46 protein-coding genes, 2 tRNA genes and 1 pseudogene (1 of these 49 cut by a window edge) are annotated in these 56,623 nt (G+C 73.5%); 27 read left to right on the top strand and 22 right to left on the bottom strand.

The features are described from left to right. On the bottom strand, positions 1-1,496 hold a 1,496-nt coding region (locus IF29_RS47405; RefSeq protein ID WP_232242030.1), incomplete at its 3' end, for a serine/threonine-protein kinase. A gap of 203 nt (positions 1,497-1,699) precedes the next feature. Between IF29_RS47405 and IF29_RS0105010 the strand changes: the two genes are divergently transcribed. Both IF29_RS0105010 and IF29_RS41585 read left to right on the top strand, forming a co-directional pair. Then, a complete protein-coding gene (locus tag IF29_RS0105010; RefSeq protein WP_063757432.1) occupies positions 1,700-2,698 on the top strand; it encodes a haloalkane dehalogenase in 999 nt (332 codons plus the stop codon). Further along, positions 2,695-3,555 carry an RNA polymerase sigma factor gene (locus tag IF29_RS41585; protein ID WP_030250105.1) on the top strand — a complete coding sequence of 287 codons (861 nt, stop codon included), beginning with the start codon at positions 2,695-2,697 and terminating at the stop codon, positions 3,553-3,555. The genes IF29_RS0105010 and IF29_RS41585 overlap by 4 nt, the downstream gene beginning before the upstream one ends. Before the next feature lie 9 nt (positions 3,556-3,564). Here the strand turns inward: IF29_RS41585 and IF29_RS0105020 are convergent, their stop codons facing one another. Continuing rightward, positions 3,565-4,779 (bottom strand): alanine--tRNA ligase-related protein, encoded by a 1,215-nt coding sequence (locus IF29_RS0105020; RefSeq protein ID WP_030250107.1) that lies wholly within the window; start codon positions 4,777-4,779, stop codon positions 3,565-3,567. 697 nt (positions 4,780-5,476) lie between these two features. On the opposite strand from IF29_RS0105020, the gene IF29_RS0105025 reads away from it, so the two are divergent. From IF29_RS0105025 to IF29_RS0105035, 3 genes and pseudogenes are all read left to right on the top strand, one after another. Further along, a complete protein-coding gene (locus IF29_RS0105025; RefSeq protein ID WP_030250109.1) occupies positions 5,477-8,443 on the top strand; it encodes an AfsR/SARP family transcriptional regulator in 2,967 nt (988 codons plus the stop codon). A 637-nt stretch (positions 8,444-9,080) separates the two neighbouring features. Beyond that, positions 9,081-9,281 (top strand): annotated as a pseudogene (locus IF29_RS47410) (transglycosylase family protein); the annotation flags it as partial. 162 nt (positions 9,282-9,443) lie between these two features. After that, positions 9,444-11,630 carry a DEAD/DEAH box helicase gene (locus tag IF29_RS0105035; RefSeq protein WP_030250120.1) on the top strand — a complete coding sequence of 729 codons (2,187 nt, stop codon included), beginning with the start codon at positions 9,444-9,446 and terminating at the stop codon, positions 11,628-11,630. Between the two features lie 40 nt (positions 11,631-11,670). Here the strand turns inward: IF29_RS0105035 and IF29_RS0105040 are convergent, their stop codons facing one another. After that, entirely contained in the window at positions 11,671-12,408 is a 738-nt protein-coding gene (locus IF29_RS0105040) for a hypothetical protein (protein ID WP_030250123.1), read from the bottom strand. A gap of 181 nt (positions 12,409-12,589) precedes the next feature. On the opposite strand from IF29_RS0105040, the gene IF29_RS0105045 reads away from it, so the two are divergent. Beyond that, the gene (locus IF29_RS0105045; protein ID WP_051724904.1) at positions 12,590-14,323 is read left to right on the top strand and encodes a proline--tRNA ligase; all 1,734 of its coding nucleotides are present in this window, start codon (positions 12,590-12,592) and stop codon (positions 14,321-14,323) included. A 4-nt stretch (positions 14,324-14,327) separates the two neighbouring features. On the opposite strand, the gene IF29_RS0105050 is transcribed toward IF29_RS0105045, so the two are convergent. Continuing rightward, the gene (locus tag IF29_RS0105050; RefSeq protein ID WP_030250128.1) at positions 14,328-15,014 is read right to left on the bottom strand and encodes a class I SAM-dependent methyltransferase family protein; all 687 of its coding nucleotides are present in this window, start codon (positions 15,012-15,014) and stop codon (positions 14,328-14,330) included. A gap of 163 nt (positions 15,015-15,177) precedes the next feature. On the opposite strand from IF29_RS0105050, the gene IF29_RS0105055 reads away from it, so the two are divergent. The 4 genes from IF29_RS0105055 to IF29_RS0105070 all read left to right on the top strand — a co-directional run bounded on the left by IF29_RS0105055 (position 15,178) and on the right by IF29_RS0105070 (position 20,540). Continuing rightward, positions 15,178-16,473: a sensor histidine kinase gene (locus IF29_RS0105055; protein WP_051724995.1), complete on the top strand. Its 1,296-nt coding sequence runs from the start codon at positions 15,178-15,180 to the stop codon at positions 16,471-16,473. Then, positions 16,458-17,102 (top strand): response regulator, encoded by a 645-nt coding sequence (locus IF29_RS0105060; protein WP_030250134.1) that lies wholly within the window; start codon positions 16,458-16,460, stop codon positions 17,100-17,102. Before IF29_RS0105055 ends, IF29_RS0105060 begins: the two co-directional genes overlap by 16 nt. 181 nt (positions 17,103-17,283) lie before the next feature. Further along, entirely contained in the window at positions 17,284-18,051 is a 768-nt protein-coding gene (locus IF29_RS0105065) for an ABC transporter ATP-binding protein (protein ID WP_030250137.1), read from the top strand. Between the two features lie 5 nt (positions 18,052-18,056). Beyond that, positions 18,057-20,540: an ABC transporter permease gene (locus IF29_RS0105070; protein ID WP_232242031.1), complete on the top strand. Its 2,484-nt coding sequence runs from the start codon at positions 18,057-18,059 to the stop codon at positions 20,538-20,540. A gap of 119 nt (positions 20,541-20,659) precedes the next feature. On the opposite strand, the gene IF29_RS0105075 is transcribed toward IF29_RS0105070, so the two are convergent. Both IF29_RS0105075 and IF29_RS0105080 read right to left on the bottom strand, forming a co-directional pair. Beyond that, positions 20,660-21,697, bottom strand: coding sequence for a ParB/RepB/Spo0J family partition protein (locus tag IF29_RS0105075; protein ID WP_051724905.1), 1,038 nt, complete (start codon positions 21,695-21,697; stop codon positions 20,660-20,662). Continuing rightward, entirely contained in the window at positions 21,694-22,839 is a 1,146-nt protein-coding gene (locus tag IF29_RS0105080; protein WP_084713570.1) for a ParA family protein, read from the bottom strand. The genes IF29_RS0105075 and IF29_RS0105080 overlap by 4 nt, the downstream gene beginning before the upstream one ends. Before the next feature lie 121 nt (positions 22,840-22,960). Here IF29_RS0105080 and IF29_RS0105085 point away from each other — a divergent pair, with 121 nt between their 5' ends. The 4 genes from IF29_RS0105085 to IF29_RS0105100 all read left to right on the top strand — a co-directional run bounded on the left by IF29_RS0105085 (position 22,961) and on the right by IF29_RS0105100 (position 27,117). Further along, positions 22,961-23,458, top strand: coding sequence for a peptidylprolyl isomerase (locus IF29_RS0105085; protein ID WP_030250148.1), 498 nt, complete (start codon positions 22,961-22,963; stop codon positions 23,456-23,458). A 242-nt stretch (positions 23,459-23,700) separates the two neighbouring features. Then, positions 23,701-25,056: a GAF domain-containing protein gene (locus IF29_RS0105090; RefSeq protein WP_198037299.1), complete on the top strand. Its 1,356-nt coding sequence runs from the start codon at positions 23,701-23,703 to the stop codon at positions 25,054-25,056. A 142-nt stretch (positions 25,057-25,198) separates the two neighbouring features. Beyond that, entirely contained in the window at positions 25,199-26,722 is a 1,524-nt protein-coding gene (gene adh, locus IF29_RS0105095; RefSeq protein ID WP_030250154.1) for an aldehyde dehydrogenase, read from the top strand. Positions 26,723-26,724: 2 nt separating this feature from the next. Then, the gene (locus IF29_RS0105100; RefSeq protein WP_030250156.1) at positions 26,725-27,117 is read left to right on the top strand and encodes a DUF779 domain-containing protein; all 393 of its coding nucleotides are present in this window, start codon (positions 26,725-26,727) and stop codon (positions 27,115-27,117) included. Positions 27,118-27,196: 79 nt separating this feature from the next. On the opposite strand, the gene IF29_RS0105105 is transcribed toward IF29_RS0105100, so the two are convergent. Continuing rightward, positions 27,197-28,120, bottom strand: a complete 924-nt coding sequence (locus IF29_RS0105105) for an LLM class F420-dependent oxidoreductase (RefSeq protein WP_030250159.1) — start codon at positions 28,118-28,120, stop codon at positions 27,197-27,199. 332 nt (positions 28,121-28,452) lie between these two features. On the opposite strand from IF29_RS0105105, the gene IF29_RS41590 reads away from it, so the two are divergent. The 3 genes from IF29_RS41590 (at position 28,453) to IF29_RS0105120 (ending at position 32,130) form a co-directional block, all read left to right on the top strand. Continuing rightward, a complete protein-coding gene (locus IF29_RS41590; RefSeq protein ID WP_051724906.1) occupies positions 28,453-29,469 on the top strand; it encodes a GNAT family N-acetyltransferase in 1,017 nt (338 codons plus the stop codon). Positions 29,470-29,567: 98 nt separating this feature from the next. Then, on the top strand, positions 29,568-29,993 hold the full coding sequence (locus IF29_RS0105115) for an OsmC family protein (RefSeq protein ID WP_030250162.1): 426 nt from the start codon (positions 29,568-29,570) through the stop codon (positions 29,991-29,993). A gap of 334 nt (positions 29,994-30,327) precedes the next feature. After that, positions 30,328-32,130, top strand: coding sequence for a putative bifunctional diguanylate cyclase/phosphodiesterase (locus tag IF29_RS0105120; protein ID WP_030250164.1), 1,803 nt, complete (start codon positions 30,328-30,330; stop codon positions 32,128-32,130). A gap of 31 nt (positions 32,131-32,161) precedes the next feature. Here the strand turns inward: IF29_RS0105120 and IF29_RS0105125 are convergent, their stop codons facing one another. The 4 genes from IF29_RS0105125 to IF29_RS0105140 are packed head-to-tail and all read right to left on the bottom strand — an operon-like array spanning position 32,162 to position 35,779. Then, positions 32,162-32,830 carry a response regulator transcription factor gene (locus tag IF29_RS0105125; protein WP_380520478.1) on the bottom strand — a complete coding sequence of 223 codons (669 nt, stop codon included), beginning with the start codon at positions 32,828-32,830 and terminating at the stop codon, positions 32,162-32,164. Beyond that, positions 32,827-34,017 (bottom strand): sensor histidine kinase, encoded by a 1,191-nt coding sequence (locus IF29_RS0105130; protein ID WP_051724907.1) that lies wholly within the window; start codon positions 34,015-34,017, stop codon positions 32,827-32,829. Before IF29_RS0105130 ends, IF29_RS0105125 begins: the two co-directional genes overlap by 4 nt. After that, a complete protein-coding gene (locus IF29_RS0105135) occupies positions 34,014-34,871 on the bottom strand; it encodes an ABC transporter permease (RefSeq protein WP_030250173.1) in 858 nt (285 codons plus the stop codon). The genes IF29_RS0105130 and IF29_RS0105135 overlap by 4 nt, the downstream gene beginning before the upstream one ends. After that, positions 34,871-35,779, bottom strand: a complete 909-nt coding sequence (locus IF29_RS0105140) for an ABC transporter ATP-binding protein (protein WP_030250176.1) — start codon at positions 35,777-35,779, stop codon at positions 34,871-34,873. Before IF29_RS0105140 ends, IF29_RS0105135 begins: the two co-directional genes overlap by 1 nt. A 175-nt stretch (positions 35,780-35,954) precedes the next feature. Between IF29_RS0105140 and IF29_RS0105145 the strand changes: the two genes are divergently transcribed. After that, positions 35,955-37,451, top strand: coding sequence for a phytoene desaturase family protein (locus tag IF29_RS0105145; protein ID WP_232242032.1), 1,497 nt, complete (start codon positions 35,955-35,957; stop codon positions 37,449-37,451). A gap of 27 nt (positions 37,452-37,478) precedes the next feature. Here IF29_RS0105145 and IF29_RS0105150 read toward each other — a convergent pair whose 3' ends face one another. Continuing rightward, complete coding sequence (locus tag IF29_RS0105150; RefSeq protein ID WP_030250181.1) at positions 37,479-38,450, bottom strand: serine protein kinase RIO; 972 nt, start codon at positions 38,448-38,450, stop codon at positions 37,479-37,481. Between the two features lie 230 nt (positions 38,451-38,680). Continuing rightward, on the bottom strand, positions 38,681-39,571 hold the full coding sequence (locus tag IF29_RS0105155; RefSeq protein ID WP_030250184.1) for a sigma-70 family RNA polymerase sigma factor: 891 nt from the start codon (positions 39,569-39,571) through the stop codon (positions 38,681-38,683). A gap of 81 nt (positions 39,572-39,652) precedes the next feature. On the opposite strand from IF29_RS0105155, the gene IF29_RS0105160 reads away from it, so the two are divergent. After that, positions 39,653-40,840: an alkene reductase gene (locus tag IF29_RS0105160; RefSeq protein ID WP_232242033.1), complete on the top strand. Its 1,188-nt coding sequence runs from the start codon at positions 39,653-39,655 to the stop codon at positions 40,838-40,840. A 3-nt stretch (positions 40,841-40,843) separates the two neighbouring features. Here the strand turns inward: IF29_RS0105160 and IF29_RS0105165 are convergent. Further along, a tRNA-Lys gene (locus tag IF29_RS0105165) sits at positions 40,844-40,917 on the bottom strand. Positions 40,918-41,029: 112 nt separating this feature from the next. Here IF29_RS0105165 and IF29_RS0105170 point away from each other — a divergent pair. From IF29_RS0105170 to IF29_RS0105180, 3 genes are all read left to right on the top strand, one after another. After that, on the top strand, positions 41,030-41,356 hold the full coding sequence (locus IF29_RS0105170; RefSeq protein ID WP_030250188.1) for a chorismate mutase: 327 nt from the start codon (positions 41,030-41,032) through the stop codon (positions 41,354-41,356). A 123-nt stretch (positions 41,357-41,479) separates the two neighbouring features. Next, positions 41,480-41,968, top strand: a complete 489-nt coding sequence (locus tag IF29_RS0105175) for a hypothetical protein (RefSeq protein WP_030250191.1) — start codon at positions 41,480-41,482, stop codon at positions 41,966-41,968. A 75-nt stretch (positions 41,969-42,043) separates the two neighbouring features. Beyond that, positions 42,044-42,421, top strand: coding sequence for a YkvA family protein (locus IF29_RS0105180; RefSeq protein WP_198037301.1), 378 nt, complete (start codon positions 42,044-42,046; stop codon positions 42,419-42,421). Here the strand turns inward: IF29_RS0105180 and IF29_RS0105185 are convergent. Together IF29_RS0105185 and IF29_RS43210 are read right to left on the bottom strand one after the other, a co-directional pair. Continuing rightward, entirely contained in the window at positions 42,418-43,458 is a 1,041-nt protein-coding gene (locus tag IF29_RS0105185) for a hypothetical protein (protein WP_030250196.1), read from the bottom strand. The genes IF29_RS0105180 and IF29_RS0105185 overlap by 4 nt on opposite strands. 136 nt (positions 43,459-43,594) lie before the next feature. Further along, positions 43,595-46,738 carry an Ig-like domain-containing protein gene (locus tag IF29_RS43210; RefSeq protein ID WP_051724908.1) on the bottom strand — a complete coding sequence of 1,048 codons (3,144 nt, stop codon included), beginning with the start codon at positions 46,736-46,738 and terminating at the stop codon, positions 43,595-43,597. Positions 46,739-46,972: 234 nt separating this feature from the next. Here IF29_RS43210 and IF29_RS0105200 point away from each other — a divergent pair, with 234 nt between their 5' ends. Next, a complete protein-coding gene (locus IF29_RS0105200; RefSeq protein WP_084713574.1) occupies positions 46,973-47,977 on the top strand; it encodes a decaprenyl-phosphate phosphoribosyltransferase in 1,005 nt (334 codons plus the stop codon). Between the two features lie 62 nt (positions 47,978-48,039). On the opposite strand, the gene IF29_RS0105205 is transcribed toward IF29_RS0105200, so the two are convergent. After that, positions 48,040-49,014 (bottom strand): acetylxylan esterase, encoded by a 975-nt coding sequence (locus IF29_RS0105205; RefSeq protein WP_030250204.1) that lies wholly within the window; start codon positions 49,012-49,014, stop codon positions 48,040-48,042. Positions 49,015-49,314: 300 nt separating this feature from the next. On the opposite strand from IF29_RS0105205, the gene IF29_RS0105210 reads away from it, so the two are divergent. Further along, positions 49,315-49,605: a hypothetical protein gene (locus tag IF29_RS0105210; RefSeq protein ID WP_030250207.1), complete on the top strand. Its 291-nt coding sequence runs from the start codon at positions 49,315-49,317 to the stop codon at positions 49,603-49,605. After that, positions 49,598-50,299, top strand: coding sequence for a class F sortase (locus IF29_RS0105215; protein WP_157623617.1), 702 nt, complete (start codon positions 49,598-49,600; stop codon positions 50,297-50,299). Before IF29_RS0105210 ends, IF29_RS0105215 begins: the two co-directional genes overlap by 8 nt. 73 nt (positions 50,300-50,372) lie before the next feature. Here IF29_RS0105215 and IF29_RS0105220 read toward each other — a convergent pair. Beyond that, positions 50,373-50,446, bottom strand: a tRNA-Lys gene (locus IF29_RS0105220). 185 nt (positions 50,447-50,631) lie between these two features. Here IF29_RS0105220 and IF29_RS0105225 point away from each other — a divergent pair. After that, positions 50,632-51,282, top strand: a complete 651-nt coding sequence (locus IF29_RS0105225; protein WP_051724909.1) for an AMP-binding protein — start codon at positions 50,632-50,634, stop codon at positions 51,280-51,282. On the opposite strand, the gene IF29_RS0105230 is transcribed toward IF29_RS0105225, so the two are convergent. Then, on the bottom strand, positions 51,201-54,218 hold the full coding sequence (locus IF29_RS0105230) for an AfsR/SARP family transcriptional regulator (RefSeq protein WP_030250215.1): 3,018 nt from the start codon (positions 54,216-54,218) through the stop codon (positions 51,201-51,203). The genes IF29_RS0105225 and IF29_RS0105230 overlap by 82 nt on opposite strands. 192 nt (positions 54,219-54,410) lie before the next feature. On the opposite strand from IF29_RS0105230, the gene IF29_RS45835 reads away from it, so the two are divergent. Next, positions 54,411-54,578 carry a hypothetical protein gene (locus IF29_RS45835; RefSeq protein ID WP_157623618.1) on the top strand — a complete coding sequence of 56 codons (168 nt, stop codon included), beginning with the start codon at positions 54,411-54,413 and terminating at the stop codon, positions 54,576-54,578. A 135-nt stretch (positions 54,579-54,713) separates the two neighbouring features. On the opposite strand, the gene IF29_RS0105240 is transcribed toward IF29_RS45835, so the two are convergent. The 3 genes from IF29_RS0105240 to IF29_RS0105250 all read right to left on the bottom strand — a co-directional run. Then, positions 54,714-55,358 (bottom strand): bifunctional DNA primase/polymerase, encoded by a 645-nt coding sequence (locus tag IF29_RS0105240; protein WP_198037303.1) that lies wholly within the window; start codon positions 55,356-55,358, stop codon positions 54,714-54,716. A gap of 134 nt (positions 55,359-55,492) precedes the next feature. Then, complete coding sequence (locus IF29_RS0105245) at positions 55,493-55,843, bottom strand: hypothetical protein (protein WP_030250222.1); 351 nt, start codon at positions 55,841-55,843, stop codon at positions 55,493-55,495. Positions 55,844-56,014: 171 nt separating this feature from the next. Then, positions 56,015-56,623, bottom strand: partial view of an AAA family ATPase gene (locus IF29_RS0105250; RefSeq protein ID WP_051724911.1) — the 3' end only. Its footprint extends 777 nt past the window's final position; only the last 609 of its 1,386 coding nucleotides appear in the window; the start codon falls outside the window, past its right edge; the stop codon is at positions 56,015-56,017.

A 56,623-nucleotide genomic window follows, 5' to 3' on the forward strand; every position in this document is an offset into this window, starting at 1 on the left:
CGGCATACGAGATGCTCAGGAGTCTCGTGGGCTCGGAGATGTGTATAAGGGCTGGGGCTGGGGCTGGGGCTGAGCGTGGCTGATGCCGATGGGCTCGGTTGGGCCGATGTGCTGGTCCCGCCCGATGGTCCGGCGGAAGGCGGCGCGCTCTGCGCGGTGTTGTGGTGCGCGCCGCCGAGCCTGGTGGCGGCGAACGCCAGGCCGCCGCCGATCAGTGCGGCCAGCAGCGCCATGGAGCAGACCAGGATCCAGGTGCGGCGCCTGCGCGAGTCCGGTCCGCCGGGTCCGCCGGGGCCGCCGGGTCCGTGCGGGCCGCCGGGGAAGCCGCCCGGGGGAGGGTTCGACCAGGTCGGGCTCGGCGGGGTCGGGTACCCGTACGCCGGTGGGTAGGCCGGACCGTACCCCTGGGCGGGCGGCGGACCGGGGACCTGGGTCGGCGGGTAGCTCGGCAGCGGCGGGGGCTGCATCGGGGTCGGTGGGGTCGACTGCGTGGGGTAGGTGGAGCGGTCGTCCCCGGGTAGGAGGGGGCTCGCGGCTGCCGCCCCGGCGGCTGCACCCGCTGCCGCACCGCCGACGACGCCGGGGCCGCCCACGCCGGGGCCGTACCCCGGTGGAGGCGGGGGCGGGACCGCTGTCGCGGTGGCCGGTGTGTGGCCCTGCGCCACCTCCTCCAGCATGCGCAGCGCCTGCTCGCCGGTGGCGCGCTCGGCCGGGTCCTTGCGCAGCAGGGCTTCGAGCACCGGGGTGAGCGGCCCGGCGTTGCGGGGCTCGGGCAGGGGATCGGTGATCACCGCCTGCAGTGTGCCGATGGTGGAGCTGCGCAGGAACGGGGACTGCCCCTCGACCGCCGCGTAGAGCGTGGCGCCCAGTGACCAGAGGTCCGACTCCGGGCCCGGCCGGCGGCCGGCGACCCGTTCCGGCGCCAGGTAGTCCGGCGATCCGACGATCTGTCCGGTCCGGGTGAGCCCGCTGCCGCCCTCGAACAGGGCGATGCCGAAGTCGGTGAGCACCACCCGCCCGACCCGGTCGACCAGTACGTTGGCGGGTTTGACGTCGCGGTGCAGCACCCCGAGCCGGTGCCCCTGGCCCAACGCCGCAAGGACCTGCGCGCCGACCCTGGCAGCGTCCCGCGGCAGCAGCGTGCCCTCGTCGGTGATGATCTCGGCGAGGGAGCGGCCGTCGATCAGCTCCATCACGATCCACGGTCGGCCGTCCTGCTCGACCACATCGTGAATGGTGATCACATTGGGGTGGCCGATCCGGGCCGCCGCCCGTGCCTCCTGCTTCATCCGCGAGTGGAGGGTCTCCAGTTCCTCGGCCGGAAGCCCGCCGACATTGAGCTCCTTGACCGCGACCTCACGGTCGAGCAACTGGTCGTGGGCCCGCCACACGATGCCCATGCCGCCCCGCCCGAGCCGGTCTCCCAGCAGGTAGCGGCCGACCAGCAGCCGCACAGGGCCTTCCGCTGGTGTCTGATCCGACGAGTGAGTGGTCATCAGTCGCGCCCCCCGGCACCGGTCCTCAACGGACGGACTCCCAGTCTGGCAGCTCACCCCGGCGCCCCGCTCCCCCTCGGCGAACAACGCCGCAAATCCGACGCGACGGGGTAACCGAGAAATTTCGGCAGCGGCGGTCACAGCCGGCCGAGGAGCTGTGTCCAACCCTGTGAAGGCAGTTTTCGCGAGGGAGGAACGGCACCATGGCCAGCATCGAGGTACTGGACTCGTTCATGAACTACCGGGACACCGACACCGACACCGGGGCCGGAACCGGGGCCGGAACCGCGCAGGGACCTGCGCAGGGAACCGTGCCGGTGGTGTTCCTGCACGGCAACCCCACCTCGTCGTACCTGTGGCGGAATGTGATTCCGCAGGTGGCGGGGGAGGCCAGGTGCCTGGCGCCGGATCTGATCGGGATGGGGGAGTCGGGCAAGCCCGAGCTGGGCTACCGGCTCGCCGACCACGTCCGCTACCTGGACGCCTGGTTCGAGGCGCTGGGGCTGGACGAGGTGGTGATCGTCGGGCACGACTGGGGCGGGACGCTGGGGATGGACTGGGCGGCCCGGCATCCGGGGCGGGTGCGCGGAGTGGCGGTCGTGGAGACGTTCCTGCGGCCGATGCAGTGGGAGGAGATGCCGCCGCAGGGGGCGGAGCTGTTCCGGGGCTTCCGCTCGCCGAAGGGCGAGGAGACCATCCTGGAGAACAACCTGTTCATCGAGTTCAACCTGCCGCGCGGGGTGGCCGGCGGGCTGGCGCCGAGCGACCACGACGTCTACCGGGCGCCGTTCCTGGAGCCGGCCTCGCGCAGGCCGATCCTGGCCTGGACCCGCGAACTGCCGCTGGGTGGTGAACCCGCCGACGTGGTGGCGGTGGTGGAGCGGTACCGCCGCTGGATGGCGGACTCGCCCGAGGTGCCGAAGCTGCTCATGGCCGTGGACAACGGTGTGGGGCTGGGCTCTCCCGAGATGATCGCCCAGGCTGCGGCGGACTTCGCCAGTGCCGAGGTGGTGTCGGTCGGACCGGGCGGCCACCACATCCCGGAGGACCAGCCGGAGGCGATCGGGACCGCGGTCGCCGACTGGATCCGGCGGCACGCGCTGACCGCGGCGACGGCAGGGACGGCCGGCGCGGCAAGCGCAGCCGGCACGACAAGCACAGCCGGCACGGCCAGCACGAAAGAGACGACAATGGCGCCATGACCGTTGAGGGCACAGGCAGTTCGGAGGCCGCCGACGAGGTGGAGCTGGTGGCGCGGGCGGTCGACGGTGACCGGGCGGCGCTGGAGGAGGTCATCCGCCGGCTCCAGGACCCCCTCTACCGGCTGGCGCTGCGGATGGCCTGGCGGCCGTCCGACGCGGAGGACGCGGTCCAGGAGATCCTGATCCGGGTGGTGACCCGGTTGGCGACCTGGCGTGCCGAGGCGAGACTGCTCACCTGGGCGTACCGGGTCGGCGTCAACTACCTGCTCAATCTGCGTCGGCAGACCCCGCAGGAGGCCCGACAGCTCAGCCTGGACGAGTTCCGGGACGGCCTGGCCGACGGGCTGGCGGAGGAGGACTACCGGGGCCCGGAGGCCGCGCTGCTGGCCGAGGAGGTGCGGCTCTCCTGCACCCAGGCGGTGCTGCAGTGCCTGGAGCGCGACGAGCGGATCGCGTTCGTGCTGACGGACGTCTTCGAGCTGTCGTCCGCCGAGGCCGCCTGGATCCTCGAGGTCAGTCCGGCCGCGTACCGCAAGCGGCTGGAGCGGGCGCGGCGTCGGATCCGGATCTTCATGGACTCCACCTGCGGCCTGGTCAATGCGGAGGCGTTCTGCCGCTGCGCCCGGCGGGTGCCGAAGGCGCTCGCCCTCGGCCGGATCGATCCGGCCCGACCGGTGTTCGCCGTGCATCCGGTCAGCCCGTCGGGCCGCGGCGTCGCCGAGGCCGCGGCCCAACTCGGCCGACTGCACGACGCCGCAGCCGTGTTGCGGGCCCATCCCGACTATGCGGCGCCCCAGCAGAAGGTCGACGCGATCGGGGCGCTGCTCAGGTCGGGACGGTTTCCGCTGCTGGAGTGAGTGAACGGGTCAACTCCCCTCCCTCAGCAGGGTGTCGACCAGCTCGCGGGGCAGGCCGTGGGTGCCGTGCAGGTAGTCGTACTCGTCGCCGGTCAGCGGTCCGGTGCCGACGCGGCCGGAGAAGCCCTGGCGGGAGAGGACCGTGCGGCCGCGCTCCAGCAGCCCGGTGAAGCGCTGCTCCTCGTCGAGCAGCACCGAGCGCACCGAGCGCACCGAGCCGACCCCGCCCTGCTGCCCCTGCTGCCGGAAGTGCTGCCGGGTGTGTTCCAGCAGCTCGTCCGGCAGGTCGGAGAGGGTGCGCGAGGGGTCGTCGCGCCACAGCACGGTGAGTACCCGCCGCAGCAGCCGGCGCAGCACGTAGCCGCGGCCGCTGTTGGACGGGAGGACGCCGTCGCCGACGACCACGATCCCGGAGCGGAGGTGGTCGCAGACCAGCCGCAGCGACGGTTCGTCCAGGTCGTCCCACAGGTCCGGGACGGTGCGCATCCACGGTTCGAAGACGTCGCACTCGTAGACCGAGCGCTTCCCCTGCAGCAGGGTGACCAGCCGCTCCAGTCCCATGCCGGTGTCCACGCTCGGCCGGTCCAGGGGCACCAGACTGCCGTCGGGGTGGCGGTGGTAACGCATCGTCACGTGGTTCCACACCTCCACCCAGCGCGGATCGGTGGTCGGGGTGGACTGCTGCGGGGGCGGGCCCTCGCCGGTCCACACGAAGATCTCCGAGTCGGGGCCGCAGGGCCCGGTGGGGCCGTTGGACCACCAGTTGTCCTCCGTGGTCAGCTCCACCGGGACGCCGAGGTCGCCCCAGGTGCGCAGTGATTCGGTGTCCGGGCCGACCTGCCCGTCGCCGCCGAAGACGGTGGTGTGCAGCCGGTCGGGGTGGATGCCGAAGCCGTCGCGCAGCAGCTCGTAGCCCCAGCGGAGGCTCTGCGGGCCGTCGTAGTCGCCGAGCGACCAGGAGCCCAGCATCTCGAACACGGTCAGATGGGTGCCGTCGCCGACCTCGTCCAGATCGGTGGTGCGCAGGCAGCGTTGCAGGTTGACGAGACGGGTTCCCCCGGGGTGCGGGCGTCCCTCCAGGTAGGGGGTCAGCGGGTGCATGCCGGAGGTGGTGAAGAGCACCGGGTCCCCGGGCGGCGGGATCAGGGTGTCGCCGGTGAGCTGTCGGTGGCCGCGGTCGCGGTAGAAGTCGATGAAGGTGTTGACGGTCCGGTCGGTGTCCATGGCGGTGGGCCCTTCGGGTCATGGGACCGGAGCGGGCCGTGCGGGCAGACCGTGGAGCACGGGCTGCGGCGATGGATGGTCGGCGGACGACGCACCGGCGGCCGTTTCCGGTCGCCGGTGGAGGAGGGGATGAGGTCAGGCTGCGGCGGCCGGCGAGCGGGTAGCTCGTGCGGCTGCGGCGGTGTTGCGCTGGGTGACCTCCATGACGTCAACGGTAACAGGGGCCATTGCGGTGCCGCCGGGGATATCCGGGCGGGGCGGCGGTGCCGTGCCGGTCGTCGGTGCCGGTCGTCGGTGCTGGCCGTCGGTCGGTACCGGCAGTCGGTGCGGGCGGTTTGAACTGGTGATCGCTCTTGGCCGTCGGTGCGGGCAGTCGGTGCTGGTCGCTCGTGCCTGTTGTCCCACCGGGTCACGTCGCTGGAGCGGTCCGAAGGGACGGCGGTCGTGGCCACCCCCGGTGGCCACGACCGAGCCGCGGCTGTGGTCACCCCCGTGGGCCACTGCCGGGCGTCGAACCGCCGGCGCGGTTCGACCGGGTGCAGGGGGCACGTCCGGTATGGACCCGAAGGTCCCCGATTTCGGCCTGTGCGCCCCCACACGCCCTTTCCGTGGGCATTACACTTCCATCCGGCCGTGGCGTCTGCGTGGCGTCAGCAGGGGCGGAACCGACGACAGAGAATCTCCGGTGGACGAAAAGATGCCAGACGCAGCGTCGCAGATCCGTTTCGGGCTGCTCGGTCCGGTGTCCGTCGACCTGGACGGGGTCGTGGTGGGCATCCCCGCGAGCCGTCAGCGCATCCTGCTGGCAGCCCTGCTGCTGCGGGCCAACCACACCGTGGACACGGCGGAACTCGCCGACCAGGTCTGGAACGGCAAGCCGCCGACCGCCGCGACGACCACGCTGCGCAGCTACATGATGCGGCTGCGGCGGACCCTCGGTCCGGTGGCCGGGGCGCGGCTGCTGACCCGGGCCCCGGGCTACCGGGTGGAGCTGCTCGACGACGCCGAGCTGGACCTGTTGCGCTTCGACGCACTGCGCCGGCGCGGCCAGGGCGCGGCCGCCCGGCTGGACTGGACCGGTGCGGCGGCGGACCTCAGGGCCGCGCTCGGCCTGTGGCGCGGCGCCGCCCTGGAGGATGTTCCGGCCGGAGTGCTGAAGGACCGTGAGATACCCAGCCTGCAGGAGGGCCTGATCCAGGCCCATGAGCTGCTGGCCCGGTCCGACCTCGAACTCGGGCACCCCGGCGAGGCGTTGGCGCGGGTGCTGCGGCTGCAGTCCGAGCACCCGTACCGTGAGCAGCTCTCCTGCCTGCTGATGCGGGCCCAGTTCGCCGCGGGCCGACCGACCGAGGCGCTGGACGAGTTCGCCAGGCTGCGCCGCAGCCTGGTCGACGAGCTGGGTGTCGAACCGGGCCCGCACAGCCGGGCGTTGCAGGCGGCGATCCTGGCCGGGGCACCGCTGCCGCCCTGGCCGCTGGACGCGGGCGCGGCCACGGAGAACGCACTGGGGACCGGACCGGGTGCGAGCGCAGGGACCGGCCCGGGAACCGCCGCGGGAGCCCCCTCCGGGCCCGCGGTGCTGGACCGGCCCGCCGTCCCCGCCCAACTTCCGGGCGGACTGCGCGACTTCACCGGCAGGGCGAGTCAGGTCGACGCCCTGTGCGAGGCGCTGACCGGCGCGCTGCCGCCGGACGCCCCGGGCGGCGTCGGCACGGCCGCGCTGTGCCTGGTCTCCGGGGCCGGCGGGGTCGGCAAGACCACCCTCGCGGTGCGGGTGGCGCACCAGGTCGCGGCCGGCTTCCCGGACGGGCAGCTCTTCCTGGACCTGCGCGGCTCGGGCCGCCGTCCGCTGGCGCCCGCGGACGCGCTCTCCTCCTTCCTGCGCGCCCTCGGCGTCCCCGACGCGTCGATCCCGCGCGACGAGCAGGAGCGGGAGGCGCTCTACCGGAGCCACCTGGCCACCCGGCGGGTCCTGTTGCTGCTGGACGACGTCCGCGACGCCGCGCAGCTGCGCCCGCTGCTGCCGGGATCGGCGGGCTGCGGTGTGCTGGCGACCAGCCGCAGCCGCTGCGCCACGCTGAGCGTCTCCGTCCGCACCGAGCTCGGGGCGCTGGAGCGGAACGAGGCCGAGGCGCTGTTCGCGGCGATCGTGGGAGCCGCCCGGGCGCTCGCCGAACCGGAGGCGGTGACGCGCATCCTGGACGCCTGCGACATGCACCCGCTGGCCGTCCGGATCGCCGCGGCGCGCCTGGTCGCGCGTCCCGACTGGTCCGCGGCCTCGCTGGCGGACCGGCTGGCGGAGCGGCGCGGCCGGCTGCACGAGCTGGTGGTGGACGACCTCGGCGTCCGGGTCTCCTTCGGGCTCAGCTACGACACCCTGGCCGGGGCCGACTGCGAGCTGGACCGGGAGGCCGCCCGGGTGTTCCGGCTGCTCGGCCTGTGGCAGGGCGGGGAGATCGGCCTGGCGGCCGTCGCCGCCCTGGCCGACCGCAGCGTCGACGCCACCCGGCAGGCGCTGGACCGGCTCGCCGACATCCACTTCGTGCGCGAGCCCAGGGCCGGCCGGTTCGCCGTCCACGACCTGCTGCACCTCTTCGCACGGGAGCTGGTCGCCGGGGAGCTGTTCGCGGGGTCGGAGCCCGAGCTGCGGCCCGGCACCGAGGGGTACGCCGCGGTGGAGCGGCTCGGCACCTGGTACCTGCACGCCGCCTACCAGGCCATGGAGCTGTACAAGCCCGAGCGCCGGCGGTTCGACCTCTCCGAGGCGCCGGAGCCGGACCCGGACACCGCGCTGCGCTTCGACTCCTACGCCGACGCGCTCGCCTGGCTGGACCTGGAGCAGGGCAACCTGCACGCGGTCACCCTCCAGGTGGGCGAGCTGCGGATGGAGGCGCTGGCGCAGCTGATCCCCATGGAGACGCTGCACCACCTGCTGCACCGCCGGGAGCTGGACATCGTGGTGGAGACCCAGACCATCAGTCTGGAGAGCGCCCGCCGCACCGGCCGGCTGGAGCACGAGGCGTCCTCCTACAACAGCATCGCCCACGCCCACATGGAGCTGAAGCAGATCGACGAGGCGCTGGCCGCCGCCCACGCGGCCCTGGAGATCCACACCCGGCTCGGCGACGTGCCCGGGCGGGCCGCCGCCAACGAGTCCATCGCGATGACCTACTACTTCGCCGGGCGGCACGAGGACGCCCTGCCCTGGTTCGAACGGGCGCTGCCGTTGCGCCGGGAGGCGGCGCACCCCTTCGGGCTGCTGGCGACCCTCAACAACGTGGGCCTGCTCTACCTGGAACTCGGCCGGGCCGAGGAGGCGGTGCAGGCGTTCCAGGAGTCCATCCCGATTGCCCGCCAGGCCGACTCCGTCATCGGGCTGGGCGCGGGGCAGCTCAATCTGGGCGAGGCCTATCTGGCGCTCGGCCGGCTGCCCGAGGCGATGGCGTCGCTGCGCGAGGCCATCGCGACCGGCCGCGACTGCGACGACCCGCAGATGGTGGGCAACTCGCTCAGCCTGCTCGGCGACGCGCTCACGGCGACCGGGGAGCACAGCGAGGCGCTGCCGGCCTGGGAGGAGGCCGCCGAGTGGTACGACCGCCTCGGCGAGCCGGAGACCGCGGCCGGGCTGCGCCGTCGGGTGGCCGAGGCACGGGCTGACGGCTGAGGACGGCGGCCCGGACGCCTGATGGCGGCAGCCCGCGCCTGATGGCGGCGGCCCGGACGGCGGCTGGGCACCGGCTGCTGCCGGCCCGGATGGCCCAGGTCACAGCCGGGGCGCTCCGGAGGGCGCAAAGCCAAGATCAACACCCACGGGCGGCTGATCCCCGTTGACGCTGCGTCGACAATGTGGGGCAGCTCACCAGGGCCGGCGTGTGGCCCGGGCCACAAAGCGGCGTCGGATTCGGCGGCCGGGCCCGGAATACGGCCCCCGACTGATGATCGATACCAGCGGTAACAGCACTCTGACCTGGTACTTGTCCAAAATGTTTGAATCGTCGCCGGTAGTTGCCTAGCTTCGAAGACGTGCACTGAGCACCCCCCGGGTTCGCCCACCCAGTGGTCCTCCTCCGCTCCGAGCGGCGGCCAGGACCGGAGGGCACCGGGACAGCAACGGTGACCACGCCCCTGTCGCGTGGACCGACTGTCCGCACCACCTCATGACACCCGCCAGGCCGAGCGCGCTCCCGCGCGTTCCTCCGGCCTGCCAGGTGCTTCGCCCCGGGGCCTGTCGAAAGGGATTTGATGAACTTCCGCACCCCCGCCAACGCTGCCCGCAACACCGCCGGTACCGGCCGTCGCCGCAACCGGATAGCACCGGTAACTGGAGCATCAACACCGGCAACGGCTACTACGGTGGCCTGCAGTTCTCCGCCTCCACCTGGGCCGCCTACGGTGGCACCCAGTACGCCGCCACCGCCGACCAGGCCACCAAGGCCCAGCAGATCTCCGTGGCCGAGCAGGTCCTGGCCTCCCAGGGCCCCGGCGCCTGGCCGGTCTGCGGCCCGGCCGCCGGTCTCTGACCGACGCCCGGTCCCTGACCGCGCGCACCGCGCACTGAGCACCGCCCGAGCGGCGCATCCCGAAACCGGGGTGCGCCGCTCGGGCGTGTCCGCTGGCAGGATGTACAGGCAGGAGCGGCGGGTGCGACACGGGGGAGGCACCGGGTGGGACAGGGCCGTGATCGCAGGGAGCTGTACCGGCTGGGGGAACGGCTGCACCGGTCCGCCACCGAGGTGGTGGACGAGTACCGGGCCGCCGTCGAGCGGGTCCGCACGCTGGCCGAGGAGCTTCGGGACCGGGAGACCCAGGCGTCGCTGGACGAGGTGCCGGTCGACCGGCTGAGCGACGTCACCGACGGCCGGCTCCGGGTCACCGCCCTGGAGGCGGCCGGGTTCCGGACGGTGGGTCAGGTGCACCGGGCCGAGGCCTACGAACTGCTCCGGGCCCCCGGCATCGGCCGGCAGAGCGCGGACCAGGCCAAGGTCGCCGCCGCGCAGCTGGCCAGGGCCGCCCGGGAGGCCACCGCGGTGCGCATCGACCCGGACCGCCGTGACCCGGCCGGGACCGGGCTGGTCACCGAGCTGTTCCCGTTCGTCCAGGCCGGCCCGGGGCTGCTCGGTGCCCAGCGCTCCGCGGAGCAGGCCTCGGCCCGGCTGGCCGTCGCCCTGGCCGACGGCGCCCCGGCCCGGTCCGCGCTGCGCCTGCGGCTGCTCGGACGGGCCCGCCGGGAGGCCGCGCTGGCGGCGGTGGCCGCCGTGGCCGAGGTGCTGACCGGGGCCGAACAGGGCCGTGCCGACGAGGTGTTCGCCCAGGCCGCGGTGGACCTGCTGCGCCGGCCGTCCTCACCGGACCAGGCCTGGCTGGAGTTCGAGACCCGGGCGGCCGAGTTCTACACCGTCCTGGGGCAGCTCGCGGAGGAGGCCCTGCGGAGGGTGCCGGCCGAGTCGTCCGAGGGCCACCTGCCGGACCGACTGGCCCGGGCGGTACGCGGGCTGGAGCTGGACGAGTCGCTGCTCCGGGTCTCCCTGCGCGGCTACCAGGTGTTCGGCGCCCGCTACGCCCTGGTGCAGCGGCGCACGATCCTGGGCGACGAGATGGGCCTGGGCAAGACGATCCAGGCGATCGCCGCGATGGCGCACCTCGCGGCCGGCGGCGAACGGCACTTCCTGGTGGTCTGCCCGGCGAGCGTGCTGGTCAACTGGCTGCGGGAGATCGAGTCACGGTCCCGGCTGACGGCCCACCGGGTGCACGGGACCCATCGCGGAACGGCGCTGCTGGAGTGGCGGCACGAGGGCGGGGTGGCCGTCACCACCTTCGAGGGACTGCGCTACCTGGACGGACTGCCGGCCGGGGCGGCTCCGGCGACGGCGATGGTGGTGGTGGACGAGGCCCACTACGTCAAGAACCCGCAGACCCTGCGCGCCCGGAAGGTGCGCGCCCTCACCGACGGGTGCGAACGGGTGCTGTTCCTCACTGGGACGGTGATGGAGAACCGGGTCGAGGAGTTCCGCGCGCTGCTGTCCTACCTGCAGCCCGGACTCCTGCCTCCCTACCGGCCGTGGGAGCCGCCGCTGGGCGCGGAGGCGTTCCGGCACGCCGTGGCCCCGGCCTATCTGCGCCGCAACCAGAGCGATGTGCTCAGCGAACTGCCGCTGCTGGTGCACAGCGACGAGTGGCAGGAGTTCAGCGCGGCCGACGAGGACGCCTACCGGCAGGCGGTCGCCGCCGCGAACTTCCCGGCGATGCGGCGGGCGGCCTACGCGGTGCCCGAGCAGTCGGCGAAGCTGCGGCGGCTGGGCGAGATCGTGGCGGAGGCCGTGGCAGCGGGCGAGAAGGTGCTGGTGTTCTCCTACTTCCGCGATGTTCTGACGGCAGCTCAGAAGATGTTCGGGGAGCGGGTTCCGGTGCTGCTGGGTCCGCTGTCGGGCCGCACCGAGCCGGGGGAGCGGCAGCAGGTCGTCGACCGGTTCGGCGCCGCGCCCGGCCCCGCGGTGTTGCTGGCGCAGATCCAGGTCGGCGGGATCGGGCTGAACCTGCAGGCCGCGAGCGTGGTGGTGCTCTGCGAGCCGCAGGTCAAACCCGCCCTGGAGCAGCAGGCCGTGGCCCGCGCCCACCGGATGGGCCAGACCCGGCGGGTGCGGGTGCACCGGCTGCTCACCCCCGACAGCGTCGACCAGCGGCTGCTGCGGCTGCTGGCCCGCAAGCAGGACCTGTTCGACGCCTACGCCCGCCGCAGCGACGCCGCGGAGGCCTCGCCGGAGGCGCTGGACATCTCCGAACCGTCGCTGGCGCGGCAGATCATCGAGGCGGAGCAGCAGCGGCTGGCGGAGCAGGCGCCATCCGGTCGCTGAGGGGTGGTGGCACCGCGGGGCTGAGGAGGCGGACGGGGGATCAGCGCTGCGGGCGGTGTCCGGTGAGGTCCTGCCAGCGGTCCAGGGCCTGGTCGAGCTCGGCGCGGGCGGCGGAGAGGCGGCCCTCCTTGCGGTGACGTTCCTTCACCTGCTCCAGCCGCTCCCGGGCGGCCTCCTGGGCGGCCGTGTCCGCGACCGCACGGCTGCGGTCAGCCTCGGCCTCGGCGATCTGCTGCTCGCGTTCCACGCAGGCCCTGTTCTCGTCGGCGACCGCGTTGGTGATCCGCCGGGAGAAGCCGCGGACGTCCTCCTCCTCGAACTGGTCGCCGGGGAAGGACGCGGACCTCTCGTGACCGTCGGGCAGGGTGACATGGATGTAGCAGGTGTTCCGCCGCCCGAGCTCGAAGCGGACCCGGAGGCCGTCCAGCGGTACCTCGGCCTTGGAGACCCGGAGCTTCCGCTGAAAGAGCGTCATCGTGCCCATGGTCTCCCGCAGTTGTCCCGGTCCGGGATCCCGCAGCTGCTTGAGCCGGCGGTCGGCGCCGGTGATCTGCCGGTTCTGCCGCCGCTCGGCCTCGCGCAGCTGCCCCTCGGCGGCGGACTGCTCCTGGCCGTGCTCGCGCCTGATCGTGCGCACGGTCAGCCGTGCGGACGACAGCTCCTTGCGGTCCGGTGCGTACATCGCCCCGAAGGCGTAGGCCCATCCGCCGGGATAGCGGTGCAGCTGCCACCCCACGGCGGCGGCGCAGCACACCAGGACGACCAGTGTCCAGCCCAAGGCTTCCAACGCTGCCCCCTGCCCGCCCGGAGTCCCGGGCGACGCGCATCAGTATCGGGGACCACCGGTCGGGATGGATAGGGCCGGACCGGTGCTCCGGAGGCGGCGAAAACGGGGAGATCGGCGCGGCCGCCCCTCGGTAGACTGCGGCCCCGCCCCCGACTCGAAGGCAGCCCCGCTGATGCGCTGGTCAGAGCTCTACGTCCCCACCCTGCGCGAGGATCCCGCCGACGCCGACGCGGCCAGCCACCGGCTGCTGCTGCGGGCCGGCTACGTCCGCCAGTTGATGGCGGGCCACTACTCGCTGCTGCCGCTCGCGGTGCGGGTGCGGGCGAAGATCATGGACATCGTCCGCGAGGAGATGAACCGGGCCGGTGGGCAGGAGTTCGTTCTGCCGGTGATGCACCCCGCCGAGATCTGGCAGAAGTCCGGGCGCTGGGACGTCATGGGAGAGGAGATGTTCCGGCTCAAGGACCGCAGGGGAGCGGACCTCGCGCTGGGCATGACCCATGAGGAGATCTTCACCACGCTGGCCACCGAGCTGCGCTCGTACCGCCAGTTGCCGCAGGTCTGGTACCAGTTCCAGACCAAGTTCCGGGACGAGCCGCGGCCCAAGAGCGGCCTGATCCGGGTGCGCGAGTTCACCATGAAGGACGCCTACAGCTTCGACCTGGACGAGGCCGGGCTCGACGCCGCCTTCGACCGGCAGCACGCCGCCTACGCGCGGATCTTCGCCAGGATCGGCATCCCGGCGATCCCGGTGCAGGCGTCCAGCGGCAGTATGGGCGGCAGTTCGTCGGTGGAGTTCATGTGCCCGTCGGACGCGGGCGAGGACCTGATCGTCACCTGTCCGGACTGCGACTACGCGGCCAATGTGGAGAAGGCCGGCTCGGCCCTGGCCGCGATCGAGGACGCCGCGGGACCGGCGGCCCCGGAGCCCTTCGACACCCCCGGCGTGCGCACCATCGACGACCTCGACCGGGAGTACGGGTTCAGCGCCCGGCAGCAGGTCAAGACCCTGGTCTACGTCCTGGACGAGCAGCTCACGCTGGTGCTGCTGCGCGGTGACCACGCGCTGGTCGAGCAGAAGCTGATCGACGCCACCGGGGCGAACCGGATCCGCCCGGCCACCCCCGAGGAGATCGTCGCGGCGCTGGGTGCCAGGCCCGGCAGCCTGGGCGCGGTCGGGGTCACCGACCTCCCGGTCATCGCCGACGAGGCCCTGCGCGGACGCCGCTCCATGGCCACCGGCGCCAACACCGACGGGGTGCACCTGCGCGGTGTGGACGTCGACCGCGACATCGCCCCCGCGCGCTGGGCCGACCTGCGCGAGGTCACCGCCGGCGAGCCGTGCCCGCAGTGCGGCGCCGCGCTGGGAGTGGTCCGTACGGTCGAGATCGGCCACATCTTCAAGCTCGGCCGCAAGTACACCGAACCGCTCGGCGTCAGCGTCCTCGCCCCCGGCGGCGAGCGGGTCGCCCCGGTCATGGGCTGCTACGGCATCGGCATCGAACGCGCCCTGGCCTGCGCGGTCGAGTCGCATCACGACGACCGGGGCATCGTCTGGCCGGTCGCGATCGCGCCCTTCGAGGTCGCCGTGGTCACCCTGGGCAAGGACGAGGCCGTCGCCCGTGCGGGCGAGGAGCTGTACGCGCGGCTGCGCCGCGAACGTGTGGACGCCGTCCTGGACGACCGCGCGGAGCGCCCCGGGGTGAAGTTCAGCGACGTCGAACTGGTCGGCATCCCGTACCGGATCACGGTCGGCGCCCGCGGACTCGCCGCCGGGACGGTCGAGCTCACCGACCGCGCGACGGGGACGAGCACCGAGGTCGCCCTGGCCGATGTGGTGGGGCGGGTACGGGAGTTGGTGCTGGGGACGGTGGCGGGGACGGGGGCGGAGACGGGCGCCGAGTAGGCCGTCAGCGGGACAGCGTGTCGTAGCCGATGAAAGTGAACATGCTGCTGTCGGCGTCGGCGTCGGCGTCGGCGTCGGCGTCAGTGGACCCCTCGGCCCCGGAGCTGTCCGAGGTCGTGCCCGCGTAGCGGTGGGCCGCGGCGCCGAAGCCTGCTCCGGGGGCGGAGAGCCACACCCGCTCGAAGCCGCGTTCCTCGAACCAGCCGCAGATCCGGGGCACCAGGTCCGGTTCCTTGCGGTGCCGGGTCCAGACCACGGTGCCGCCGACGGCGCAGAGCCGGGTGCAGTGGTCGACGGTGCGCTCGATGTCGGCGTCGCTGATGTTGCCGAAGATCCCGCAGGCCAGCACGAGTTGAGCCGGTGTCAGGTCGCGGTACCGGGCGACCTGGGCGGCGTCGCCGGTCACCACCTCGACCTGGGTCAGGCCGGCCGCCGCCGCGGTGGCCCGCGCCGCGGTCGCGTTGCGCGGGTCGAGCTCGACCAGTCGGGCCGTGACGTCATCGCGGCGCGGGTGGTCGGGCAGGACACCCAGCAGGTCGTGCCCCTGACCGGCGCAGATGCTGATCACCCGGATCGGCCCCGGCGGCGCGGTGTCCAGCGCCAGCCGGATCTGCTGCTGCACCGCGGCCAGGCGCTGAGTCAGGTAGGAGCCGGGGCGGTCGTAGTCGTCGTGCCAGGCGTGCCAGTCCATACCGGGACGCTACATGACCGCCCGGTGTCGGCACGGGGGTGTACCTGGGTCCACCCCCTGATCCGGTGGCCAACGCCCCTGCGGGCGGCGGGGGCGGGCGGCACACTGGGGTGGCGGCTCCTCCGGGGCGATGTGTCGAGTGGGCGACGAGGGCGAGGGCAGCATGAGCAGGAGCATGGCCGACCGGGTCGAGGAGTCCCTTCCGTGGTTCCGGGAGCGGCTGGTGGCCCTGGGGCGGTGCCTGGTGCTGCATCTGCTGGTGTATCCGGGGCTGTTGTGCGCCGCGCTGGCCGGATTCGCCTTCGTCGGGCTGGGGTTCGGGGCCGGTGCGCTGCTGCTGCCGCTGGCGGTGCTGGCGGTGCGGCGGATGGCGGACCAGCGCCGGGAGTTGGCCACGCGCTGGACCGGGACCGTGGTCGAGGCCCCGTACCCGCGGCGGCCGGTCTTCCCGGCCGGGGCCACCGGGGTCCGGCAGTGGGTGCGCTGGCTGCGGTCCGATCCGGCCACCCGGCGCGACCTGACCTGGCTGCTGCTGGACCCGGTGGTCGGCGGGCTGCTGGCGCTGCTGCCGGTCGCGCTGGTGCTGGAGGGCGTCTACGGGTTCGTGGTCTGCGCCAACGTCAGGTGGATGAGCAGCACCGGCTACGGGGACTGGTTCGTGCTGATGCACGCCCACTACGGCCACGGCGGCGACCTGGCCGCGATCTCCGCGATGGGGGTGGGTCTGGTCCTGCTGGGGCTCTGGAGCGCGCCCAAGGTCCTTCCTGTCTACGGCCGTTGGACCAGGTCGCTGCTGGCGCCCACGCCCGAGGTGCAACTCGCCTCCCGGGTCCGGCAGTTGACCGAGACGCGGAGCGAGGCGGTGGACGCCCAGGCGGCCGAGCTGCGCCGGATCGAGCGCGACCTGCACGACGGCGCGCAGGCCCGGCTGGTGGCCATGGGCATGAATCTCAGCGCCGCAGCCCAACTGCTGGAGAAGCACCCGGCGGAGGCCAAGGAGATGCTGCTGGAGGCCCGCAACGCCTCCGCGCAGGCCCTGAACGAGCTGCGCGACCTGGTCCGCGGCATCCACCCGCCGGTGCTGTCCGACCGCGGACTGGGCGACGCGGTAAGGGCGTTGGCGCTGGATAGCGCGCTCACCGTCGAGGTCGGGGTGGACCTGCCGGGCCGGTTGGAGGCCCCGGTGGAGTCCGCCGCCTACTTCACCGCCGCCGAGGCCCTCGCCAACGCCGCCAAGCACTCCGGCGGCCAGCGGGTCTGGATCGACATCCTGCACCGCGACGGACGGCTGCTGATGACCATTCAGGACGACGGCGCCGGGGGCGCGGATCCGGCCAAGGGTGGCGGGCTGCGCGGGCTGGAGCGCAGGCTGGCCCCGTTCGACGGGATACTGGTGCTGAACAGTCCGGTCGGCGGTCCGACCGTCCTCACCGTGGAGCTGCCGTGCGAGTTGTCCTAGCCGAGGACCTGTTCCTGCTGCAGAACGGCCTGGTGCGGATGCTCGAGGCGTACGACTGCGAGATCGTCGCCGCCGTCGACAACGGCCCGGACCTGCTCGCGGCGCTGCTGGAACTGCGGCCGGACGTGGCCGTGGTCGACGTGCGGATGCCGCCGACCTTCACCGACGAGGGGCTGCAGGCGGCCCTCCAGGCCCGGCGCGAGGCGCCGGGCCTTCCGGTGCTGGTGCTGTCGCAGTACGTGGAGCAGCTCTACGCGAGGGAGTTGCTGGCCGACGGCACCGGCGCCGTCGGCTATCTGCTGAAGGACCGGGTGTTCGACTCGGACCAGTTCGTGGACGCGGTCAGAAGGGTCGCCGCCGGCGGCACCGTGATGGACCCGGAGGTCATCGCCAAGCTGCTGGCGCACAACGCCCACACCGAGCCGCTGGGCGCGCTGACGCCCCGTGAGCGGGAGGTGCTGGCGCTGATGGCCGAGGGTCGCTCCAACGCGGCCATCGCCGAGCGGATGGTGGTGACGGAGCGGGCCATCGCCAAGCACACCTCCAACATCTTCCTCAAGCTGGACCTGCAGCCCTCGGACGAGGACAACCGCCGGGTGCTGGCCGTCCTCGCGTACCTCAACACCTGAGCAGAACCCGAGCAAAGCCTGAGCAGAACCCGAGCAAGACCCGAGCGGACACGTACGCCCCCCGCCGGGGTGTAGGTAGTTCCACCCCCGGTTCCGGTGTCTACCGCTCCTGTGCCGGGCGCCCCAGGTCAACAGACTGGCAGCAGGATGCCGAATCCGTTGACGAGGGAGCTGGGCAACGATGCTGGACACAGCGCGGACGCAGGACGCGGTGCGGCTGGAAGCACTGACCAAGCAGTACGGATCCGGGGACGGGGCGGTGGCCGCGCTGCGGGGGATCGACCTGTCGTTCCCGGTGGGCAGTTTCACCGCGGTGATGGGCCCCTCGGGCTCGGGGAAGTCGACTCTGCTGCAGTGCTCCGCCGGCCTGGACCGGCCCAGCTCGGGCCGGGTGGTGATCGGCGGGGTGGACATCACCCGGCTCAACGAGACCGAACTGACCGGCTTCCGAAGGGAGTCGACCGGATTCGTGTTCCAGTCGTTCAATCTGCTGCCCTCGCTGACGGCTGAGCAGAACGTGGCGCTGCCGCTGCGGCTGGCGGGCCGCCGGCCGGACCGGCGCGCGGTGCTGCGCGCGCTGGCGCAGATGGGCATGGAGCACAAGGCCGGCAGCCGTCCCAGTGAGCTGTCCGGCGGCCAGCAGCAGCGGGTGGCCATCGCCAGGGCCCTGGTGACCCGTCCCGCGGTGCTCTTCGCGGACGAGCCGACCGGGGCGCTGGACCTCAGCACCGGACGGGAGCTGCTGGCGGTGCTGCGGGCCCTGGTGGACGCCGCCGACGGCCCGGACGGGGTCGGCACCACCATCGTGATGGTCACCCACGACCCCAGCGTGGCCGCGCACGCGGACCGGGTGCTGTTCCTGGCCGACGGCGCGCTCGCCGGCGAGTTGGTGGCGCCCTCCCCGGAGGCCGTGGCCGGCCGGATGACGGACCTGGCGGTGGCACGGTGATCGGGGTGGCCCTGCAGACGCTGCGTGCCCGCTGGGTGTCCTTCCTGGGGACGGTCGTGGCGCTGGTGCTGGGCGTGGCCCAGGTCGCGTCGATGGGCCTGCTGCTGATGGGGATGTTCGACCTGCCGCAGCGGCCGGTGCAGCGCTTCGCCACGGCACCGGCCGTGGTGCAGCCGAACGACCCGACCTGGAACGCCTCCGAGCACGACGTCGGGGCGCGGTCGCTGGCGCAGGCCGAGGGGGTGTCGGCGGCGCTGCTGGCCAAGGTGTCGGCGACCGGCCCCACCGTGGTGGACCGTTCCTTCTACGCCCAGCCGGCCGGCGGCCCCGCGACCAGCGTGGGGCACCCCTGGGCAGTGGCCGGGTACGGCGGCTACCACCTGGTGTCGGGCCGGTCCCCGGCCGGCGCCGGCGAGGTGGCGGTGGGCGTCGGCCAGGGCCGGGTGGGCCAGAAGCTGACGGTGCTGACCGCCGCTGGCCCGGCCGTCTTCACGGTCAGCGGCACGGTCTCCGCGGTCTCCTGGGAGCACGCGGTGTTCTTCAGCGACGCCGAGGCGGCGGCGCTGTCGCCGCGGATCGACGACCTGGTCGCGCTGGGTCCGCTGGACGCGGTACGGGCCGCGGTCGCCGGGTCGCAGGCCGAGGTGCTGACCGGCCAGGACCGGCACAAGGCGGACCCCAGCGCGACCACCGACCGCAGGTCGCTGGACGACACCATCACTCTGGTGCCGGTGATGGCCGGGGTGGCGGGGGTGACCGCGGTCTTCGTGGTGGCCTCCACCTTCGGGTTCGCGGTGATCCAGCGCCGCCGTGAGGTGGCGCTGCTGCGGGCGGTGGGGGCGACCCCGCAGCAAGTGCGGAAGATGGTCCGCGGCGAGGCGCTGCTGGTGGGGGCGTTCGCCTCGGCGGTGGGCACCGCGCTGGGGCTGCTCGGCGCCCAGTGGCTGGCACAGCTGCTGATCGGGATGGGCATCGCGCCGTCCTGGTTCACCGTCGCGATCTCGCTGAAGTGGACCGTGCTGGCCCCGCTGGCGGCCGCGTTCCTGGTCGGGGTCGGGGTGGCGCTCGGCGGCGCGGTCACGGCCGCCGGGCGGGCCGGGCGGATCCGTCCGATCGAGGCGCTGCGGGAGGCCGCGGTCGACGAGGCGGGCTGGACCCCGGGCCGACGGCTGCTGGGCCTGCTGGGCCTGGTCGGCGGGGTGGCCTGGGCCGCCTGGATCGGGATCGCCTCGCCCAACAGCGTGCTGTCGCCGAACACCTATGTGATGTCGCTGACGGTGCCGGTGCTGGCCGCGGCGGTGCTGGCGCCGTTCGCGGTGGGACCGCTCACCCGGCTGCTGATGCGGCCGTTCCGGAGGTCGTCGGGCGCCACCGCGATGCTGGTCCGGGAGGGCGCGCTGACCTCGCGCCGGCGGATCGCCGCGACCGCCGCGCCGGTGCTGCTGACGGTGGGTCTGGCCTTCTCGCTGATGGCGGCGACCTCCTCGCTGGGCGCGGCACGCGACAGCGGGGCGCAGAACCAGGTGTCCGCGCCGTACGCGCTGGTGCCCGACGGCACTCCGGGGATCAGTCCGCAGGTGGTGGCCCGGGTCGCGGCGATCCACGGGGTACGGGTGGCGGCGCCGCTGGCGACCACCATCTACACCCCGTCGGACGGGAACACGGACCAGAACGACGCGCTGGTGGTCGACCCGGCCGCGCTGCGGGACACCATGAAGCTCCAGGTGGTCGCCGGCTCCCTGGACGCCCTCAACGACACCAGCATGGCCGTGGCGGACATCTGGGACTGGCCGGTGGGTTCCGAGGTCCCGGTGCACCTGCCGGACGGCCAGGTGGCCACGCTGCGGGTGGCGGCCACCTACCGCGCGGTGCGCGGCCAGGACGTGGCGTACCTGCCGATGAGGTTCGCCGCCAGCGCCGCCTACGCCAAGGACGGTCTGGTGCCGGACGCCTATGTGTCGCTGGCACCGGGCACCGACCCGGCCGCGGCCGCCAAGGCGATCCGGGCGGCGGTGGCCGGCGGCGGGGCCAGCTTCGTCAGCAGGGACCGGCTGGTCTCCTCGGAGAGCTCCTACTCGACCCATCTGATCAAGGTGCGGCAGCAGTCCACCGCCCTGATCATCGTGCTGTTCTGCTTCATCGCCATCCTCAACACCCTGCTCATGGCGACCGCGGACCGCCGCAGGGACCTGGCGGTGCTGCGGCTCGCCGGGGCCACGCCGCGGCAGGTGCTGAAGTTCTTCGTCGGCGAGTCACTGCTGGTGGTGGCCATCGGTACGGTGCTGGCGCTGGCCGCGACGGCGGTCAACCTGGCCGGGCTGTGGGGCGCGCTGCTGCAGCTGTTCGGCAGCACGCCGATCGAGGCGCCGTACTCGGTGATCCTCGGTATCACCGCGGTCTCGCTGCTGCTCGCCCTGGTCGGCACGGTGCTGCCGGTCGGCGCCGCGCTGCGCGGACGGAGCCTGGGCTTCGTCGGCACCGGGGAGTAGGCCGGGGGAGCACGGCCGGACGACGCTCGCAGCGGATTCTGACGGGGCGTCCGCCTGCGGGGCTTTACCGCGGTAAAGCCCCGCAGGGCTCAGCCCCGTACGGATCGGATCGACACGGCTCAGCCCCGGCCCGCCGCCAGCAGCAGCCGGACCAGTTCGTGGATCTGGTCGCGGCTGTAGGCGGCCAGCAGGGCGCGGGCCAGATCGGGCGGGGAGCCGAAGGGCGGCACCGGAACCGACGCCGGATCGTGGTCGCGCCGCCGCTGCGGCAGGCTCACCGGTTCGGCCGGCTCGGCCGCCGAGGACGCCGGACGGGAGTCCGGCGCCGCCGCGGGCGAGGGGAGCGGCAGCGGGGGGTGGGAGGCGCGTACCGCCGCGACCGCGGCCCGGGCCGCCTGCCGCTCCGCGCGCTGCAGTTCGGCCCTGGCCGCCTCCTCGCGCCAGGCCGCCACCTGCTCGGCCAGCGGTACCCGGGCCAGTCGCCGCGCGTCCCGCACCGCCAGGTCCCCGGCGCGGAGCCGGGACTGGAGCTCGGGGGCCAGCTCCAGCAGCGCCCGGCGCTGGGAGATCCAGCCCGGGCTGCGGTTCAGCCGCCGTGCCGCGGCGACCCCGCTGCCCTCGCAGGCGGCGACCATCGCCTCCACCGCGCGGGCCTCCTCCAGCACGTCGAAGTCCCTGCGGTCGATGTTCTCCTGGATGGACGCGGCCAGCAGCGCCTCGCGGGAGGCGGCCACCTCGTCCTTGACGCAGATCTCCAGGGTGTCCCGGCCGAACCGCACCGCGGCGGCGTAGCGGCGGCAGCCGTTGACCACCACATGGTCGACCCCGGCGCCGAGCAGCGGCTCGTCCTCGGGCCAGATCCGCAGATAGGCCTCCCTGGTGACGGCCAGGCAGGCCTGCAGCTGGAGTTCGGCGATCGAGCGGAGGTCCTCCAGGTCGCCCAGGTCCTCGCGCGGATTGCGCGGGTTGGGGGCGAGCCGGTCCAGCGGCACGGCGCCCGCGAACGCCGACGCGGCGGCAGCGGCGGCGGCAGCGGTCCCCGGCCCGGCCGCGGCCGGGTCCGTGACCGCCTCGTCGATCATGCGGCGGCGACTGCTGCGGGGGCGGGCGGCGGCCTCGAAGGAGTCCGAGCCGCTCAGCCGCTCCGAGGCCCTCATCCCAGCCTCCTGGCCAACTCGCGGAACAGCTGCGCCTGTTCGCTGCCCGGCGCATAGCTGAGCAGCGGGCGCTGCAGCCGTACCGCCTCGCGCTGCTCCTTGCGGTCCGGCAGCACCGCCAGCACCCTGGGCTGCTCCAGCGCCTGCCACTTCTCCAGCGAGGAGGTGGCGATGTAGCCGCGGCGGGCGTCGTAGAGGTTGACCACCAGGCCCAGCTGGGAGAGCTGGATGCCCAGGTCCGCGCGCAGGTCCTCCATCTGGTCCATCAGCATGGTGAAGGCGGTCGCCGAGGCGTCCTCCGCCTGGACCGGGACCAGCACGCCGGAGCGTCCGGCCGGTTCTCCCTCCCGGGTCCGGGAGTAGGCGATCGCGGCGTCCATGCCCAGGCCGAGGCTGGGCGGGCAGTCCACCACCACGGTGTCGAACTCGTGCTCCACCGAGGCCAGGGCCCGTTCCAGGGCGTTCTCCCGACTGCGCACCCGGGACAGCCGCACGTCCAGCAGGAACGCGTCCATGCAGGCCGGGAGCAGCACCAGGTCGCCGCTGAAGCCGCAGTCCAGCGTGGTCAGCAGGCTGGCCAGGCCGCCCTTGGCGTCGCCGGCCATGTGGGCGGAGAGGCTCTCCTTCTCGTCCTCGACCACGGCGACGCCCAGCTGCTGGCTCAGGTGGCCCTGCGGGTCGTAGTCGACCAGCAGCACCCGCTCGCCGCGTTCGGCCAGCGCCTGGGCCACGCCGCTGCTGACGGCGGTCTTGCCGACGCCGCCCTTCTGGTTGCAGACCACGATCCGCCGGGCGGTCCGCACCGGCCGCCTGGCCCGGGGGACCGGGGGCACCGGGTTGGCGTCGAACCACAGCCGGGCCGCCTCGGGCAGGGCCCGCGCCGTGGTCAGCCCGCGCGCCTCGCACTCCTTCCGGAACGCCTGCTCCACCCGTGCCCCGGCCTGTGCCGGGACCCCGCACCAGGCCGCGACCGCGTCCCGTACTGCGCGCCAGGGCTCGATCCCGTGCTGCGCCGCACGGACCAGCAGGTCCTTGCGCAGCTGCGCGGGCAGCCGCTCGGCGGCCCGGGTCCAGGTCTCGGTGCCGTCGTCCTGTTCTGCTACCGCTGTCTCTGCTACTGCTGTCCGTTGAGCTGTCTCCATGGCCGTACCATAGGCGGCAAATTTCCGCAAATGTACGATTCGATGCCGGTCTGTACGGCGCGTCGCCCCCGTCGGGTGCCCGAATTGGCCGGTCGCCGCCTGGGAATGTCAGGATGCTTGCATGACCATCCAGGCTTACTTCGACATCACCATCGACGACGCGCCCGCCGGGCGGATCACCTTCAACCTGTTCGACGACATCGTCCCGAAGACGGTGGAGAACTTCCGCGCGCTGGCCACCGGCGAGAACGGCTTCGGCTACAAGGGCTCGTCCTTCCACCGCGTGATCCCCGCCTTCATGCTCCAGGGCGGCGACTTCACCCGCGGCGACGGCACCGGCGGCAAGAGCATCTACGGCGAGAAGTTCGCCGACGAGAACTTCCAGCTCAAGCACACCAAGCCGGGCCTGCTGTCGATGGCCAACGCCGGCCCCAACACCAACGGCTCGCAGTTCTTCATCACCACGATCGTCACCGACTGGCTCGACGGCAAGCACGTGGTCTTCGGCGAGGTCGCCGACCAGCAGAGCATGGACCTGGTCAGCAAGATCGAGGGCTACGGCTCGCAGAGCGGCCGCACCAAGGCCAAGATCACCATCGCTGACGCCGGCGTCCTCTGACCCGGCTCCGCCATCGGCCATGACCACCTCCCGGACGGGGGTGCACCTCGGTGCACCCCCGTCCGCGTCGTTCCCGGGGCATCCCGGCGCGGACGGACCGGCGCGGACTCCGCGGCGCGGACGAAGCGGACGAAGCAGTCCCGCCGCAGGCATTGCGGCGGCACCGGCACGGAGCCAGTATCCAGACGAGGGCCGAGCGGCAGCAGCGGCCCGGAGCCGAGGAGCGGTGAGCGCGCTGGACGGTGCGCGCTGGACGGTGGGAGCTGATGGGCGGCAACGGCTGGCTGGCACAGGTCGGTGACGATCCGAGGCAGCGGGCGCGCGAGATCGCGCACGCGCACTCGGCGTTCGTCGCCGCGCCCGGGCGCGCCCTGGCCACGGCCGGCGCGGGTGCCGGGGTGCGGGAGGTGGTGGCGCAGTCCTGGCAGCGCTCCTCCGACGCCAGGGTCGCCCAGGACGCCGAGGCCCCGGTCACCCTCACCGACGCCGCCCTGCTCGCCTACCGCGCGGCGCACCCGCTGTCCCGGGTCATCGGCGTGCTGCGGCAGATCGTCGGCAGCGCCGCGGAGGACGGCGACAACGTGATGGCGGTGTCGGACGCCGCGGGCCGGCTGCTGTGGGTCGAGGGCAACCGCGCGGCCAGGGCCAGGGCGGCCCGGATCAACTTCGTCGAGGGCGCCCTCTGGGACGAGGCCCACGCCGGCACCAACGCCCCGGGCACGGCGCTGGCGCTCGACCACGAGGTGCAGATCTTCGCCACCGAGCACTTCCGGCAGACCGTCCAGGCCTGGACCTGCGCCGCGGCCCCCATCCACGACCCGGCCACCGGGCGGATCCTCGGCGTGGTCGACCTGACCGGCGGCGACACCGTGGCCAACCCCTACAGCCTGGCCCTGGTCCGGGTCGCCGCCCGGGCCTGCGAGGAGGCGCTCTGGCTGCCGCCGCGCACCGAGGCCCCGCTCCGGCTGCCGCCCGAGGCCGACGGGTCCGTGGCGGCCCTCGGGGCGGGCAGCGCGATCCGACTGGAGGCGCTGGACCGCTGCGAGGGCACGCTGCGGCTGGCCGACGGCCGCACGGTGCGGCTGACCCGCCGGCACAGCGAGCTGCTGATCATGCTGACGCTCCATCAGGACGGGCTCACCGGCGACCAGTTGTCCGACCTGCTGCACGGCGGACTGGCCACCGCAAGCCCGACCACGCTGCGGGTGGAGCTCACCAGGCTCCGCCGCACCGTCGGCGACCTGCTCAGCTCCCGCCCGTACCGGCTGACCGCGCCGGTGCAGGCCGACTACCTGGACACCGCCGCCGCCCTGCACCGGGGCGACCTGGCCGCCGCCGTCGCCGGCTACCCGGGGCCGCTGCTGCCCAGCTCGGAGGCGCCGGGGGTGGTCTCCCAGCGCCGCTGGCTGGACACCCAGCTGCGGGCCTCGGTGCTGGCCGACGGCGATCCGCGCACCATCCGGGCCTGGGCCGAGGGCAGCGGCTTCAACGACCTCCAGGTCTGGGAGCGGCTGGCGGCGGTCGCCGCGCACGGATCGCCGCAGCGCGGGGTGGCGCTGGCCCGGGCCCGTGAGCTGAGGGAGGAGTACGGGCTCTGACGGGTCGCCTCCGACCGGCCGCCGGCCGTGCAACGTCCAGGCAACGTCCCCGGAGTTAGCGTGCGCGGCAGAACCGCGTCACGGCGTCCGTCCAACGAGGGGCGGCCGGCACGGACGCGGATCCTCACGGAGGTCCTTCACCATGGCCCGTATCGCTGCGCCGGGCGAGTCCGGCGCGAAGATGAACTACCAGTCGCGCTACGACCACTGGATCGGCGGGGAGTTCGTGCCCCCGGTACGCGGGCAGTACTTCGAGAACCCCACCCCGGTGACCGGACAGAACTTCTGCGAGATCGCCCGCGGCACCGCCGAGGACGTCGAGGCGGCCCTGGACGCGGCGCACGCCGCCGCACCCGCCTGGGGCCGGACCTCCGCCGGTGACCGGGCGAACATCCTCAACCGCATCGCCGACCGCATGGAGCAGAACCTCGAAGCCCTCGCCGTCGCCGAGAGCTGGGAGAACGGCAAGCCGATCCGGGAGAGCATGGCGGCCGACATCCCGCTGGCCATCGACCACTTCCGCTACTTCGCGGGTGCGATCCGGGCCCAGGAGGGCGCGCTCTCCGAGATCGACGAGGACACCGTCGCGTACCACTTCCACGAGCCGCTGGGCGTGGTCGCGCAGATCATCCCGTGGAACTTCCCGATCCTGATGGCGACCTGGAAGCTGGCACCGGCGCTGGCCGCCGGGAACGCCGTGGTCATCAAGCCGGCCGAGCAGACCCCGGCCTCCATCCACTTCTGGATGAGCCTGGTCGCCGACCTGCTGCCGCCGGGCGTGGTCAACATCGTCAACGGCTTCGGCGTGGAGGCCGGCAAGCCGCTGGCGTCCAGCGCGCGGGTCGCCAAGGTCGCCTTCACCGGGGAGACCACCACCGGGCGGCTGATCATGCAGTACGCCAGCGAGAACATCAAACCGGTCACCCTGGAGCTGGGCGGCAAGAGCCCCAACATCTTCTTCGACGACGTGAGTTCGGCCCGCGACGACTTCCTGGACAAGGCCCTGGAAGGCTTCACCATGTTCGCGCTGAACCAGGGCGAGGTCTGCACCTGCCCCTCCCGCGCGCTGATCCAGGAGGGCCACTACAGCGAGTTCCTGGACGCGGCGGTGGACCGCACCAGGGCCATCGTCCAGGGCCACCCGTTCGACACCGACACCATGATCGGCGCCCAGGCCTCCAACGACCAGCTGGAGAAGATCCTCTCCTACCTGGACATCGGCCAGCAGGAGGGCGCCAAGATCCTCATCGGCGGCTCCCGGGCCGACCTGGGCGGGGAGTTGGCGGGCGGCTACTACGTCGAGCCGACGATCTTCGAGGGCAACAACTCGATGCGGATCTTCCAGGAGGAGATCTTCGGCCCGGTGGTCTCGGTGGCGCCCTTCGGCACCTTCGACGACGCCATCAGGATCGCCAACGACACCCTGTACGGGCTCGGCGCCGGCGTCTGGACCCGCGACAGCAGCACCGCCTACCGGGCGGGGCGGGCGATCCAGGCCGGACGGGTGTGGACCAACTGCTACCACGCCTACCCCGCGCACGCGGCGTTCGGCGGCTACAAGGGCTCCGGCATCGGACGCGAGAACCACAAGATGATGCTGGACCACTACCAGCAGACCAAGAACCTGCTGGTCAGCTACTCGCCCAGGAAGCTCGGGTTCTTCTAGCCATGAGTGCCGACGCGGTCTCCCGGGTCGCCGTGACCGCCGCCGCCGAGGCGGTGCTGCGCAAGCTCCACGCCGTCAACGGCCCGCTGATGTTCCACCAGTCGGGCGGCTGCTGCGACGGGAGTTCGCCGATGTGCTACGTCGAGGGCGAGTTCAGGACCGGCGCGTCGGACGTGCTGCTGGCCTCGCTGCCGATCGCGGAGGTGCCCGAACCGGTCACCTTCTGGATGTCCAAGGACCAGTTCGAGCGCTGGCGGCACACCCACCTCACCGTGGACGTGGTGCCCGGGCGCGGCGGCGGGTTCTCGCTCGAAGCGCCCGAGGGGGTGCGCTTCCTGATCCGCTCACGGCTGCTGACACCGGAGGAGACGAAGGTGCTGGACAGCAGCGAGTGAGCCACCGTACGGCCGGGGTCCGCTGTCAGGGGCAGACTCCGGCCGTGCGGTTCAACCGTCCCGGCTCACCCGTTCCGGATCAGCCGACCTGGGGCGCCACCTGATCGGCGATCAGCTCCAGCTGGTCCAGGTCGTGCAGGTCCAGGATCTGGAAGTAGAAACGGGTGCTGCCGGTCTCCGCGTACCGGCCGATCCGGTCGGCCACCTCGGCCGGCGTCCCGGCCAGGCCGTTGGCCTTGAGCTCGTCCACCTCGCGGCCGATCGCGGCCGCGCGCCGGGCCACCTCGGCGTCGTCCCGGCCGACGCAGGCCACCAGGGCGTTGGAGTACACCATGTCGTCCTCGGCGCGTCCGAGCTCCGCGCAGGCGGCGCGGACCCGGCCGATCTGGGTGCGGGTGTCCTCGACCGAGACGAAGGGGAGGTTGAACTCGGTGGCGTAACGCGCCGCCAGGGCCGGCAGCCGGGTCGGTCCCATGCCGCCGACCAGCACCGGAACCCGGTCCTGCACCGGCTTGGGCAGCGCCGGGGAGTCCTTCAGCTGGTAGTAGCTGCCGTCGTAGCTGAACGTGTCGCCGGGCTTGGTCTCCCACAGCCCGGTGACGATCGCCAGCTGCTCTTCGAAGCGGTCGATCCGCTTGGAGGGGAAGGGGATGCCGTAGGCGGTGTGCTCCTCCTCGTACCAGCCCGCGCCCAGGCCCAGCTCGATCCGGCCGCCGCTCATCGCGTCCACCTGGGCGACCTGGATGGCCAGCACCCCCGGCAGCCGGAAGGTGCCGGCGGTCATCAGCGTGCCGAGCCGGATCCGCTCGGTCTCCCTGGCCAGGCCGGCCAGGGTGATCCAGGCGTCGGTGGGGCCGGGCAGGCCGTCCCCGTCGCCCATCACGAGGTAGTGGTCGGAGCGGAAGAAGGCGTCGAAGCCCAACTGCTCGCTCGCCCGGGCGACCGCCAGCAGCGTGTCGTAGGAGGCCCCCTGCTGGGGCTCGGTGAAGATGCGCAGGTCCATGGGGACCATCCTGCCCCAAGGGGCTGGTGGGACCAGTGGGACCGGTGCGACCGGTGTGGCGCCGCGGGCGTGGCGTCCCGCCGAGCGGCTCCGCCCGGGTGCGGCGGCGCGGTTTGACGCTGCGTCATCCGCTCCGGTGCGCCCGCATGCTGCTCGAAGGGATCACTCCGCTTCCGCCGGCCGAGCGGCCTTGACGGTTCCCATGCACCACCCGGTCCGGCCTGTCCTGCGTCCCGGTGAAGAGTGACCTGATTCACAACCTGATCACTCTGTCGCCGGGGCCGGGTGGAGGCGCATTCTGTGGGGACCATGGCGGACCAGGGAGGCTGCGCGTGAGCGAGAAGCTCGGACAGACACGGATCGTGCGACTCGCCGAGGCGGACCCGAGCGACGCGGAGATCGCTGGCTGGCACCAGATACGGACCGAGACCGCGGAGGAGGCCGGCTCCGACGCCCCGGAGCGCGACGCCGCCGCCACCGCGGCGCTGCTCCGCGACCCGCGGCCGCTGGATCCGGTGGTGCGCTGGCTGGCCTGGGACGGGGACACCGCGGTCGGCCTGGCCTGGGTCCGGCTGCACCGGTCCGAGGGCAGGCGGCATGTCGCCAACTGCCGGATCGCGGTACTGGAGGACCGCTACGGCCAGGGCGTCGCCGAGGCGCTGCTCGACGAGGTGGTGGCGGTGGCCCTGGCGGACGGCCGGAGCAATCTGCTGACCAGCACCTCGGTCGGCTCCACCGGCGAGGAGTTCCTGGTCGGCGCCGGGTTCGGGCTGGGAGCGGACTTCAGCCGGCTGCGGCTGCTGGTCGCCGACTGCGACCAGGAGGAGCTGCGCGCCACGGTGAAGTCCGCCAGCGAGGGCTACAGCCTGGTGCGCTGGCAGGGGGTGCCGCCGGGCGACCTGATCGGCCCGTTCGCCGCCACCCGCGAGGCGATGAACGACATGCCCGTCGACGAGCTGGAACTCGGCCGGATCAGTTGGGACGAGGACCGGGTCCGGGCCAACGCCAGGTCGGCGGCCCAACGCGGGCAGACGCTGCTCACCGTCGCCGCGCTGGGGCTGGACGAGCAGGGCGCCGAGGTGGTCGCCGGCTTCAGCGAGATCGTCCTGGAGGGCGGCGGAAGCGTCCGGGCCCGGCAGTCCGACACCGTGGTGCTCAGGGGGCACCGCGGCCGGGGCCTCGGCCTGTGGGTGAAGGCCGCCATGCTGGAGTGGCTCATCGGCGCCCATCCGGAGATCGAGGAGGTGCTGACGGCCTGCCTGGTCAGCAATGTCCACATGATCGCCATCAATGAGCAGATCGGCTTCCTGCCGATCCGGGGCGAGCGGTACTACCAGCTGGCGCTGTAGCGAACGACGGGCGACACGGCGGGTGCGGAGCGGTCCGTCCGGCTAGGGTGAACAGGGCACCACCGCCACCACCGCATCGATCGCAGGAGGTATCCGGCGTGGCAACCACACGTGTCGCAACGACTGCTTGGGAAGGCTCGCTGCTGGAGGGCAAGGGAGTCGTCTCCCTGGACACCTCCGGGGTCGGCGAGTTCCCGGTGACCTGGGCCTCCCGGGCCGAGACCGCCAACGGGAAGACCAGTCCGGAGGAGCTGATCGCCGCGGCCCACTCCAGCTGCTTCTCGATGGCGCTGTCGCACGGCCTCACCGGCGCCGGCACCCCGCCGACCCGGCTGGAGACCTCGGCCGAGGTGACCTTCCAGCCGGGCACCGGGATCACCGGCATCCATCTGACCGTCAAGGGCACCGTGCCCGGCCTGGACGAGGCCGACTTCGTCAAGGCGGCCGAGGACGCCAAGGCCAACTGCCCGGTGAGCCAGGCCCTTTCGGGTACCACGATCACGCTGACGGCCGGTCTGGCCTGATCCGCCGATCCGCCGTGCCAACCCGGTGCCCCCGACCGCTCCGGTCGGGGGCACCGGCGCGTCCGGGCCGTTTCGCGCCGTCCCGCCACCACCCGCGCTGTCCCCGCAGGAGTGAATCGTTCCGGGAATGGTGGCCGGGGCGATCCCTCCCATTTATGATCACAACCGTGCGTAGCGGCTGATCTAGAGCATCGGGAACGGGAGAGCTGTGCCAGGCCCGAGCGGCGGCGGCAACGAGACGGGCGGCACCGCGGGGGGAGCCGGCGGAGCGGACGGCAACGGGACGGGCACTGGGACGGGCAACGGTACGGGCACTGGGACGGAGGCGGAGGCCGTGGATCTCGCCGAGGCGCTGCACGCCAGCGAGACTCGCTTCCGTGCCGCGTTCACCGACGCCGGCATCGGCATGGCCCTGGTCGATCCCCACGACCGCATCATCGAGGCCAATCCGGCCCTCGCCGAGATGCTGGGCCGCTCCGTCCCCGACCTGATCCGGCTGCACATCCACGAACTGCTGGACGTCGAGGAGGAGGCCCGCCGGGTCTACCTGGAGCTGCTCCGCGGCGACCGGGACCGGATCCGGCTGGAGAAGCGGCTCAAGCACCGCAGCGGCCACGCCGTGTGGACCAATGTCACCATCTCGCTGATCCGCGACGCCGACGGCCGCCCGCAGTACACCCTGGCCATGGTGGAGGACGTCTCCGAGGCCCGGCGGCTCGGCGACCGGCTGCACTACCAGGCCGTGCACGACCCGCTGACCATGCTGCCGAACCGTTCGCTCTTCTTCGACCGACTGGCCGGCGCCTTCGCCGAGGCCGACCAGCGGATCGGCCTGTGCTACCTCGACCTGGACGGCTTCGCCGCCATCAACGACACCCTGGGCCACCACGTCGGCGACGACCTGCTGGTCGCCGTGGCCGAGCGGCTGGAGCAGCGGTTCGCCGCCCGAGGCCATCTGGTGGCCCGGATGGGCGGCGACGAGTTCGCGGTCCTGGTGCCGCGCAGCGCCGGGCCCGAGGAGCTGACCGCGCTGGCGGCCGAGGTGGTGGCGCTGCTCTCGGCCCCCTACGACCTGGCCGGGCAGCGGGTGGTGGCCACCGCCAGCGTGGGCGTGGTCGAGCGGCCGGTTCCCGGCACCACCCCGACCGACCTGGTCCGGGACGCGGACGCCACCCTGAGCTGGGCCAAGAGCGACGGCAGGGCCCGCTGGGCCTTCTACGACCCGGAGCGGATCGCCAGCCAGACCACCCGTCAGCTGCTGGCGACGACCATGCTCCCGGCGCTGGAGCGCGGCGAGTTCGTGGTGGAGTACCAGCCGCTGGTCTCGCTCCGCGGCGGGCCCGACGACCGGGCGCCCGACGACGACAGGCCCGACGACGGGGCGCCGGTCGGCCCGGAGGACGCGGCCCTGTGCGGGGTCGAGGCGCTGGTGCGCTGGCAGCACCCGGAGTTCGGCAAGCTCTCCCCGGACCGCTTCATCGGTATCGCCGAGGAGACCGGCGCCATCGTCCCGCTGGGGCGCTGGGTGCTGGAGACGGCCTGCACCGAGGGCCGGGCCTGGCTGGAGCGGTTCCCGGAGAGCGAACTGTTCGTCAGCGTCAATCTGGCGGCCCGGCAGTTCTGGGACTCCGACGTGGTCGCCGATGTCGCCGAGATCCTGGGCAGCACCCGGTTCCCGGCCAGGCTGCTGCAGCTGGAGCTCACCGAGAGCGCCGTGATGGGTCCGGCCGGCCGGCCGCTGGAGGCACTGCACGCGCTGGCCGCGATGGGGGTGCGGATCGCCATCGACGACTTCGGCACCGGGTACTCCAACCTCGCCTACCTCAGTCGGCTGCCGGTGCACGTGCTCAAGCTGGACGGCAGCTTCCTGGAGGGCTTCCAGGAGGGTGCCGAGGCCGTCGCCGCGGTCGCCGGACCGGGCCGCTACGCCCGCAGGCAGGCGGCGGACGAGCAGATCGTGCTGGCCCTGGTGCAGCTGGCGCACGCGCTGGGGCTGACGGTCACCGCGGAGGGCGTGGAGAGCGCGCTGCAGGCGGACCGGCTGCGGGCGGCCGGCTGCGACACCGCGCAGGGCTGGCACTTCGGACGGGCGATGCCGGCCGCGGCGATCGTGGAGCTGCTGACCCCGCGTCAGTGACCGCTTCAGTGAGGCTGCTGCAGTGACCGCTTCAGGGCTGCGGCAGCAGTCCGAGGCGCATGGCCGCGGTCACCGCCGCGGTCCGGTCGTCCACGTCCAGCTTGGTGAAGACCCTGATCAGATGGGTCTTCACGGTGGCCTCGCCGATGAACAGCTCGCGTCCGATGTCGGCGTTGGTGCGTCCCCGGGCGACCAGGGCCAGTACCTGGGTCTCCCGTGCCGTCAGCAGCACCGCGGGGGCGGGGGCCGGGGCCGGCGTGCGCACCCGGTTGAGCAGGCTGGCCGCCGCGGCCGGGGCCAGCACCGTCTCGCCGCGCGCGGCCGCCCGTACCGCGTCGGCGAGCTCGCGCCGCGGGGTGTCCTTCAGCAGGTAGCCGGTGGCCCCGGCCTCCACCGCCCGCAGGATGTCGGCGTCGGTGTCGTAGGTGGTCAGGATCAGCACCCTGACCTCGGGCAGTTCGCGGCTCAGCCGGGCGGTGGCGGTGGCGCCGTCGGTGCCCGGCATCCGCAGGTCCATCAGGACCACGTCCGGCCGCAGCTCGGCGGCCAGGGCGCAGGCCTCGTCTCCGTCGGCGGCCTCGCCGACCACCTCCAGGTCGTCCTCGGCGGCCAGCATGCCGCTGAGCCCGGCCCGTACCACCGGGTGGTCGTCGGCCAGCAGCAGCCTGATCCGCGCCGATCGGGCCTGGTTCGCGCTCACGGGACCTCCACTCGGACCGTGGTGCCCTGCCCGGGGGCACTCGTGATCTCCAGTGTGCCGTGCACCTGCTCCACCCGCGCCCGCATTCCGCGCAACCCGTACGAGCCCTCCGGCGCGTCGGCGACCGGCTTGAAGCCGCGGCCGTCGTCCACCACCTCCAGCAGCACGCCGACCGGGCGGTAGGTCAGCCGGACGTCGGCACTGCCGGCGGCGGCGTGCTTGCGAACGTTGGACAGCGCCTCCTGCGCGGCCCGCAGCAGCACCACCTGGACGTCGGCGGGCAGCTCGCGCGGCGTGCCGAGGACCCTGGCCGCGACCGGCAGCCCCAGCTCGTCGCCGGTGCGGGCGCAGACCCGCTCCAGCGCCAGGTCCAGCGGCATGCCCTGGAGCGGGGCCGGGGCCAGCGCGGCGACCAGGGCACGGGCCTCGGCGAGGTTGTCCCGGGCGGTGGCCTCGGCCAGGGCCAACCGCTGCCGGGTGGCGGCCGGGTCCTTCTCCACAGTGGCGTCGGCGGCCTGAATGAGCATCAGCAGGCTGGTGAAGCCCTGGGCCAGGGTGTCGTGGATCTCGTGCGACAGCCGCTGCCGCTCGGCCAGCACCCCGGCGGTGCGGTGCGCGTCGTCGAGGTCGGCGCGGACCGTCTCCAGCTCCCTGATCAGCGCCCCCCGGCGTTCCGCCTCCCGCATCATGATCTGGGTGAAGGTCCCCAGCAGCAGGGTGATCAGCAGTGCCAGCACCACATTGACCAGTGCCGTGGCGACATCGTGCTGGTGCCTGCTCACCAGGACCGAGCCCACGGCCAGTACCGCCACCACCGGGTAGCGGATCCGGCGGTCCCGCAGGCAGCCGAGCAGCTGCGGGAACACGGCGTAGAGGATGGTCAGGCCGTTGGCCTCGAGATAGCCCAGGGCGAGCGTGGCGGGAAAGGCGACCGCCAGGTAGGCGATGCCCTGGCCCCGGTCCTGCTTCAGCGCCGGGACCAGGAAGACCAGGTAGGCCAGGGCGACCACGCCGAGGAGCGCGTAGGGGATCCAGGATGTTCCGTCGCCGTAGAAGTTCAGGGCCATCACGGCGATCAGGAAGGCGAAGGCGGCGTGCCACATCAGGAACACCCGGCCGGCCCAGCTGTCGTCGACGGCGGTGGCCGCCGGGTTCCCCGTCCGCTCGGTGTCCTCGGTACCGCTCATCCGTCCTTGCGCCCCTTCCACCGGAACGTCCGCAGGCAGAGCAGCAGTCCGACCACCGCCCAGGCGCCGAGCACCAAGGCTATCCGCCCGTGCTCCCAGCTCCCGGCCGGTTCGGCGTGGACGTACGCCTGCGGCAGCAGGGCCGAACGCATCCCCTGGCAGAGCCACTTGAGCGGGAAGAAGGAGGCGAAGACCTGCAGTCCCCGGGGGAGCTGGCTGAAGACGATGAACACCCCGGAGACGAACTGCAGCACCGTCATCGGCAGCATCACCACGGCGCCGGAGTCGGCGCTGCGGATCAGGTTGCTGTAGGCGATGCCCAGCAGGGTGCAGGAGGTGACGCCGAGCAGGTAGACCCAGCCGAAGGTGAGCCAGTGCGCCGCGTCCACCGGCAGGCGCACCCCGAAGAACAGCCGGCCCACGGCCAGCAGCACGGCGGTCTGTCCCAGGCTGGAGGCCAGCACCATGACGATCTTGCCGATGAAGTAGGAGCTCTTCGGCAGCGGGGTGCCGCGCAGCCGCTTCAGCATGCCCAGGTGGCGCTCCCCGGCGATCTGCAGCGACAGGCTCTGCAGGCTGGAGCCCATGATGCCGACGCCGATCATGCCGGTGGTGAAGATCTGCGGGGTGGAGACCCCGGTGTCCGGATCCTTGTAGTCGAAGATGGTGGAGAGCAGGAGCAGCATCACCACCGGCATGGAGAAGGTGAAGAACATCTGCATCCGGCTGCGGAAGAACTGCTTGGTCTCCAGGGCGCCCCGGGCGAGTCCCAGCCGCAGCGCGAACGCCGGCGGTGCGGTGGCGGCGGTGGTGGCGGTGGTGGCGGTGGTGATGGTGACGGTGGTGGCGGTCATCAGCGGTCTCCCTCGGGGCGGGCCGATTCCTCGGTCTCGATCATGCGTAGGTAGATGGACTCCAGACTGGGCCGACTGACCGTCAACTCCGGTACCTCGCCGCCGAACCTGGCCGCGAGGTCGAGCACGGTGCGGGTGGGGTCGGCGCTCTCCAGCCGCTGCGGGCCGTTCTGATCGCGCCAGCCGACCACTGCCTTGGCGTGCCGACGGCCGCCGAGCCCGGCGGGGGAGTCCACGTCCACCAGCCGGCCCCGGTTGATCACCCCCACCCGGTCCGCCAACTGCTCGGCCTCCTCGAGGTAGTGGGTGGTCAGCAGGATGGTGGTGCCGCCGGCGCGCAGGTCCTGGACCAGGTCCCAGAACTGCCGGCGCACCTCCGGGTCGAATCCGGTGGTGGGCTCGTCCAGGAAGAGCAGGTCGGGGGCGCCGAGGATGCCCAGGCCGACGTCCAGCCGGCGGCGCTGGCCGCCGGACAGCGTTCCGGTGCGGCTGCGGCGCTTGGCGGTGAGCCCGACGGCCTCCAGCACCTCGTCCACCGGCCGCGGGGCCCGGTAGTAGCCGGCGAAGTTGCGCAGCACCTCCTCGACCGTCAGCAGGTCGAAGCCGGCCGCCTCCTGCAGCACGATCCCGATCCGCTGCCGCCAGGCGGCGTCGGCCCGGCCCGGATCGGTGCCCAGGACGGTCAGCTCGCCGCCTTCGTCGCGCTCGCGGAAGCCCTCGAAGATCTCGGTGGCGGTGGTCTTGCCGGCGCCGTTCGGGCCCAGCAGGGCGAAGATCTCGCCCACCCGGACGTCCAGGTCGACGCCGTCGAGGGCGACCACGCTGCGGTGGCCGCCGTCCCGGCGGGTCCGGCCGTCCCGGTAGGTCTTGCGGAGCCCTCGGGCTCTGATCGCGGTGTCTGTCGGCATGCCCCCAGACTCCCGCCGGCGACGGGTCCGGCATGAGCGGCGAACGGTGGAGTGCGGCCGTCCACCGTTCGGTGGACGGCGGGTCCACGGCCCGGTGGCGGCGGGGTGGTGCTCGGCGGCGGCCCGGCGGGTCCCGGTGGTGGCTCCGGCGGGCCGGCCGTGGTTGGCTGCTGGGGTGCGCCCTCCACTGACCCCCGCTTCACCGACCCCCCGTTCCGACGGCACCGCGGCCGTCATCGGCAGCGGCCCCAACGGCCTGGCCGCGGCCGTGGTGCTGGCCCGGGCCGGGCTCCAGGTCACGGTGTACGAGGCGGCCGGGCAGTTCGGCGGTGGGCTGCGCACCGTCCCGCTGTTCGAGCCCGACACCGTCCACGACATCTGCGCGGCCGGACACCCGATGGCCGCCGCCTCGCCCTTCTTCCAGGCCTTCGACCTGCCCGCGCACGGGGTCCGGCTGCTCACCCCGGAGCTCTCCTACGCCCATCCGCTCGCCGCCGGCCGGGCCGCCCTGGCCTGGCGCGACCTGGCCGCCACCGCCGCGGGTCTGGGAGCGGACGGCCCGGCCTGGACCCGGCTGATGGCGCCGCTGATGGAGCACAGCCGGGAGCTGGTCGGTCTGATGCTGTCCGATCTGCGCCGCCCGCCCGCCGATCCGGCGCTCGCCCTGCTGCTGGCGCCCCGGATGCTGCGCCACGGCACCGTGCTGGCGCATCGTCAGTTCCGCGGAGAGGAGGCCGGCGCGCTGCTCTCCGGGGTGGCCGCGCACGCCTTCGGTCGGCTGCCCAGTCCGACCGGCGGGGCCATCGCGCTGCTGCTGGGCCATCTCGCCCACACCAGCGGCTGGCCGGTCCCCGAGGGCGGCAGCGCCGCCATCGCCCGGGCCCTGGCCGACGACCTGGGCGCGCACGGCGGGAAGATCCACACCGGGGTGCGGATCGACGACCTGCGCGAGGTGCGGCCGGCCGGCATCGTCCTGGCCGACCTCGGCCCCCGGGAGTTCCTGCGGGTCGCCGGCCCGGCGCTGCCCCCGCGCTACGCCGCCGCGCTGTCCGCCTTCCGCTACGGCCCGGCCGCCGCCAAGACCGACTTCCTACTGTCCGAACGCGTCCCGTGGACCCACCCCGACCTGGCCCGGGCCGGGACGGTGCACATCGGCGGCACCCGGGCCGAGGTCTTCGCCCAGGAGACCCGCAACGCCCGCGGACTGGCCTCGGAGCGCCCGTTCGTGCTGGTGATGGACCCGGTCGCAGCCGATCCCGGCCGGGGCCGCCCGGGCAGGTACCCGCTGTGGGCCTACGCCCATGTGCCGCACGGCAGCCCGGCCGACGCGAGCGCGGAGATCATCGCCAGGATCGAGGAGCACGCCCCGGGCTTCCGCGACACCATCACCGCGCAACGCTCGCTCAACGCCCAGCAGTTGGAGGCATACAACCCCAACTACGCGGGCGGGGACATCAGCGCCGGTGCGGTGACGCTGCGTCAGAGCTTCCTGCGGCCGGTCGCCCGGTGGGATCCCTACCGGACCCCGCTCCCGGGCGTCTACCTCTGCTCCGCCGCCACTCCGCCGGGACCGGGCGTGCACGGCATGTCCGGCTACCTCGCCGCCCGTTCGGCGCTGCGCCGGGAGCTGGGCATCCGCATCCCCAGACTCCCGGTACCGCACGCTGGTTGACCGGGCGTCAGCCCGGCCGGGCGGGTGTCAGTCCAGCCTCGCGTCGAAGGCCAGCTCCCGCGCCAGCTGCTCGACCCGCTCCTCGGCCAGGCCCCGCGCCGCGAACCAGGCGCCGACGTTGCGGACGTCCCGTTCGAGGAAGGAGCGGCCGCGGGGGTTGGCGATCACATCGACGATCTGCGGGACGTCGATGATCACCAGGCGCCCCTCGTGCACCAGGATGTTGTAGGCGGACAGGTCGCCGTGGGCGTAGCCGGCCCGGGCGAACAGCGAGAGGTTGCGGGTCAGCTGCTCCCAGAGGTCCTCCAGGTCGGCGTCCTCGCTGCGGAGCTGGGCCAGCCGCGGCGCGGCCGTACCGGAGGGTTCGCCGATGAACTCCATCAGGATCTCGGTGCCGGTGATCTGCACCGGGTAGGGCACCGCCACGCCGGAGGACCACAGCCGGCACAGCGCCGAGAACTCGGCGTTGGCCCACTGCCCGGCGATGGCCTGCTTGCCGAAGTCGGTGCGCTTGGCCATGGCCCGGCTGATCCGGGACTCCTTGTGGGCCCGGCCCTCCAGGTAGCCGGAGTCGCGATGGAACATCCGGTGCTGCCCGTCGCGGTAGCGCTTGGCGGCCAGCAGGGTGCGCCGGTCGGTACCGGGCACACCGCGCTCCAGCAGGAAGACGTCGCCCTCCTTGCCGGTCTTGACGATGCCGAGCTCGGTGTCGACGGCGCCGAGCTCCGTCACCACCCAGTCGGGGCGCGGCTCGGGCCCCTTCTCGGTCGGGGTCGACTGGTCCCAGGTGCTCCAGCGGTCGCCCTCGGGCGGGCCGTCGGGCACGGAGCCGCCGGCAGGGCCGTCGGCACCGGCGTCGAGGTCGGGGTCGATGAGGGTGAAGTAGTCGGCGTACTCGGCCTCCTCGTCGAGGCGGTTGCGCCTGCCGCCGCCCTTGGGGCGCACGCGGCTGAAGGTGTCACTGTCGGACTGGGCACGGTCGAAAGAGCGTTCACGCATCTGGAGGGGCTCCTGTGGGGTGGCCCACCGGAGCGCGTGGTCAGCTCAGCCGGCAGGCAGGTGATGAGAGAAGAAGGGTGAAGAGGCGTCTGGCGCGCAGGCGTGAGCGCGCCGCGTGATGGCGGCAACCACGGAGACGCACCTCCTCTCTCGTCACGAGCGGGCGATCGACAGCCCGGTGTTGCAGGAACTCGATCACCTTAGCGAGTCCTCGGCACAGCGCAACCGAATTAATCGGGGTCGAGCACGGCCAGCTCCAGCGCACGCAGCCGGGCCGGGTCGGCGATCACCTCGTACCCGGTGATCAGCCCGTCCCCGACGGTGAAGGTCAGCGCGACCCGCAGCCGTCCACCCGGTGCCACCACCGCTCCCACCTGCCCGTTCACCAGCAGCACCGCGGCGGTCCCGGCCCGGCGCCCGAACGCGGCGACGCCCTCCAGCACCGCCGCCCGGCCGCGGGCCACGGTCGCCGCACCGGCCGGCACGGCGGCGGGGTCGGACCGGCGGACCACCTCCGGGGCCAGCACCGCGACCAGCGCGTCCAGGTCCCCGCCGCGGGAGGCGGTGAGGAACGCCTCGACGACGTGCCGGTGGGCGTCCAGCTCGGCGCGGGGGAGCAGCGGAGCGCCGTGGACCCGTTGCCGGGCCCGGCTGGCCAGCTTCTTGGCGGCGGCCGGTGAGCGCTCCAGCACGGCGGCGATCTGCTCGAACGGGACCGCGAAGAGGTCGTGCAGCACGAAGGCGACCCGCTCGGCGGGACCCAGCCGGTCCAGCACCACCAGCAGGGCGCGGCCGACCGAGTCGACCAGCAGCGCCTCCCGCTCGGGGTCGGCGTGCTCCCCGTCGTCGCTGATCCGGTCGGACACCTGCTGCCCGACCGGGTCCTCCGGCCGAGCGGTCCGGGACCGCAGCATGTCCAGGCAGATCCGGGAGACGACCGTGGTCAGCCAGGCGGCCAGATTGTCGATCCCGTCGGCGTCGACCCGGCCCAGCCGCAGCCAGGCCTCCTGGACGGCGTCCTCCGCCCCGCCGAGCGAGCCGAGCATCCGGTGGGCGACGGCCCGCAGCCGGGGCCGCTCCGTCTCGAACCGGAGTGCCAGCGCATCGCGCCCGTCGTCCATCGGTCACCTTTCTCCACCGCTCCCCGTCGACCCTACGACGGACCCGACCGGGCCGAAGTGACCACCTGCGCAGGAGCGACCATGACCACGAGCATGACCACGACCACGACCACGACCCGACCGGTGACCGCCCTGGACCAGCCGCTGCTGCGGGGTGTGGACCTGGGGGACCTGCGGCTGCCCAACCGGGTGGTGATGGCCCCGCTCACCCGGGCCCGAACGGGCAACGACGGACTGGTGCCGACCGGGCTGAACGCCGCCTACTACGGCCAGCGGGCGACAGCCGGGCTGATCGTCACCGAGGGCACCTGGGTCAGCCCCCGGGCGATCGGCTTCGTCGACGTCCCGGGGATCTGGAGCGAGGAGCAGGTCGCCGGTTGGCGGCGGGTGACCGCGCTGGTGCACGCCCTGGGCGGCCGGATCGTGCAGCAGCTCTGGCACACCGGCTCCGTCTCGCACCCGGACCACCTCGGCGGTGCGCTCCCGGCCGGGCCCTCGGCGGTCAACCCGCACGAGATGTCCTTCACCGCCACCGGCCGCCAGGACACCGTCACGCCGAGGGAGATGACCGCCGCGGAGATCGCCGGCACCGTCGCCGACTACCGCGCCGCGGCGGCCAACGCCCGGCGCGCCGGGTTCGACGGGGTCGAGATCGGCGCCCCCGGCACCTACCTGATCCCGCAGTTCCTCAACCCGCGGCTGAACCTGCGCTCCGACCGCTACGGCGGCGACCGCGCAGGGCGGCGGCGTCTGCTGCTGGAGATCGTCGACGCGGTCGCCGAGCCCTGGGAGGGCCGGCGGGTCGGGGTCCGGCTCTCGCCGCACTGGACCTCCGGTGACCGCTTCACCGCCGACGAGCGGCTCCTCGCCGACTACGACGAGCTGGTGTCCGAGCTGAACCGGCACCCGGTGGCCTATCTGCACCTGCGCGGCCCGGGCCCGGCCGCCCCGGGGGCCGCGCCCGCGCTGGCCCCGTTCGCCCGCTACCGGCACCGCTTCGACGGCCCGCTGATCGTCAACAACGGCTTCGACCGCACCTCCGCCAACGCCGCGATCGATACCAGCACCGCCGACGCGGTGTCCTTCGGGGCGCACTTCATCGCCAACCCGGACCTGGTCACCCGCTTCGCCCTGGGCCGCGAGCCCGCGGCCGGCGACCCGGCCACCTTCTACTCCGGCGGCACCCGCGGGTACACCGACTACCCGCTCAGCACCTGGGAAACGACACCGGGGTCCAGCTCCGAAGAGCTGGACCCCGGGTCCTGCTAGCTGTGCGCCGCCAGGGACTCGAACCCCGGACCCGCTGATTAAGAGTCAGCTGCTCTAACCAACTGAGCTAGCGGCGCGTGCTGACCTGAGAGAGATTACATGATCCGACGGGAATCTCCGAATCGGTATCCTCGGTGGCGCGGGATCACCCGCGCCGGACAGATCCGCACGTCACCTACGGGGGAACGTATGACCGAGAGCCGCGCCGCCGGGAGCACCGAGGCGGTGGACGCCCACGCTGTGGCTGAGCTGACCCGTCTGCGGGGGAGTATCGACAACATCGACGCGGCGATCGTGCACATGCTCGCCGAGCGGTTCAAGTGCACCCAGGAGGTCGGGCGGCTCAAGGCCGAGTACCGGCTGCCGCCGGCCGATCCGGTCCGGGAGCGCGAGCAGATCGAGCGGCTGCGGGTGCTCGCCGAGAGCGCCAGGCTGGACCCGGCCTTCGCGGAGAAGTTCCTGAACTTCATCATCGCCGAGGTCATCCGCCACCACGAGACCATCGCCAGGGCCTGAAGGAGACGGCCGCCCGAAGCGGGCCGCTGACCCGCTCGGCCGAACCCCTCTCGCCGCTCACCGGCGGCTGTCGCAGGCTGGACAGCAGTCGATCGAGGACTTCGAGGGCGAGGAGCCGACTCCATGGCCAGGCGAAACGGGTACCGGACGGCGGCCGGGGCAGCAGCGGCCGCCGTCCTCGCCGGGGCGGTGCTGACCGGGTGCGGCAGCAGCGGGGCGGCCTCCTCCGCGGTCTCGGCGGCGCAGTCGGCCGCGTCCGGACTGGCGTCCAGCGCGCGGGACGCCCTGGCCTCGGCCTCGGCGGCGGCGTCCTCGGCGCTGGCCCGGGTCAAGGACGGCGTCGACGCCAAGGGTGACGTCTCGCTCGGCTCCCCCAGCACCGGATCGGACGGGAAGACCGCCGTCGAGGTCACCGTCAAGAACAGCGACTCCAGCGCCCACGACTACACCGTGACCGTCAACTTCCGCGACAGCGGCGGGAATCTGCTGGACGCCGGGGTGCTGAACATCGACAACGTCGCGGCCGGGGGCACCGGCACCGGAACGGTGCACAGCAACCGCGCCCTGAGCGGGACGGTCACCGCGGAGGTCGGCGCCGCGCTGCGGCACTGACCGGAGCGGGGGTGGTCGCCGCCGCAGCGGGTAGGAGCAGCGCAGCAACCCCGCTCCTGCCGCTGCGAGGGATCCATGAAGAAGGCCGCTGCCCTGCCCGCCGCCAAGCGACGGCACCTGGACCGGATGTCCGTCGGCCGCTCCGCCTGGGGTCTGTACCGGGAGACCCGACGGCCCGGCTCGCCCGGACTGGTCCGCCGGCTGGCCGCCGCGCCGCTGCTGGTCAAGGACGTGACCTTCGGCCGCTACCCGGGTCTGACGCCGGGTCGGCTCTACGGCTTCTTCCTGCTGATGGCGGTGTACGTGATCAGTCCCATCGATGCGATCCCCGACTTCATCCCGGTCATCGGCTGGGGCGACGACACCCTGGTGGTGCTCTGGTTCATGAACGGCCTGGTCCGCGAGTCGGGCCGGTACGTCGAGTGGAGGCGGGCCGGCCGGCCGGGCCGCTAGCCCGGCCGGCGGGCGTCCCGCAGCGTCAGCACGGCGGCGCCCAGCAGCGAGCCCAGCCCCAGCAGGTTGGCCGCGGACCAGATCGCCGCGGGCGCCTCCAACTGGGCCTTGCCGCCCAGCAGCGGCCGGAGCAGCCCGCCGCCGCGCAGGTACACCATCGTCTCCGGGGTGCCGTCGGGCGCCGGGCAGGGGCCGGCGAAGCGCAGCTCCTCGATGTCGCCGTCCGGGGTGAGCACCGAGCACTGGTAGTAGGCGGTGCCGTGGCTGCCGGTCTCCAGCTGCTGGGAGTCGATCGAGCCCCGCCCCTGGGTGCCCAGCACGAGCATGCAGGCCTGGGCGGCGCAGAAGGAGCCGGCCACCAGCAGCAGCGAGCCGGCCAGGTACAGCCGCCGCACCGGGCGCGGCGGGCCGGCCTTCAGGTACACGGTGCGGCGCAGCAGCAGGACGTAGCAGACGATCAGGGCGACCGCGCCGAGCACGGCGCCGAAACCCAGGTCGAGCGCGGCCAGCCCGGTGGTGGTGGCCGTGGCGGCCAGCAGGATCACCCCCCAGGCCGGGAGCGCCCCGGCGGCCCGCGGCGGCCCGGCCGGCCGCCGCGGCACGGGCCGGCCCGCCCCTGACCTGGCCGCGCCGGACCGGCCCGCACCCGACCGGCCCGCACCGCTCGCCCGGGCCGGGCCGCGGTAGCTGGATCCCGGCGGCAGCGAGGCGATGCCCCGGGCGTCGAGGGCGTCGGCGAACCGGACGGCCGAGCGGATCCCGGCCCGGGAGTCCGCCGCCCTCCGGGCGCTGACGGCGCGTCGGGCGCTGTCGGCCCTGGCGATGTCCTCGCGGCCGGGCCGGGCGTGGGTGTCGGTGAAGCAGAGCAGCACGCTGCGGACCATCGCGGCCCCGGCCGGGGTGCCGGCCAGGCGCCGCAGCTGGCGTCTCCGGAAACCCGCCTCGGCCAGCCGGCGCCGCTGGCGGTACGTCAGCCCGGCCAGCTCCTCGGCAAGTTGCCCCGGCTCCGTGCGGCCGTCCGCATCGGTCGGTCCCATCTGCCCCCCACCCGCTCCACCCGCCCCCTGTTGGGTGCGGCGGCACGCTAACACGCGGACACCCGGATACGGCAGGACGCCCCGTCCTGCCGCACCTGGGCAGCGGGACGGGGCGTCCTTCGGGCCGGTCGGCCGGTCAGGGCTTCACGGTGAGCACCGCGGTTCCGCTGCTCGCGGCGAACAGCTGGTTGCCGGCGAAGGCCGCGGTGACCGTGTAGGGGCCCTTGGCGGCGCTGAGCCGGCCGGGGGCGACGGTGCAGACCCCGCCGACACCGGGCAGCAGCACCCCGGTGCAGGGGACGGCGGTGCCGGAGGCGTCCAGCACGGTGACCGTCACCCGTCCGCCGAGCAGCAGCGACAGGGCCGTGCTCGCGGGCGAGACCGAGACCTCCACCACGGCGCCCTGGCCCTTGCCGACGGTGGCGGGCCGCAGCGTCACCGTGGTCGTGGTCGCCGTCGGGCCGACCTTCTGGACCAGCGAACCGCTGCTCGCCGTGTAGAAGGCGGAGCCGGAGTAGGAGGCGGTGAGGGTGTAACTGCCGGGCAGGCCCAGGTCCTTGCTGTCCACGGTGCACCGGGCGGTGCCGCCGGTCAGGGCGACCGGGCCGGCGCCGGCGGAGCAGCGCAGGGCACGGCTGCGGCCGCCCGAGGTGACGGCGAAGGAGACCGTGCCGCCCGGAACCGCGGTGCCGGGGTCGGTGGCGGCGACCTGGGCGGTGAGGGTGGTGCTGCTGCCGTAGGGGACCGGGTTCGCGGTGCTGCTCAGCGTGGTGCCGGCGGCCAGCGGGGTGCCGGGGCTGTAGCTGAACACCTGGCCCAGGCTCTTCTGCAGGTCGGCGGGCAGGCCGGTCTTGGAGGTCCGCCCGTCGCCGTACCAGGCGGTGTCGCCGTCGTCCTGCAGCAGCCGGACCGGGGCACCGGCGGTCAGCGGGTCCGGGACGTCGACGATGGTCTCCCAGGAGCCGTGGTCGGCGCCGGCGGGCTCCTGCGGCAGGGTGAGGCCGGTGGACAGCGGCGGGTCGGCGGGCTTGCCGTCCCAGCTGTAGAGCACGAAGGGGCTGTTGGTGCCGTCGGCGGTGCCCGCGATGATCAGGTACTGCCCGTCGGCGTTCCGGCGGATGTCGCGGATGCCCAGTCCGCCCAGGTTCATCAGGATCGGCGCGCCGAAGGTGGCGTGCACCCCGGTGGCGGACGGGTCGGTCAGCCGGTCCATGTCGGTCACCGGCACCACCAGCGCCAGGTGGCGGTCGGTGGTCGGCTCCAGCGGGGCGCGGAAGGTCAGGTAGGCGGTGCTGGTGCTGCCGGGGGCGAACTCCATGCCCTCCACGTTCAGGGCGTCGTCCTCGTGGCCGCCGATCCCGCTCTGCACCGACTGGGCCAGCCCCAGGTAGTCGGCGCCCAGGCCGTGGCCGTTCGCCTGGTCCCAGGCGACCAGGTCGCTCTGGAGTCCGGTGTAGCCGCCGACGTAGCTCAGCTGGGTGTCGGCGCCCGATCCGGTGACGGTGGTGGCGAAGACGGTGCTGCGCGAGGCCTGGACGGCGCCGCTGCTGCTGTTGCTCATCGAGCCGCCCCAGTAGACCGTGTCGCCCACCCGGGCGGCCGACTCCAGGTCCGCCTCGGCGGTGCCGGCCGGCAGCTGTGAGGTGAAGTCGAAGGTCCGCACCGGCGGGCCCGACCGGGTCTCGTCGTACAGCCGCAGCACATTGCTCTCGTCGTCGGCCACGATCATGTAGCCGCCGCCGACGTCGACGGCGGCGGAGGCGTTGCCCGCGCCGCTGTAGTAGCGCTGGCCGGCGTCGCCGGGATCGGCACCGTCGTTGAGATCGCTGGAGACCCCGTACTGGACCTGGGTGGTAGCGCTGCTGCCGTCCGGGGCGGTGGCGGTGAGGGTGATGGTGGCGTAGCCGGTGGCGGCCGGGGTGACGGTGAGGGTGCGGTCGGCGCCGTCCCCGGTCACGGTGAGGCCGGCGGTGGGGGCGACGGTCTCGTTCGAGGAGACCGCGGTGACCTTGATCTGGTCCGGGGTGACCGCCGGGTCCGGGTCGCCGACGGTGACGTCCAGGCCGGGGTCGGTCGGGTTGCCCAGCGCCGCGGCCAGCCCGCTGTGCGCGGTGGTCACGGTGGGCACCACGGCGGGCGGCCTGGTGCCGCCGCCGGTGCCGGTGACGGTCCCGGGGGCGAAGGCCACGCCGCGGAAGGTCTCGCCGGCGGGGGCGCTCGCCAGCACGGTGGCGCTGCCGCTCAGGGTGCCGCCGGTGCCGCTGGCGTCGGTGATCCTGTAGAGCGTGCCGGCGGTGCCGGACGAGCCGCTGCTGGTCGCGTAGAGGCTGACGGTGCCGTTGTCGTCATTGGCCGTCAGGCCGGTGACGGAGGGGACCGCGACCGAGCCCTGCTGCACCCAGGCGCCGCTGACCAGCCCGTACTTGACCACCGCGCCGACGGAGTTGTCGGCGACGTAGAGGGTGTCGGGGCTGCTGCCGGTGCCCAGCGTCAGCAGCGAGTAGCTGTACGGTCCTGACGGCGAGGAGGTGAACGGCAGGTTGGTGACCGCCTGGGTGCCGGTGGTCGGCAGGCCGGTGCCGACGGTGGCCACCGTCACCGACGCCTTGGAGGGGTCGGCCGAGGTGTAGAGCTGCCCGTCGGCGATGGCCAGCTGGCGCACGTTCTTGTAGGTGCCGGCCACCAGCGAGGTGGAGGTCGACGCGCCCAGCGCGGCGTAGCGCACCCCGCCCGCCGCGCCGCCGACCCAGAACTCCTGGCCGTCGTCGCTGACCGCGCTGCGGGGGTTGTTGCCGTCGGAGAAGTCGGTCAGCGCGGTGCTGCTGTCGACGGTGCCCGCGGCGTCGACCGTGGCCACGGTGCGGGGCACGGTGGCGGCGGCCGAGGAGGACAGCCCGGTGGCGCCGACGGCGGCGTCGTAGCCGGTGGCGACCAGGTAGCGGCTGTCGGCGGAGAGGGTCAGCCCGCCCTCGGAGCTCGCGGAGCCGCTGGCCACGATCGGCTTGCCGCTGCTCCCGGCCACCGCGGTGGTGGGCAGTGCCACCGACCGGACCAGCGAGCCGGCCGGGGAGTACTCGTCGAGGAAGACGGCCGAGCCCGCACCGGACAGGGTCGACGTGCCGTCACCGACCCGGTAGACCACCACGTCCCCGGCGGCGAAGCCGGATCCGGCGTCGGATCCGGTGTCGGCCGCCGCGGCCCCGGTGCCGAGCACCGCGGACGTCCCGGCCAGCACGGCCAGGGCCGCTGCGGCGGCTATCGCGCTTCTCATGCCGCGCATCACTCTCTTCTCTTTCTGCGTTCGCCTGCGACTCGTCGACCGTCGACCCGGTGGACCGGGCACACCGTAGGGAGCGCGGACGAACCCCGGCCGTCGCGACGGCGACGGCCGGGTGAACGCCGCCGGGGAGTTCCGCCGGATCGGCTCGGCCGAACGGGGGATCGTCCTGCGGCGGGAGCCCATGATGCCGTTTTTGTTGGTTTATATGACGATCTGAATGTTGACGATCCCCCTATGGAGCAGCTGAACGGGTCCATACCCGTCGACCCGGCCGACCCCCTGCTGTCCGGGGCGGCGGCACTGTCCGAACCGTTGGCCGCGCTGCTGCCGGTCGGTGGGCGGACGCCGCTGCGGCTCGCCGCCGGCCTGCTGCAGACCGCCAGGCCCCGTCAGTGGATCAAGAACGTGCTGGTGGTGGCCGCCCCGGTCGCGGCCGGGGACCTCTTCGCGCACCGGGTCCCACTGCGGCTCGCGGTGACCTTCCTGGTCTTCACCTGCGCCTCGGCCGCGGTCTACCTGGTCAACGACGCCAAGGACGTGCACGCGGACCGGGCGCACCCGGTCAAGCGCAACCGTCCGGTCGCCTCCGGGCTGGTCCCGGTCCGGCTCGCCTACGCCACCGGCCTGCTGCTCGCGGCGACGGCCGTGACGGCCGCGCTGCTGCTCTGCAACGCGGCCGCCGCCGGGGTGGTGGTCGGCTACCTGGTGCTGCAGATCGCCTACTGCACCTCGCTGAAGCACATGCTGCTGGTCGACCTGGCCGTGGTCGCCGCCGGGTTCCTGCTGCGGGCCATGGCCGGCGGCCTGGCCGTCGGGCTGCCGCTGTCACGCTGGTTCCTGATCACGGCCGGATTCGGCGCCCTGTTCATGGTGTCCGCCAAGCGCTACTCGGAACTGGTGCTGATGCGCGACCACGGCGGCCGCAGCCGCGCCCTGCTGGACGCCTACAGCGACACCTACCTCCGCTTCGTCTGGCAGCTCGCCGGAGCCGTGACCGTGCTCAGCTACTGCCTGTGGGCGCTGGGCACCGCCGACCCGGCGGGGGCCGGCGCGGCCGGGCTGCTGCCCTGGCGCCAGCTCTCCATCGTCCCCTTCGTGCTCGGGGTGATGCGCTACGCCGTCTTCGCCGACCGCGGCACGGCCGGGGCCCCGGAGGACATCCTGCTGAGGGACCGTCCGCTGCAGTTCATCGCCGTGGCCTGGCTCGCCGTCTACAGCCTGGCGGTCTGGAACCTCTGAGCGCCCGGTCCGTCAGCCGGGCGTCAGCCCCGTCCGTCGGCCCCGTCCGTCAGCTACAGCCTTCAGCCCCGGCGCAGCCGCTGCGGCAGCCAGGCCAGCTGGGCGGCCTGCTGGAACGGGCCGCCGCCCTCGTGGCCGTTGAAGTGGTAGACCTCGATCGCCTTGTCCGGGTTCGCGTAGGCGTTGAACGCGGCGAAGACCGTCGACGGCGGGCAGACGTCGTCCTCCAGCGCGGTGGAGAACAGCGCCGGCGCCTCGGCGCGCGCGGCGAAGTGCACGCCGTCGAAGTAGCCGAGGGTCTGCCGGGCCAGCCCGATCCGGTCGCGGTGGGTCTTCAGGTAGCTGCCGACCTCGCGGTAGGGGTTGCTGTCGGTCAGCGTCAGCGCGCGCGGGAAGTCGCAGAGGAAGGGGACGTCCGGAGCGACCGCCACCAGGTCCGGCACCAGTCCGCCGACGGCGATGGTGATCCCGCCGCCCTGGCTGACCCCGGTGACCGCGGTGCGCGAGGCGTCGGCGAGCGGGTGCGAGCGGGCCGCCTCGACGGCGCGCACCCCGTCGGTGAAGACCCGGCGGTAGTAGTAGTCGTGCGGGTCCTCGATGCCCCTGGTCATGAAGCCGGGGTAGGCCGGCGTGCTGCCGACCGGGTCGGGGGTGTCGCCGGTGGCCCAGCCGCTGCCCTGGCCGCGGGTGTCCATGACGAAGTGGGCGAAGCCGGCCGAGGCCCACAGCAGATGGCTGTGCGCCTGTCCGCGTCCGCCGCCGTACCCGATGAACTCGACCACCAGCGGCAGCGGTTCGGTCGTCCCGGCCGGGAGCACGAACCACCCCTTCACCGGCTGGCCGCCGAAGCCGGCGAAGGTCACGTCGTAGACCTCCACCGTGGCCAGCCCGGTCTGCACCGGCTCGAAGCGCGCGTCGAGGTCGTGCGTGCGGGTCTCTGCCAGGGTCTTGGACCAGAACTGGTCGAAGTCGGCGGGTTCGACCGCAGCACTGCGGTAGCTGTGGAGCTCGTCCAGGGGCAGGTCGAACAGGGCCATGGTCAGTCGTCCTTCGTCAGCGCCGCTTGATCGGATGATCACCCCACAGAACACCATCGGCGCCGGGGAATTCCACCCCTGGACCCCGGTGAACCGATCTGACGGGCCGTTAGGCCATTGGACCCCTTCCCTGCTCCGTCCGTTGGAATCCCAGTGCGAAACCGATTTGTGGTGATCGGTCCGGGATACCCCTTCGTCCACGATGGACGACATCCCCGCGGCCGCCGACCGGTGTCCGCGCTGCCGTCCAGTTCAGTTCCGGAGGAATGCATGAACCTCATTCGCAGCGCAGGAACGGGCATGGCCGTCCTCGCACTCGCTTTCGGTGCGGCCACCCCGGTCTACGCCGCGGCCGCCCCCGCCGTGTCCCACGTGGCCGGTGTCGTCGCCGACGGTCCGTCCGCCGGCGACTCCGGCCCCTGGGCCGCGCCGCGCCACCACCGTCACCACCACGGCTGGAGCCGTGACGACCGTGACGGCCGCGGCCACCGCTGGGGCCACCGCTGGGGCCGCGCGCACGGTCCGGTCGGCGCGGGCGGCGGCGCCATGGCGAGCTCGGTCGCCTCGCTGACGCAGCACATCGGTGGCTGACAGCCCCACCTCCGCTCGTGGCCGCCACCGGATCCCGGTGGCGGCCACCAGCGCGCTCATGGTCGCAGCGGCACTGTCCCTGCTGAGCGGGTGCGGGCACGACGCGGCGCCCGCGCACGCCCTGCCCGTCGCGCCCGGCACCGCCGCCACGGCCCGGCCCACGCCGGCCGCCACGGCCCCCGCTGTCTCCGCGGCGCAGCGGCTCTCCTCGGACGGCCTGACCGAGTCCGTCCCGCAGCGGGTCCAGATCCCCTCCATCCGCCTGGACGCACCGCTGGCCGAGATGGGCCAGGGCGCCGACGGCTCGATCGACACCCCACCCTTCTCCCAGCCGGGCACCGCCGGCTGGTACGGCGGGTCCGTCACACCGGGCGAGGTGGGCACCTCGCTGATCGTCGGCCATGTGGACACGCACCGCGGACCCGCGGTCTTCTACCTGCTCAGCGCGCTCCGGAAGGGGGACACCGTCCAGGTCGCCCGGTCCGACCACAGCACGGCGGTGTTCAGCATCGACTCGATCCAGGTGATCCCGCGGACCGGCTTCGACGACCAGAAGGTCTACGCCGACGCCGACCGGCCCGAACTGCGCCTGATCACCTGCGGCGGCACCTTCAGCCGCAAGCAGCAGGAGTACTCCAGCAACGTCGTGGTGTTCGCGCACCTCACCGGGGTGCACCGGACCGCCGGGCAGTGACCCGGCCGGTCCTGCGGCGGCAATGAGAACAGGGGGCCGGCTCCGAAGAGCCGGACCCCTGTTCCGCAGTCTGTGCGCCGCCAGGGACTCGAACCCCGGACCCGCTGATTAAGAGTCAGCTGCTCTAACCAACTGAGCTAGCGGCGCCTGCTGACGTGGAAGACGATACATGACCGCGGCCCCGAATGCGGAATCGGATTCCCGGGCGGCGCCCGGCGCCCGACCGTTGAACCGCTGTTGATCGGGGACCGGGACGATGGGCCCGGCCGTGGCCCCTTTCGTCATGGCCCGTCCCAGTACTGCCGTTCCTCCTCCGCAGAGAGCAGCGCCCGATGCCGACCCTCATGACGCCGATGGATCCGCACGCGGATCCGCTCAGAGCAGCCGATCAGGTGGCCCTCCACTGGCTGGGGGACAGCGGCGAGGCCGAGCTGTACACCTTCGACGGACTGGAGGACCAGGTCCGGCGGGCGGCCGCGGTGTTCCGGGCGGCCGGAGTGGGGGAGGGCGACGCGGTGCTGGTGTTCCTGCCCGCGATGCCCGAGGCGGTGATCGCGACGCTGGCCTGCGAGCGGTTGCGGGCGCGGGTGGTGATCGGGTCCGAGGCCGAGGACGGGGCGGTGACGCAGTCCACCGTGGCCGGCCCCGGTGCGACCGCCGCGCTGCGGGAGCTGATCCGCGCGGAGCGCCCCCAGGTCGTGGTGACCGCGGACGCGGTCCTGCTGAACGGCCGGCTCCAGTCGCCGAAGGCCGCGGTCGACCGGGCGCTGCGCGGCCCCGGCCGGGCGGGCGGCACCGGCACGGAGGGCACCGGCACGGACGGCACCGTCGGCTCGGTGCTGGTGGTGCAGCGCAACGCCTACCCGGTGGGATGGACCCCGGGCCGGGACCGGTGGTGGCATCAGGCGCTGGCGGGCAGCGTGTCCAGGAGGTTCCGGACACCGATGGCCTCGGTCACCTCCAGTTCCTCGAAGAGCCGCTGAGCCTCCGTCAGGCAGCCCCGTCCGCGCGCGCTCTGCCCCAGCGCCACCAGCGCCCGGCCCAGGGCCTCCTGGGCCAGCCCCTGGCAGTAGCGGGCGCTGACCTGGCGGCCCAGTTCCAGCGCCTGCTCGGCGCAGCGGACCGCCTCCGCGGCCGCGTTCATGGCCAGGTAGCAGGAGGAGAGCCGGGCCAGGGCGCAGCCCTCGGTCGAGTAGCGCTCCTGACGGCGCAGCATCTCCACGGCCTCGATCAGCCGGGTGCTCGCCTCGCCGTACTGCCCGTTGCCGAGCAGGACGGTGCCCAGCTGGTACAGCGCGTCGGCCAGGCAGCTGGGGTGCTCGGCGGCCCGGGCGGTGCGGACCGCCTCCCGTGCCGCGTCCAGGGCCTGTCCGGGCCTGCCGCCGGTGAGGTGGGCCCGGGCGATGTTGCCCAGCAGCCGGGCCTCGTCGGCCTGGTGGCCCAGGCCGCGGCAGAGGTCCCGGGCCAGCTCCAGATAGGGCAGCGCCTCCTCCGAGCGGCCGGCGGCGTTCAGCACCACGGCCAGCTCGGCGGCCACGGTGTAGTGGATCTCGGGGTGGTCCTCCAGCCCGCCCCTGGCGGGGTCCAGGCACTCCAGCGACCGGCGCAGCGAGGCCTCGGCGGGTGCGCCGTCCCCGGAGAGCCCGTGCAGCATGCCGACCAGGTAGTGCAGCCGTGCCTCGCCGCGCGCGTCCCGGCGCTCGGGGAAGCCGTCGGTCCGCCGGGCCACTGACAGGGCCTGGGCCAGCACCGCGTGGAAGTCCTCGGCGTGCGGTGTGGGGGCGCCCACCCACATCCAGCCGAGCAGCAGGTCGACCACGGCCGGCAGGGACTCCTCCGGGGCCTGCCGCAGCGACTGGCCCAGGACCGCCAGCAGCAGCGCGCGCTGGGCCCGCAGCCAGTCGCGGGCCTCGTCGGGGTCGGTGAGCGGCTCGCCGGCGCCGACCGTGCGGTGCAGGCTCCAGCTGAGCAGGTCGTCGCCCTCCAGCGTCCGCGAGGCGTTGCGGACGCAGGCCAGCAGGTGGTCCAGCAGCAGCAGCAGGCTGCGGCGGCGGACCGGCTCCGGGTCGGTCTCCTCCGCGCGGCGGCGGGCGAAGAGCCGCAGCAGGTCGTGGTAGCGGTAGCGGCCGGGCTCCTCGCTCTCCAGCAGCCCGGCGTCCACCAGCGACTCGGCCAGCGACTCGGCCTCGGCGACCGGCAGCCCGAGCAGGGCCGCCGCGTCGGAGGTCGAGCAGTCGGCGCCGTCCGGGAGCGAGAGCAGCCGGAAGGCGCGGGCCTGGTCCTCGCTCAGCTGCAGGTAGCCGAGTTGGAAGGTGGCCTCCACGGCCAGGTCGCCGACCTGCAGCTCGTCCAGCCGGCGGCGCTGGTCGGCGAGGCGGCGCGCCAGTGAGGCGACCGTCCAGGAGGGCCGGACCGCGAGCCGGGAGGCGACGATCCGCACCGCGAGCGGCAGCAGCGAGCAGGCGCCGACCACCTCCCGCACCGCGGCCGGCTCGGCGGCCACCCGGGCGGCCCCGGCCACCGCGGCGAACAGCTCGACGGCCTCCTCCTCCTGGAACACGTCGATGTCCACCAGCCGCACCCCGGGCAGCCCGGCGGGCCGGCCGCGTCCGGTCATCAGCACGGTGCTGCTGCCGGTGCTCGGCAGCAGCGGCCGGATCTGGGTGGAGTCCCGGACGTTGTCCAGCAGCACCAGCACCCGGCGGTCGGCCAGCAGCGAGCGGTACAGCGCGGTCCGCCGCTCCACCGTGTCGGGCAGCTGGGCCGGGGGTATGCCCAGCACCTCCAGGAACTCGGCCAGCGCCGCGGCCGGGTCCACCGGGTTCGAGCCGGCGCCGCGCAGGTCCAGGTAGAGCTGCCCGTCCGGGAAGGAGCCGCGGACCTCGTGCGCGCAGTGCACGGCCAGCGTGGTCTTGCCGACCCCGCCGATACCGGCCAGTGCGCAGATCGCCACGGCCTGGCCCGGTGAGCGGTGCAGTGCGTCGACGATCTCCTCGACGAGCTTGGTGCGGCCGCTGAAGTCCGGTATGTCGGGCGGGAGCTGGGCCGGGACGGTGGCCGGGGCGGAGCCGCCGCCGGGGCCGCCGTCGGCCGACGCGGCCCCGGCCGCCGTCGGCCTGGTCGCCGGGGTCAACTCGGGGTCGGCCGCCAGGATCCGACGCTGGAGCACCGCCAGTTCGGGGCCGGGTTCCACGCCGAGCTCGTCGATCAGCAGCCGGCGGGTGTCCGCGTGCACGCCGAGCGCCTCGGACTGCCGGCCGCTGCGGTAGAGCGCCAGCATCAGCAGGGCCCGCAGCCGCTCCCGCAGCGGGAACTCGGCGGTGAGCGGCCCCAGTGCGGCGATCACCTGGTTGGTGTTGCCCAGCTCCAGGTCCAGGCCGATCCGGGACTCGACGGCGGAGAGCCAGAGTTCGCCCAGCCGGCGCCGCTGGCCCTCGGCGTAGCCGCCCGGCACTCCGGAGAGCGCCCCGCCGCGCCACAGCGCCAGGGCCTCGGTGAGCAGGTCCACCGCCCGCTGCGGCTCCCCGGCCGCGGCCGAGCGGTCGCTGTCGGACAGCAGCCGTTCGAAGGTGTGCAGATCGAGGCAGTCCGGGTCGATCCGGAGGGTGTAGCCGTCCCCGGTGGAGAGCAGGACCTGCGCCGGTGTCCGGCTGGCCCGGTCGGGTTCGAGTTCGGTGCGGAGCCGGGAGATGTAGGTGCGCACCGTCCCGATGGCGCGCGGGGGCGGCTCGCTGCCCCAGATGCCGTCCACCAACTCGTCGATGGAGACGCTGTGACCGTGGTTCAGCAGCAGCCTGACCAGGACGGCCATCTGCTGCGGCGACCCCAGCCGCAGCGCCCGGTCCCCGAGTTGCCCACGGACCTCGCCGAGCACCCGGAACCTCAATCCGGTTTCCATCCCGTTCGTTCCGCTGCGCATCCGTTTTCTCCCCAGAGCGCTGGAAATTGCCCGTACACCAGTCGGGACGGTAGCACTGACGCACGGAAGGCTCCGACTCTTCCGACGTACCCGATCCTCCGGGGCGTTGAACGAACGTTGATCCGAGCGGGGCATGATGAGAGCCCACATCAACTCGATGCCTCACCGCTTCACCGCATCACGAGGAGCAGCATGACCACGCCGCAGAACGACGCAACGGAGTCCGACTCGACCGCCACGGGGGAGGCCGAGTCGACTTCGGCGGAAGTGGTTGTCGAGGAGTTGACGTCGGACGACACAGCGTCGGCCGAGGGGACCGACGCTGTGGTCGACCCGGATCGGGTGCGCAGCCAGGAATAGGTGCCGCATCCGCGATGCCACGTCTCGGGGGGGACGCGGAATCGGGGGACGGGGGAGGGGCTCATCACTGGGGAGTGATGGGCCCCTGGTCCGTCTCCGGGGCCGTCCCTGCGACTCGGGTGCGGGCCGTCCCGTTCACGCGGTCGGCAGGTGCGAGACGGTCATCCTGACCACGGTCTGGGCGGCGCCGTCGGTGGACGCGGCGGCGGTCCCGGCGGGCTCGGACGGCTCGGACGGTTCGGCGCACGGGAGTTCCACCGGCTCCGGCGGGGCGGCCGGTGCGGAGCCGCCGCGGGCGGCGCGGACGCAGGCCCAGAGCAGCACCGAGGCCCCGGGCAGCCAGGGCTCACGGGTGTCCGGGGCGACGATCCAGCGGTTGGGGCCCTCGGGGGCGTCCGCCATCCGCTGGACCGGGGGCACGGTGATGGCGTCGCCGGCGCCGTGGCAGAGCACCGGCGGGACGCCGCGGGCCCACTCCTCCCAGACCAGCAGGGTGCGCAGCCGCTGCGCCGCGCCGACCTCGGCGAAGACCAGGATCCGGCCGCGGTGGGTGGCCACCGGACCGCAGCCCGGCCCCGACTCCCACAACTCGTCGAGCACCCGGCGGCCGAACAGGCCGGGCAGGTTCACCACGTCGAAGGTCCGCCCGCAGGGCAGCACGGTCGGCGCCCAGGGGCGCGACTCCCACAGCGCCCGCATGCTGCGCGGGTACTCGCTGGCCGAAGCCAGCCAGGCCTCCCCGGCCACGGTGACGTACTCGATCGACTCATGCGTCCACATATCCACCGTTCCATTGGTACGGGGGCCGGACGCGGAGCAGGACGGGAAGTGGGGAACGCCGGACAGAAGGAGCGGATACGGCGTATTCTCCCGGGCATATGCCAGCGGGGCCGCGGCGGGGAGCACCCCGGCGGTCAGCCGATGCGGCGCTGCCGCAGCAGCCCGCGGCCGTGCTCGACCATCTTCGCCGCGTAGTCCGGGGTCCAGTCGGCGCGGGCGGCGATCTCCTCGAAGGTCAGGCTGTCGAAGCGGCGGGTGTCGGCGAGCTGGGCCGCCGCCATCGCCTGGAAGTCGCTGGCCCGTTCCGCGGCGGCGCGGAACGCCACGGTCAACTCGGTGGAACGGCTCAGCAGTTCCCGCGGGTCCTCGATGTCGTCGAGGTCGAAGAAGTGCTCCTGCTCCGGCTCCGCGAGGCCGGGCTCGAAGAGCAGCGGGGCGGGGCGGAGCCTCCGCTGCGGCGAGCGGTCGGCGGGGGAGTCGGGCATGGGGGGCACCTCCGTGCTGGGTCAGGTGGAAGGCTGTGCCACGAGCCATTGTGCGTGCAGGCAGCCGGCGAGGGAACAGGGCCTTCCGTTCCGGTATTCCCGGGTCTCCCCGGGTGTTCCCGCAGGTGGGGTCGGTGCGCCGGTCGGTGGTCGAGCCGGCACTCCCGGTGTTCAGCCGGGCACGCGGTGCTCGCTCAGGTGCTCGAGGACGGCGTGGTTGGCGGTCCATCCGTCCGGGAACTTCACCGTGACGCCCAGCTGGACCGGCTCGGTCGAGGGGTGCTCGTCCAGCAGCTCGGCGATTCCGGCCCGGGCAACGACGATACAGGCGTGCCGGTGCCGGGAGGCAAGTACGCACAGCCGGCCGGTCTCCAGATGGAAGGCGGTCGCGTCGGGACGCCCGGAGAGCGGGTGCAGCACCACGGTGACGTCGTACTCGCGGCCCTGCAGCCGGTTGGCGGTGTCCACGGTGACCGCCGCGGCGCCGTCCACCGGGACGCCAAGCGCCACCAGCGCGGCCCGGACCGCGGCGGCCTGGTCGCGGTGGGCGGTACCGACCGCGATCCGGTCGGCGGTCAGCGGGGCGCTGCCTCGCTCGGACACCGCCGTCCCGGTGCGGTCCAGCAGCCGCCGCACCACGGTGGCGACCGCGCGTACGGCCTCCGGGTCGGTGCGCACCGTGTGCCGGGCCGGCAGCTCCAGCAGGCCCCAGCCGGACTCGGCCGCGATGTCGATGACCCGGTCGGCGGCCGAGCCGTCGCCCGGGGCGGCCAGGGTCAG

The organism is Streptacidiphilus jeojiense (genome assembly GCF_000719095.1).
GTDB lineage: Bacteria > Actinomycetota > Actinomycetes > Streptomycetales > Streptomycetaceae > Streptacidiphilus > Streptacidiphilus jeojiensis.

What these genes read in the sequence shown, in the direction of transcription:
- IF29_RS0105010 (WP_063757432.1), top strand. Translation starts at nt 1,700, where the DNA reads ATGGCCAGCATCGAGGTACTGGACTCGTTCATGAACTACCGGGACACC.
- IF29_RS41585 (WP_030250105.1), top strand. Translation starts at nt 2,695, where the DNA reads ATGACCGTTGAGGGCACAGGCAGTTCGGAGGCCGCCGACGAGGTGGAG.
- IF29_RS0105020 (WP_030250107.1), bottom strand. Translation starts at nt 4,779, where the DNA reads ATGGACACCGACCGGACCGTCAACACCTTCATCGACTTCTACCGCGAC.
- IF29_RS0105025 (WP_030250109.1), top strand. Translation starts at nt 5,477, where the DNA reads ATGCCAGACGCAGCGTCGCAGATCCGTTTCGGGCTGCTCGGTCCGGTG.
- IF29_RS0105045 (WP_051724904.1), top strand. Translation starts at nt 12,590, where the DNA reads ATGCGCTGGTCAGAGCTCTACGTCCCCACCCTGCGCGAGGATCCCGCC.
- IF29_RS0105050 (WP_030250128.1), bottom strand. Translation starts at nt 15,014, where the DNA reads ATGGACTGGCACGCCTGGCACGACGACTACGACCGCCCCGGCTCCTAC.
- IF29_RS0105055 (WP_051724995.1), top strand. Translation starts at nt 15,178, where the DNA reads ATGAGCAGGAGCATGGCCGACCGGGTCGAGGAGTCCCTTCCGTGGTTC.
- IF29_RS0105065 (WP_030250137.1), top strand. Translation starts at nt 17,284, where the DNA reads ATGCTGGACACAGCGCGGACGCAGGACGCGGTGCGGCTGGAAGCACTG.
- IF29_RS0105075 (WP_051724905.1), bottom strand. Translation starts at nt 21,697, where the DNA reads ATGAGGGCCTCGGAGCGGCTGAGCGGCTCGGACTCCTTCGAGGCCGCC.
- IF29_RS0105080 (WP_084713570.1), bottom strand. Translation starts at nt 22,839, where the DNA reads ATGGAGACAGCTCAACGGACAGCAGTAGCAGAGACAGCGGTAGCAGAA.
- IF29_RS0105085 (WP_030250148.1), top strand. Translation starts at nt 22,961, where the DNA reads ATGACCATCCAGGCTTACTTCGACATCACCATCGACGACGCGCCCGCC.
- adh (WP_030250154.1), top strand. Translation starts at nt 25,199, where the DNA reads ATGGCCCGTATCGCTGCGCCGGGCGAGTCCGGCGCGAAGATGAACTAC.
- IF29_RS0105100 (WP_030250156.1), top strand. Translation starts at nt 26,725, where the DNA reads ATGAGTGCCGACGCGGTCTCCCGGGTCGCCGTGACCGCCGCCGCCGAG.
- IF29_RS0105105 (WP_030250159.1), bottom strand. Translation starts at nt 28,120, where the DNA reads ATGGACCTGCGCATCTTCACCGAGCCCCAGCAGGGGGCCTCCTACGAC.
- IF29_RS0105130 (WP_051724907.1), bottom strand. Translation starts at nt 34,017, where the DNA reads ATGAGCGGTACCGAGGACACCGAGCGGACGGGGAACCCGGCGGCCACC.
- IF29_RS0105135 (WP_030250173.1), bottom strand. Translation starts at nt 34,871, where the DNA reads ATGACCGCCACCACCGTCACCATCACCACCGCCACCACCGCCACCACC.
- IF29_RS0105140 (WP_030250176.1), bottom strand. Translation starts at nt 35,779, where the DNA reads ATGCCGACAGACACCGCGATCAGAGCCCGAGGGCTCCGCAAGACCTAC.
- IF29_RS0105150 (WP_030250181.1), bottom strand. Translation starts at nt 38,450, where the DNA reads ATGCGTGAACGCTCTTTCGACCGTGCCCAGTCCGACAGTGACACCTTC.
- IF29_RS0105155 (WP_030250184.1), bottom strand. Translation starts at nt 39,571, where the DNA reads ATGGACGACGGGCGCGATGCGCTGGCACTCCGGTTCGAGACGGAGCGG.
- IF29_RS0105160 (WP_232242033.1), top strand. Translation starts at nt 39,653, where the DNA reads ATGACCACGAGCATGACCACGACCACGACCACGACCCGACCGGTGACC.
- IF29_RS0105170 (WP_030250188.1), top strand. Translation starts at nt 41,030, where the DNA reads ATGACCGAGAGCCGCGCCGCCGGGAGCACCGAGGCGGTGGACGCCCAC.
- IF29_RS0105175 (WP_030250191.1), top strand. Translation starts at nt 41,480, where the DNA reads ATGGCCAGGCGAAACGGGTACCGGACGGCGGCCGGGGCAGCAGCGGCC.
- IF29_RS0105180 (WP_198037301.1), top strand. Translation starts at nt 42,044, where the DNA reads ATGAAGAAGGCCGCTGCCCTGCCCGCCGCCAAGCGACGGCACCTGGAC.
- IF29_RS0105185 (WP_030250196.1), bottom strand. Translation starts at nt 43,458, where the DNA reads ATGGGACCGACCGATGCGGACGGCCGCACGGAGCCGGGGCAACTTGCC.
- IF29_RS43210 (WP_051724908.1), bottom strand. Translation starts at nt 46,738, where the DNA reads ATGCGCGGCATGAGAAGCGCGATAGCCGCCGCAGCGGCCCTGGCCGTG.
- IF29_RS0105200 (WP_084713574.1), top strand. Translation starts at nt 46,973, where the DNA reads ATGGAGCAGCTGAACGGGTCCATACCCGTCGACCCGGCCGACCCCCTG.
- IF29_RS0105205 (WP_030250204.1), bottom strand. Translation starts at nt 49,014, where the DNA reads ATGGCCCTGTTCGACCTGCCCCTGGACGAGCTCCACAGCTACCGCAGT.
- IF29_RS0105210 (WP_030250207.1), top strand. Translation starts at nt 49,315, where the DNA reads ATGGCCGTCCTCGCACTCGCTTTCGGTGCGGCCACCCCGGTCTACGCC.
- IF29_RS0105225 (WP_051724909.1), top strand. Translation starts at nt 50,632, where the DNA reads ATGCCGACCCTCATGACGCCGATGGATCCGCACGCGGATCCGCTCAGA.
- IF29_RS0105230 (WP_030250215.1), bottom strand. Translation starts at nt 54,218, where the DNA reads ATGCGCAGCGGAACGAACGGGATGGAAACCGGATTGAGGTTCCGGGTG.
- IF29_RS45835 (WP_157623618.1), top strand. Translation starts at nt 54,411, where the DNA reads ATGACCACGCCGCAGAACGACGCAACGGAGTCCGACTCGACCGCCACG.
- IF29_RS0105240 (WP_198037303.1), bottom strand. Translation starts at nt 55,358, where the DNA reads ATGTGGACGCATGAGTCGATCGAGTACGTCACCGTGGCCGGGGAGGCC.
- IF29_RS0105245 (WP_030250222.1), bottom strand. Translation starts at nt 55,843, where the DNA reads ATGCCCGACTCCCCCGCCGACCGCTCGCCGCAGCGGAGGCTCCGCCCC.